Origin of the sequence: Nonomuraea sp. NPDC059194 (assembly GCF_042754765.1) — a bacterium.
In the GTDB taxonomy this organism is placed as follows: domain Bacteria; phylum Actinomycetota; class Actinomycetes; order Streptosporangiales; family Streptosporangiaceae; genus Nonomuraea.
In genome coordinates this window covers 1-52,990 of record NZ_JBHZBH010000042.1, presented here as the reverse complement: position 1 = coordinate 52,990, position 52,990 = coordinate 1, and the positions used below count along the sequence as shown (strand labels likewise).

The following is a 52,990-nucleotide window of genomic DNA, read 5'->3' as shown; positions in this document are numbered from 1 at the left end:
GTGCGAAAGGGGGGATCTCTCCCCCCTTTTCACATGCTGAGAGCACACGCTCAGAGCAGGCGCCGGACGGCCGCCACGATCGCGTCCCTGTCGATCCCGGCGGCGGCGAGCTGTTCGCCGGGCGTCGCCGAGCCCGGCAGCCCGCGCACGGCCAGCTTGACCACCCTGGGTCCCAGCTCCGAGACCGCGTCGAGCACCGCGTCGCCCAGGCCGCCCTCGGGCCGGTGGTCCTCGACGGTGATGAGGTTGCCCGACGTGGTGGCCGCCTCGATCAGCACCGCCTGGTCGACGGGCTTGACCGAGTACATGTCGACGACGCCGATCGGCACGCCCTCGGCCCTGAGCGTGTCGGCCGCGGCCAGCGCCTCGTGGACGGTGATGCCCGCCGCGATGACCGTCGCCCGGTCGTCGGGCGCGTGCCGCAGCACCCTGGAGCCGCCGACGGCGAACGACTCGCCCGGCTCGTAGATGACGGGAGTGTCGCCGCGCGTGGTGCGCAGGTAGGAGATGCCGGGCAGGTCGGCCATCTCGTTGACCAGCGCCGTGGTCTGGTTGGCGTCGCACGGGTAGAGCACCGTGCTGCCGTAGACGGCGCGCATCATCGCCAGGTCCTCCAGGCCCATCTGGGAGGGGCCGTCCTCGCCGATGGACACGCCCGCGTGCGAGCCGACGACGCGCACGTTGGCGCCGCTGACCCCGGCCATCCTGATGAAGTCGTACGCCCTGGTGAGGAAGGCGGCGAACGTCGACACGTACGGCACCCAGTCGCGCACCTGGAGGCCGACGGCCGTGGCGACCATCTCCTGCTCGGCGATGAAGCACTCGAAGAACCGCTCGGGGAAGGCGTGCGCGAACTCCTCGGACTTGGTGGAGTCGGCCACCTCGCCGTCGACCACCACGACGTCGCCGCGGGCCTCGCCCAGCGCCTTCAGCGCCGCGCCGTACGCGCTCCTGGTGGCGGCCTTGGCGCCCACCTCGAAGACCGGCCAGGTGGTGGGTCCGCTGTCGAAGACGTGCGGGGGGCGGGTCTGGTCGGGCGGGCTGACCTTGACCGTCACGCCCCTGTCGCCGCCCAGCTCGTAGATCGCGTGCTCGGGGTCCTTCAGCGCCTTGCCGTGCATGCCCTCGCGGTTCTCCACCGCGTTGACGCCCTCGCCCTTGCGGGTGCGGGCCAGGATCACGGTCGGCCGCCTGCGCGTGTTGCGCGCGTCGCTCAGCGCGTAGTCGATCTCGCCCGGGTCGTGGCCGTCCACCTCGATGGTGTGCCAGCCGAAGGCGCCGAACCTGCGCGCGTAGGCGCCGGTGTCCCAGCCGTGCCTGGTGGGGCCGCGTTGGCCGAGCCGGTTCACGTCGACGATCGCGGTGATGTTGGCCAGCCCCTCGTAGGCGGCGTGTTCGGCCGCCTCCCAGATCGACCCCTCGGTCAGCTCGCTGTCCCCGCACAGCACCCACACGTGGTACGGCAGGCGGTCGAGGCGGCGGCCCGCCAGCGCCACGCCGACGCCGATCGGCAGGCCCTGCCCGAGCGAGCCCGTGGCCACGTCCACCCACGGCAGGCGCGGCGTCGGATGCCCCTCCAGGCGGCTGCCGCGCTTCCTGAACGTCAGCATCTCCTCGTCCGTGATGGCGCCGGCCGCCTTGTAGAGCGCGTAGAGCAGCGGCGAGGCGTGCCCCTTGGAGAAGATCAGGTGGTCGTTGGCGGGGTTGCCGGGATCGCCGAAGTCGTACCTGAGGTGGTGGGCGAACAGCACGGCCATGAGATCGGCCGCCGACATGGACGAGGTCGGGTGGCCGGAGCCCGCCGCCGCGGAGCTCCGCACGGAGTCCACCCGCAACTGCGCCGCCAGGTCACACAAGTACGGAACATCCCGCTCGGGCATCGGTTCCTCCTAGGCTCCCTCGCCGCCTACCCAGCCCCGCCTTCGCTATGTGCGGCTGCTATGTGCGGCGCAGGGCGCGCAAGGCCAGCGCGCCCACCGCGCCGGCCATGACCAGGCCGAGCGTGGCCAGCACGGGCCTGCGGTGCGCGGACAGCCAGGCCTGCGGGCTGCTGCCGTGGGCGCGCAAGTCGAAGCTCCCGTGCGCCCCGTAGTCGCGTTCCTCGTCGGCGGGCTCCCACAGGTTCGCCAGGCCGGTCGGCGGCCGATCGGTGAGCTGCGCCTTCTTGCCGGTCCTGGCCAGGTAGCGGTCGATCAGCCCCGGCGCGATCCGCTGACCGAGCAACGTGAGCGCGGTGGCGGCGCCCACCCAGTACTCCCTGCGCTCGGGATGGTCGGCGGCGTGGACCAGCGCCCGCGCCGCCACCTCGGGCTGGAAGATGGGCGGCACCGGCTGCGGATGCCTGCGCAGGCGCGACAGGACCCAGTCGAACTGCGGCGTGTTGAGCGCGGGAAGCTGGACCATGGTCACCCGCACGCCGCTGCCCTCGGCCGCGAGCTCGACGCGGACCGACTCGGTGAAGCCCTTGATCGCGTGCTTGGCGCCGCAGTACGCCGACTGCAGCGGGATCCCCCTGTAGGCCAGCGCCGACCCGGCCTGCACGATCACCCCCTTGTCGCGCGGGCGCATGAGCTCCAGCGCGACTCTCGTGCCCCACACGTAGCCGAGGTAGGTCACGGCCGTGGTCCGCTCGAACTCCTCGGGCGTGATCTCGGAGAACGGGGCGAACACCGCGGAGAAGGCCACGTTCATCCACACGTCGATGGGGCCGAGGTCCTCCTCGATCTGCCGGGCGGCCTGCCGTACCTGCTCGTGGTCGGCGACGTCGGCGGCGTAGACCAGGCCGGAGCCGCCCGCCGAGCCGACGTCGACCGCCGCGGCCGCCAGCCCCGTCGTGCCGCGCGCGATCAGCGCGACGATGTCGCCGCGGGCGCCGAGCTCGCGGGCCACCGCCCTGCCGACACCCCCGCTGGCTCCCGTCACCACCACCACGCGGGAGGGCCGCATCAGCCCGCCTCTCCCGCTCCTCGCTCCTTCTGCCTTCGTACGGCGAGCACGATGTCGACGATCGTGGCGATGGCGGCCACCCCGGCGACGACGGCCAGCCAGCCGATCCCGGCGATGATGCTGATCGCGCCGATCGCCGCGAGGAAGACAAGGATGAACGACCCGACCCTGATGTGCACGACATCGCGCGGGGTCGACGGAACCATGGGTTTGCCCGAAGCGGAATGCTCTTCGGGACGGTAGTCATCTTCACGCATCTTCACCCCCTGCCCGTGCCGTTTGTCGCATAACACGGCGGGTAGCCGGGGTGACGTGCACCCGAGTGACCAGAACGAGCCGGGCATCAGCCGCAGGCGCAGGGGGCGGGGATTCAGCTACACCTATCCCGGCGGCCGCCCCATGCGCGATCCCGCCACGCTGAAAAGAATCAAGGCGCTCGTCGTGCCGCCCGCGTGGAAGGACGTGTGGATCTGCCGCTCGTCCGACGGGCACCTGCAGGCCGCGGGCACTGACGCGGCCGGGCGGCGCCAGTACCGCTACCACGACGCGTGGCGGGCCCAGCAGGACGCGCTGAAGTTCGACAGGGTGCTCGAGGTGGCCGAGCGGCTGCCCGCCTTCCGGAAACGCGTCCAGGAGCAGCTGGAGAGCAGGGGGCTGACCAGGGAGCGGGTGCTGGCCGCCGCCGCGCGCCTGCTCGACGTCGGGTTCTTCAGGGTGGGCGGCGAGGCCTACGAGTCGTACGGCCTGGCCACGCTCAGGATGGAGCACGTCAGCTGCGCGAACGGCACGATCGTCTTCAGCTACCCCGCCAAGGGCGACATCCCGCGCGAGGTGGAGGTCACCGACCGCGACGCGTGCAGGGTCGTCAGGTCGCTGAAGGCGCTCGGCCACGAGGGCGAACTGCTGCGCTACAAGGGCGAGAACGGCTGGACGGACGTGCGCAGCGAGGAGATCAACGCCTACGTGGGCGAGACGCTCGGCTGCGAGGCCACCGCCAAGGACTTCCGCACCTGGCACGGCACCGTCCTGGCCGCCAAGGGCCTGGCGGCCACGGGCGACGTGCCCGAGGTCGTGCGCCAGGTGGCCGACTATCTCGGCAACACCCCCGCGGTCGCCCGCGCGTCCTACGTCGACCCCCGCGTGATCGAGGCGTTCGAGCGGGGCAGAACCATCGACACCACAGGTGACGTGGAGGCCGCCGTCATCGACCTGATCAGAGCCGTTTGACCGGCGCGGCCGGGGGCATCGTGCTGACCTGACGAAGGAGGGAAGCGATGGAGGCTCCGCAGTACGTCGCGGCGCGTGTCCAGCGGGCGCTGGCCGAGGACGACAGGTCCCACGAGCTCGGCATCCGCGTCGACGTGCGAGGCGACCAGCTTTTCCTGCGCGGCCAGGTCTCCGGCGAGGAGCACAGGCGGCAGATGGAGCAGGTGGCCAAGGAGGCTGCCCCAGGGCTCCACGTGCACAACGAGTTGCAGGTCGTGCAGGTCCGCGAGCCAGGAGAGGATGAGCATCTTGACTGAGCTGCGTATCGCCGCCGTCGGCGACGTGCACCTGGGCGCCGAGGACGCGCGCGGCGTCTACCGCAGACGGCTCGACGGCATCGAGCGGCGGGCCGACGTGCTGCTGCTGGCCGGCGACCTGACCAGGCACGGCACCCTCGAAGAGGGCAGGCTGGTGGCGCAGGAGTTCCGCGACCTGCCGATTCCCGTCATCGCCGTGCTCGGCAACCACGACTACCACTCCGACCTGCAGTACGAGGTCGCCGGTGAGCTGCGCGACCACGGGATCATCGTGCTCGACGACGACGCCGCCGTCCTCACCCTCCACGGCGTACGGCTGGGCGTCGTCGGCGGCAAGGGCTTCGGCGGCGGCTTCGCGGGCAAGTGCGCCAGCGACTTCGGTGAGCGGGAGATCAAGGACTTCGTCCGCCACACCAGGAGCATCGCCGAGAGCTGGCAGGGCGCGCTGAAGGAGCTCGACACCGATCTCAAGGTCGTGCTGTCGCACTACTCGCCGGTCAAGGAGACGCTGGAGGGCGAGCCGCTGGAGATCTATCCGTTCCTCGGCAGCTATCTGCTGGCCGAGGCCGTCGACACGGCCGGAGCCGACCTCATCGTCCACGGTCACGCCCACAAGGGCGCGGAGAAGGGCATGACGCCGGGCGGGATCAGGGTGCGCAACGTCGCGCTGCCCGTGCTCGGCCGGGCTTACGGCGTTTACTGTCTCAGTGAGTCCGACTCATGTTAGGTCTTGACCGAGCAGTTGCTTGGTGTTGATGTCGGTGCATGGTCGTACGCCGTGTCCTGGCTTTACTCGCCCTGTTGTGCGCCGTCGCGATGGCCGCGCCGACCCAGCCCTCCGCGCCCGTCCGCGGGTTCGTCGACGGGCACAGCCACCTGATGTCCTACGAGGCGTTCGGCGGCAGGCTGCTGTGCGGCAAGCCGTTCGATCCCGCGGGCATCGCCCGCGCCCTGCTCGACTGCCTCGACCACCACCCCCACGGCGAGGCCGCCTGGTTCGAGAACTTCACCAGGACGGGCTCGCCGACCGGCACCCATGACCCCGTCGGCTGGCCCACGTTCAAGGACTGGCCCGCCGCCGACTCCCTCACCCACCAGCAGGCCTACTACGAGTGGATAGAACGCGCGTGGCGCGGCGGCCTGCGCGTCATGGTCAACGACCTGGTGGCCAACCGGCAGCTCTGCCAGATCTACCCGCTGAAGACCAACCCGTGCGACGAGATGGCGGCCATCAGACGCGAGGCCCAGCGCACGGTCGAGCTCCAGAACCACATCGACACCCTGTCGGGCGGGCCGGGGCTCGGCTGGTTCCGCGTGGTGAAGAGTCCCGCCGAGGCCCGCGAGGTCATCGCGGCCGGCAAGCTCGCCGTGGTGCTCGGCATCGAAACCTCCGAGCCGTTCGGCTGCCGCACCACGCTCGGCGTCCCGCACTGCACCAAGGCGCAGATCGACCGCGGTCTCGACGAGATGTACGCGCTCGGCGTGCGCAGCATGTTCGTCTGCCACAAGTACGACAACGCGCTGTGCGGCGTGCGCTTCGACTCCGGCACCCAGGGCGCGATCGTCAACCTGGGCAACCTGCTGTCGTCAGGAGGCTTCTGGCGGGTCGAGAAGTGCCGCGGGCCCGAACACGACAACCCGATCTCGCCCGCCGTCCTGCCGCCCGACCTGGCCAAGTGGCTGCCACCGGGCGTCGGCCTGCCCGTCTACCCGCCCGCCCCGCACTGCAACCCGAAGGGCCTGACCTCGCTCGGCCGCCACATGGTCGAGGGCATGATGCGGCGCGGCATGATGATCGAGATCGACCACATGAGCGTCAAGGCCGCCGACCAGACGCTCGACCTGCTCGAAGCCGCCCGCTACCCGGGCGTCATCTCCTCCCACAGCTGGGCCGACTCCGCCTACCTGCCGCGCATCTACCGGCTCGGGGGCATGGTCACCCAGTACGGCCACGGCGCCGCCGGGTTCACCGAGGAGTGGCGGCGCACCCAGCCGCTGCGCCAGGAGATCGGCCGCCCCGGCTACGGCTACGGCCTCGACGCCAACGGCCTCGGCCCGCTGCCGGGACGACGGGCGGGAAGCGCCGTGACCTACCCGTTCACCACCGTCGACGGCGCCCCGATGGACAGGCCGAGCACCGGCGAACGGGTGTGGGACTACAACGTGGACGGCGTCGCCCACTACGGTCTGGTGCCCGACTGGATCGAGGATCTGAGACAACTCGGCGGCCAGCCGATCGTCGACGACCTCGCCGCCGGAGCCGAGGCCTATCTCCGCACGTGGGAGGAGACGGCGGCAGCCGCAGCGCGCTGAGGCTCGGCTCCGGCGACGAGGCCGGGAGCTATGTCGGGTACGGCCCAGGGCGGGCGGGACTCCTGCGCCCGCCCGCCCCAGGGTCATACGTTGAAGATACTCACGCCTCCGGGGCCGACCAGGAATCCGAGGACGATGAGGACGATCCCCCAGAGGATGTCGCGACGGGCCAGGATCACGTAGATCCCGGCGATGACGAGGATAACTGCGATGATCCAGAGCAATGTAGCCATGGCATGTGAGCTGCCCTCGCGGAAAGCCGCCTAACATCCCAACCGCCGGGAAGAGGCGGATTTATGACGACATTCGGTTACTTTTTGGCATCGGAGGAGCGCCGGCCTGCCCGATCATCCGCATCCACCCCGCGATCATCGCCCAGGCCGCCGCGACCAGCGCCGCGATGTGCCGGGGCGGCTTCCGCCTGGGCATCGGCACCGGCGGGGCCCTCAACGAGCACATCACCGGATCGGCCTGGCCGCACGCCGAAGAGCGCCAGGACGCCTTCTTCGACTTCTACTCCTCTGAAGTGCTGCCCCGGGTGCGGTAGAGGTCCACGATCGGCTGGAGCAGCCAGAACCACCCGCCCGTCAACGCCACCACCGCGCCGAAGAACGCGGCCTGCCAGTTGTTGATCACCGTTTCGGCGACCAGCGCGACCGCGCTCGTCATGGCGATCAACAGCAGGATCGCGCCCGCCACGCCCAGCTCGTTGGCCCGGCGCAGCATCCGCTCCTTCAGCCCGGTCCTGAAGAACAGCCGGTGCTGGGCGGCGGGGGTGATGAAGAGGACCGAGGCGAGCGCCGACGACATCAAAGAGATGAAGAACAGCCACCGGCCCACGGTGTCGACCTTGGGGAACCCCGACTGGAAGGGCAGCGTCAGCAGGAACGCGAACAGCACCTGCACACCGGTGACCGCCACCCGCAGACCCTGAAGCAGCTCGCCGAGCTCCCGGTCCACCCGCTCCTTGTGGCTCTCACCCGGTTCCCCGGCGCTCTCGCCCCGTTCGGCCCGTTCGACACTCACTGCGCCTCCTTCATGAGCTTCACGTACGCCAGCTGCAACCAGTCCGAAACGGCCACCGCCGTCATCGTCGCCCCGACCAGCCTGGTCAGGCGCGGCGCGAGCACGAGCCCCGCCGCGTAACCCGTCGCCACCCACTGCGACAGGCAGAACGGGCACGCCACCAGCTCGCCCACCGTGTCCCGCGGCTCCTCCTGGAACTCCGCGGGGCCGCTCACCCTCTTGAACCTGGTGAACGGCGCGCGAAGCGGGCTCGTCACCGGGTCCTTGGACAGCGTGCGCGACAGCCGGTGGGTGCTCACGGCCATCAGGGTGAGATCGAGCGGGCCGAGGCGCTCAGGAGGTCGTTTCCCGCTCAGTACGGCCAGCGCCGCGGCCACCGCCACGGCCCCGCCGTACGCGGCCATGATCCCTACGTAGCCGCCCAGCGGACGGCCGTATTCCTCGGACACCTCGGTCATGGACGCTCGCTACCCCCGGCCGTCAGGTCTAGTCGCCGATCGATCGGGTAGCTCCCCGCCATGGGCAGCCACAGTCACGAGGTCACCGACGCGATCCTGGAAACCCTGAAGCGCGCCAGCTCCGGCCTCAAGGAGGCGGGCGTGAAGTACGCGCTCGCCGGAGGCTGCGCCGCCTACGCGCGAGGAGCGGCGCCGTCCCTGCACGACGTCGACTTCGTGCTGCAGGAGAAGGATGCGCCCGCCGCGCTGGAGGCGCTGATCCGCGCCGGGTTCGACACGGTGCGTCCGCCCGAGGACTGGCTGGTCAAGGCGTACGACGAGGGCCGGCTGGTGGATCTGATCTTCAGGGTGTCCGACCGGCCGGTCACCGAGGAACTACTGACCAGGGCCGAGCCGCTGATGGCGGCGGCGGTGATCGTGCCGGTGCTGGAGGCCACGGACCTGGTGATCTCGTGGCTGCTGCCGATGTCGGAGCACGCGTGCGACTACGGCGGGCTGCTGCCCCAGGTCAGGGCGCTGCGCGAGCAGGTCAACTGGAACAGGGTGGCGGCGGTGACGGAGGACTCGGCCTACGCCTCGACGTTCCTGACGCTGCTGGAGCGGCTCGAGGTGATCGAGAAGCCCGTGGAGCATGTCATGGACTCCACCTGGCCGTGACCTCGCCCCCTGGCTCCTCCGGCATCCAGCCTCCTCCCGGCCTCCTGACTCCTCCCGCCTCCTGGCTCCCTGACCCCATGGCCCCTTTCACGCTCCATGGCCTCTCCGCGACTCCTGGGTTGGCGTGGACAGAGAAGGGCCGCGCCCCGCTTGGGGCGCGGCCCTTCGGCCTCCTGGGTCAGAAGGTGTTGGGGAAGCGGCCGTAGTACTCGCCCAGCCGCTGCCGGTAGGCCGGCTCCTTGAAGGCGCCCTCGTCGAACTCGGGCGCGTTCTTGATCTCTTCCTTCGTCCGGGAGACGTAGACGTTGCGCTCCTGCGGGTCGATGCGCGTGATCACCAAGCCGGGAAGCAGGACCTTCTTACCGAAGATCCACGGCCCGGTGTCGACGATCACGTAGCTCTCGCCGACCTCGTAGGTCGCCTCGTCGATGGACCCGATCTTTCCGTCCGTCGCCTGGACGTGGTATCCCACGAGATCCAGGCTCTGGTTGCGGTCGTAGACGTCAGGACGATAGTTCCAGAGCTCCATCGGTGCTCTCTCCCTCTCTTCTGTGCGTCTTTCTCGGGGCCGGACCCCTCTACCCGCGCAACCGCCGACCAATCCCGCGCAGACGGAGGAAGTGCGCTCAGCCGTGGCGCAGGGCGGACGTGACGCGCTTGAGCAGGCGGTCGAGCTCGGTGCCGAACGGATTCTCCTGCACCATGTACGTCCACGTCGCCGTCGGGCGCTTCAGGTCGGGATCCGGCGCCTCGAACGATGCCAGCGAACGGCGTTCGACCTCGGCGAGCAGCGTCTTGTACTCCGCCACCGCCTCCCGCTGGAACTCGTCCACCGGGCTCATCCGGCCCAGCGCCCGCAGGTGGATGCCCTCGCGCAGGTCGCTCAGGAACGCCAGGTGCTCGGTCCAGCAGGTGTCGATCGCGTGCAGGACGATCTGCCTGGCCGTCTCGTCGCGGGTCTCCTCGTCGAGGGCGTCCCAGCGGTCGGGGTCGGCGGCGGCGAGGGCGTTGGCGGCCGACTCGCCGTGCAGCACCTTGTCGCGCCACTCCAGGATGAGCTCGCGCTGGTGCTCGAGCAGGCGGGTGTAGCGCCAGGTGTTGCGGTGGATCTCCAGGTTGACGCCCTCGGCGACGCGCTGCGCGTGACCGACGAGGTAGGCGCCGCGGCGGTGCCGTACGACGCCGTCGGGGTCGGCGGACGGCGGCCGCTCGTCGGGGACGTACTGGGTGACCAGGTCGTCGCGCATGCCGGCGAAGAAGACGGAGCCGCCGGGGTCGCCCTGGCGGCCCGCGCGGCCGCGCAGCTGGTCGTCGAGGCGGCTGCTGACGTGCCGGCCCGAGCCGATCACGTACAGGCCGCCCAGCTCGGCCACCCCCTCGCCGAGGCGGATGTCGGTGCCGCGCCCGGCCATCTGGGTGGAGACGGTGATGGCGTCGCGCTCGCCCGCGCGGGCGATGATCGCCGCCTCTTCCGCGTCGTTCTTGGCGTTGAGCACGACCGGCTCCATGCCGCGGCGTTGCAGCAGCATGGCGAGGTGCTCGGAGGCGGCCACGTCGAGCGTGCCGATGAGGATCGGCCGGCCCGTGGCGTGCACCGTCTGGATCTCCTCCACCAGCGCCGCGTCCCTGTCGGGCTCGGTCGGGTAGAGGCGGTCGGGCTCGTCCACCCGCACGCAGGGCGTGTTCGGCGGGATGACCGCGACCTTGAGGCCGTAGAACTCGCCGAGCTGCTCGCTGACCGCGACCGCCGTGCCGGTCATGCCGCACACCTGCGGATAGCGCTTGATCAGCCCCTGCACGGTGATCTGGTCGAGGATCTCGCCCTTCTCGGTGGGAGAGAGCGCCTCCTTGGCCTCCACCGCCGCCTGCAGCCCGTCGGGCCAGCGCTGCAACAGCGCCACCCGGCCGCGCGAGGGGTTGATGAGCTGCACCTTGCCGTCGCGGACGATGTAGTCGACGTCACGCGTCAGCAGGGCGTGGGCGTGCAGCGCCAGGTTGAGCTCGATGAGCGTGCCTGGCTCGTTCTCGTCGTACAGCTCGACCCCGAGGATCGACTCCACGCTGTCGGCGCCCTTGGCCGTCAGGAAGACGTTCCTGGCCTGCTCGTCGATCTCGTAGTGGTAGCCCCTGACCAGGGTGCGCACCAGCTCCGCCATCTCCGGTACGGCATCGCCCGCGTCGGCCGCGCCCGCCAGCACCAGCGGCACCCGTGCCTCGTCCACCAGCACCGAGTCGGCCTCGTCGACCAGCGCTACCTCCGGCGCGGGCATGATGATGTCGCCGGCGTTCGTGCGCATCCGGTCGCGCAGCACGTCGAACCCGATCTCGCTGACCGGGCCGTAGCACACGTCCTGCTGGTAGGCCTCGCGCCGCTCCTCGGGTGTGGAGTTCTGGCCGATCCAGCCGACCGTCACGCCGAGCGCCTCGTAGAACGGCGCCATCCACTCCGCGTCGCGCTGGGCCAGGTAGTCGTTGACCGAGATCACATGGACCCGCTTGCCCTGCAGCGCGTAGCCCGCCGCGGCCATCGCCCCCGACAGCGTCTTGCCCTCGCCCGTGGCCATCTCCGCCACGTGCCCGTGGAGCAGGGCCAGCGTGCCGAGCAACTGCACGTCGTACGGCCGCAGCCCCAGCGTCCTGTCGGCGGCCTCCCTGGCCACGGCGCAGAACTCGGCCAGGTTGTCCATCGACGGCTCGGGCAGCTCGCCGGGATAGGACAGCTTGCCGGCCGCCTCGACGATCTTCTTGAACGGGGTCAGGTTCAGGCCACCTGGCCGGTCCAGGATGTTCCTGAAAAACCCGGAAAACGACGCCACGAATCCTCCAACGCGCGCTCACTCGGCACCGGTTCCCGGAGTTGTCCGGTACGGCGGCCTCCGCCGTACCGGACACTAGCTCATCCGCGTTCGTGAACGGTGAGCACGATCACCGCGCCGAGCAGCACGAGGCAGCCCGCGGTGGTGAGCACGGTCAGCCGCTCGCCGAACACCAGCACCCCGAGGGCGGCGGCGCCGACGGCCTCGCCGAGGGAGATCACGGAGACGGTGGTCGCCTTGAGCGCGGACAGGCTCCTGAAGTACAGCCCGTAGGCCAGGGCGGTCGGCACGGCGCCGAGGTAGACCAGCAGCCCGACGGTGGGCAGCGTGATGTGCGGCAGGACGCCGTCGACCAGCGCGAAAGGCGCCAGGCACAGCGCCCCCACGGCGAACCCGCCGACCGCCGTGCCGTAGGGGTCGTCGTGGTGGCGCCGGGAGTGGAGGGTGACGGCGGCGTACCCGGCCGCCGACACCAACCCCAGCCCGATGCCCGCCAGCGTGCCTTCTTCCAGCGTGCCTTCCGCAGGTACGGCACCGGCCGCGGTGAGCAGGATCAGGCCTGCCAGGGCCGCGGACACGCAGACCGCGCCCACCCTGTCGAGCCGCTCCCCGAGGAACAACCGCCCCCCGAGCGCGGTGAACACGGGCGTGGCGCCCATGGTGACCACCGTGGCGACGGCCACCCCCGAAAGGGAGATCGCCCCGAAGTAGGCGGTCTGGTACACCGCCATTCCCACCCCCACGAGCAGGATCCTGCTGTCGAGGCGGGGCCTGCGGCGAACGAGGGTGAGCAGGAAGACGGCGCCGAGCAGGTATCGCCACAGCGACACCCCGACCGGCCCCAGCCCGGCGGACTGGAAGAGCAGGGAACCGGCCGCGCCACCTGTGCCCCAGGCGGCCGCGGCCACGGAGACGTACAGCACGCCGCGCCGTACGGAAACTCGCGTCATTGATTTCTCCGGATGGAGTGGTTGTCGACGTTCGGCCCGTATGCGGGCAGCGACCACCACCGGATCTCTTGGATCCGGAGAAATCAGGAAGGGTGCCGCCCGCTAGCGCGCGGCGGGCGGAGAGATGATGAAGAACGGCACGGACACACCCTACCCGTCAGCCGTCGAGGAGGGTGTTGATCATCTCCTGGAGCCGGGCCTGGCCGCTGGGGCCGAGGGCGCCGCCCAACGCGTCGGCCAGCTTGTCGAAGGGGTCGTCCATCCGCACCCTCGGCAGCTGCTCGGCGAGTTCGCCGACGGTCCACAGGCCGTCCTTGTGCACGTGCCCGCCACGCGACCAGCCGTGGTTGACCGCGACCGAGCCGCCCCGGACGGACAGCACCTGACCGGTGAGCGGGCACGTGGCGGTGGCCAGGTAGGCGGCGATGGGCGCGCTGGTGGAGGGGTGCAGGGGATCGAAGCCGTCCGCCGGTGGCTCCTCGCGCATGCCGGGGACCTCGAGGGTGAGCCTGGTGCGGGCCATGGAAGGCGACAGGCAGTTGACCCGCACGCCGTAGCGGCCGAGTTCGAGCGCTCCGACGACGGTCAGCGCCGCGACGCCCGCGTTGCCGGCCGCGTAGGAGGCCTGGGTGGGCAGCGGGTTGAGCAGACCGGAGCCCGAGGAGGTGTTGATGACGGCGCGGTCGACGCGGACCCCGGCGTCGAACCGTTCGCGCCAGTGCCGGGCGGCCCATCGGGTGACCGCGAACGTGCCCTTCAGCTTCACGGCGATGACGTCGTCGAACTCCTCCTCGGTCAGGTCGGCGAGCCCCCGGTTCCGTTCGATGGTCGCGTTGTTGACGACGACGTGGAGGTCGCCGAAGGCTCGCAGGGCCGCCTCCACCATGCGCTGCGGGCCGTGCCAGTCGGCGACGCTGTCGGTGTTGGCCACGGCCTGTCCGCCGCGGGCGACGATCTCCTCGACCACTGCGGCCGCCACGCCGGTGTCGCCGCCTGAGCCGTCGATGGCGACACCGGGGTCGTTGACGACGACCTTGGCGCCTTCGGCGGCCATGTACAGCGCCTCCTCCCGCCCGATGCCCCGCCCGGCCCCGGTGATGAGCACGACGCGTCCGTCCAGGCTTCCCATGATGTCCTCCATTTCGCTGCATTCGATGAATCAATACATAGCATGAAGTAATGCATGGAATGCAATAGGATGCGGGCATGAGTGAGAGCCCGGGGTTGCGGGAGCGCAAGAAGCAGCGCACACGGCAGGCGCTGATCGAGGCGGCGGTCCGCCTGTTCGAGGAGAAGGGCTACGAGAACGTCACCGTGGCCGAGATCGCCGAGGCGGCCGACGTGTCCACCCGCACCTTCTTCCTCCACTTCCAGGCGAAGGAGGACGTGCTCTTCGCCAACGCCGACGTGCGGATCGACCTCGCGCTGCGCGTGATCGCCGAGCGGCGTCCCGGCGAGGGGTTTCCCCAGGTTCTCGTGCGGGCGATGGACCGGATGATCGCCAACAGCTGGGACGGTGATCTGACCAGCGGGCTCGCGGCGCTCCGGGTCCGCCTGGCGGGCTCGTCGCCGGTGCTGCAGGCGCGGATGCTGCAGCGGTACGTCGCCGCGCAGGACGAGGTGGCCCGTGCGCTGCACGAGGCCTACCCTGACGGCCTCGATCCGATCGCCGCCGCCGCTCTGGTGGGCGCGCTGGTCGGTGCGGTGAGCGCCGCGGCGCTGGCCGCCCTTCGGCGCGGCGACGCTCCCGAGGACGTACGGGGGGCGATGCGGCAGGCCATGGACTTGGTCATGTGCTGCCGTGGGCGGGAGACCGTCAGTCGCCCAGGCTCTCCCGTACCGCCGCGATGAGCCGGTTGGCGCGCGCGTCGCCGTGGCCGATCATCCGGTTGGCGACGTAGCCGAAGCCGACCCCGAACTCGTCGTCCCCGAAGGCGAACTGGCCGCCCGCGCCGTCGTTGCCGAAGCTGCGCCCGCCGAGCATGGGCCGGAACCGGGGTGAGTCGAGCAGGAAGCCCGTCCCCCAGCGGGCGCCCACGTCCGGGAAGCCCGACCACGAGGCTCCGGCCGTCAGCTCCCGCACCGCGTCCGTGACGGTGTTCGGGGTGAGCAGCCGCGCCGAGCCGTCGACTCCGGTCGCGGCCGCCGCGTACAGGCCCGCCAGGCCGCCGGCCGAGGAGACCGCGCCCGCCCCGGGAATCTCGGCCCGGAGCAGCGCGGGATCGTTCCAGCCGTGAGGTTCGTCGAGGCCGGGGAAGGCGAAGGCGCCGTTCATCGTCACCGTGCGCATGACGAGCGACTCGGGGCCGGGCATCGTCGGCCGTCCCGCGGCCTCGACCAGCCTGGCCAGCCGCCCGGCCTCGCTGTCCGGCAGGCCGATCCAGGTCGGCAGCCCCAGCTTGTCGCCGATGACCTCGCGGAAGAACGCGCCCGGCGTGCGCCCGGTGATCCGCCGGATCACCTCGCCGACGAGAAAGCCGAAGACGTGCCCGTGGTACTCGTGCGCCGTGCCGGGCTCCCACAGCGGCTCCTGCTCCTCCATCGCGCGCACCACCGGCATCCAGGAGGCGATCTCCTCGAAGGTCAGGACGCGGTCGAGGACGGGCATCCCCGCACGGTGCCCGAGCACCATGCGCGTGGTGATCCCCTCCTTGCCACCCCGCACGAAGCCGCCCTGCACGAAGTCACCCCGTGCGGAGTCACCCCGTGCGGAGCCGCCCCGCGCGAACTCCGGCCAGTACCGGGCCACCGGAGCGTCGAGGTCCAGCCGTCCCTCCTGCGCGAGGAGGTGGGCGCAGATGCTGACGACACCCTTGGCGCAGGAGAAGACCGGGGAAATCGTGTCCTGCGTCCACGGGCGGCCGGTCCGCTCGTCCGCGATCCCGCCCCACAGGTCCACGACCTTGCGTCCGCCGACGAACACGGTGACGGCCGCGCCGAGTTCACCGTAGTCGGCGAAGTTCCGGCCGAAGGCGTCCGCGACCGCGCCGAACCGCTCGTCTGCCCATCCGTTGTGCTTCATGCGGGGGACCGTAGCTTGCCTAGGAAGATTAGGCAAATTCCTAGGAACTCTTGCTTTCTGTACCTGACATGACCTGACAGGTATGTGCGGAAGACTGCGCCGCATGACAACGAAGGCAAGCCTCATCGCCGTCACCATCGACTGCGAAGACCCCGTTCGCATGGCCGAGTTCTGGCACCAGATCACCGGTTTCGAGATCCAGGTCGCCGAGGCCGAGTACTCCGCCCTCGGCGACGGAACGACGACGATCTACTTCGGCCGCATCCCCGGCTACAAGGCCCCCGCCTGGCCGAGCGACGACAAGCAGTTCCACCTCGACTTCCGGGTGCCTGACGTGGCCAAGGCGGTCGAGGAGTACGAGGCCCTCGGTGCCACCAAGCCCGACTTCCAGCCCGGCGACAGCTGGGTGGTCATGCAGGACCCCGAGGGTCATCTGTTCTGCGTATGTCCCGAGAGGTCCTCCTAAAGTCTGATTCGAGCGACGCGGTCGGCGCTTTAAGCTGGAGCAATGCTCGTGAACCTGCCCCTGCGTGGGCGCCCATGACCTGGGTCGGCCTGATCATCGCCCTCGCTGGGGCACTGGGATACGCCGTCGGAGCTGCGTTGCAGCAGTTCGAGGCGGTCACCGAGGGCGCCTCGCTCAAACTGGTGAAGCGCCCGCGCTGGTGGATCGGCGGCGTCATCGGATTCACCGGCGCCAGCCTGCACGCGGTGGCGCTGAGTTTCGCGCCGCTGGTGGTCGTGCAGCCGGTGTCGGTGGCGACGCTGGTGTTCGCGGTGCCGCTGGCCGCCTACCTGTACGGCCGCAAGCCGTACAAGGCGGAGATCTTCGGATCCATCGCCGTCGCGGTGGGATTGCTGTGGCTGACGCTGCTGGTCCCGCACACCGACGTGCCGCCCGTGCTGTCCACACCCGCCGCGCTGGGCTTCCTGGCGGTCATCGGACTGATCGTGCTGGTCGCCAACCTCGCGGCGGCCAGAACCACGGGCGCGACCAAGGCGCTGCTGCTGTCGGTCGGGGCGGGCGTGGTGACCGCGACCGTGTCCACGTTCGTGCGGGTCGTCGGCGGCGGTCTGAACGGTGACCTGTCCAGGCTGGTCCACTGGTTCACGCTGGTCATCCCGACGATGCTGGTCTTCGCGGTCGTCCTGCTCCAGCGCTCCTACGCGGTCGGCTACTTCGGCATCGCCTACGCGGGCGTGCAGGTCATCGACCCGATCACCTCGGTGCTGGCGGGGGCGATCCTGCTCGGCGAGCCGCTGCCCACCTCACCCTCGACGGCGCTGCCGGCGCTGCTGGCCGCGGCGCTGACCATCGGCGGGACTGTCACACTCGGGCGGCTGGCCCCCGACCAGTCCCGCCCGCTGCCTGAGGCGTCCATTCCAGTACCTCATCCATCGCCCGCAGCAGCGGATCGGAGCTGAGTCGGGTCAGGCGTGGGAACCGAGGAGGCGGGCGCGGTGTGACGGCCACTCCTCGGGCAGGATGCCGAACACCACGGCGTCCCGCCACGTCCCGTCGGGCCGCTGCCGGTTGCGGCGCAGCGTCCCCTCGTGCACCCCGCCGATCCGCCTGATCGCCGCCTGCGACCTGGTGTTCAGGTGGTCGGTCTTCAGCTGCACCCTGTTGTAGCCGATCACGTCGAAGGCGTGGTCGATCAGCATCACCTTGCACGCGGTGTTGACCGCCGTGCGCCACACCGCCCTGCCGTACCAGGTCCAGCCGATCTCGATGCTCTGGTCGAAGCCGGGCACGTCGCAGTAGGTCGTCCAGCCGACGGCCTTGCCGCTCGACCTGAGGATGACCGTGTGGCCCGCGAACTTGTCGCTCTCGATGATCGCGGAGGCGGCCGCCGTGAGCTCCTCGGGTGTGCGCGGCGTGGCGACGGGCATCCAGCGCCACACCTCGTCGTCCCCGCCGCCCGCCTCGAACAGGTCGGGGATGTGGCCGAGGGAGAGCGGCTCGAGCCGTACGACGTCGTTTTCGAGCACCACGGGGGTGGGGATCTTCGCGGTCATGCGGCACACCATACCGACGGCTCCCACCTGCGCTTATGGCCACCCGGCCGGTTTTCCTCGGGACCACTTGTCGACACGCATACCGGCCGGTCGGTAGGGTCAGGACATGGACTTCGCCTTCGACACCGTCACCGAGGACCTGCGCGAGCGACTGCTGCGCTTCATGGACGAATGCGTCCACCCGGCCGAGGAGGCCTTCGAGGAGCAGGCGGCGGCCAGCGGCTGGAGCAGCCCGCCGCTGATGGCCGATCTGAAGGAGGAGGCGCGCAGGAGAGGCCTGTGGAACCTCTTCCTGCCGGGCGAGCACGGCGCCGGGCTGACGAACGTGCAGTACGCGCCGCTGGCCGAGATCATGGGCAGGAGCCCGAGGATCGCGCCCACCGCGACCAACTGCGCCGCGCCCGACACGGGCAACATGGAAGTGCTGTCGATGTTCGGCAGCGAGTGGCAGCGCAAGGAGTGGCTGCGTCCGCTGCTCGACGGCGAGATCCGCTCGGCGTTCGCGATGACCGAGCCCGACGTCGCCTCCTCCGACGCCACCAACATCTCCACGCAGATCGTCAAGGACGGCGCGGAGTACGTCATCAACGGCCGCAAGTGGTTCATCTCCGGCGCGATGAACCCGAACTGCAAGATCCTCATCGTCATGGGCAAGACCAACCCCGACGCGCCCAAGCACCGTCAGCAGAGCATGGTTCTCGTCCCTCGCGACACCCCCGGCCTGCACATCAAGCGCGGCATGCACGTCTTCGGCTACAGCGACGCCGACCACGGCGGCCACGCCGAGGTGGTGTTCGAGGACGTGCGGGTGCCCGTCGACAACCTGATCGGCGAGGAGGGCGGCGGCTTCGCGATCGCCCAGGCCAGGCTGGGCCCCGGCCGGATCCACCACTGCATGCGCATGATCGGCATGGCCGAGCGGGCGATCGAGCTGATGTGCAGGCGGGCGCTCCAGCGCACCGCCTTCGGCAAGACGATCGCCGAGCAGGGCGTGGTCCAGGACTGGATCGCCGAGTCCAGGGTCAGGGTCGAGCAGCTCAGGCTGCTGGTGCTCAAGACCGCGTGGCTGATGGACACCGTCGGCAACAAGGGCGCCCACACCGAGATCCAGGCCATCAAGATCGCCACGCCGCGTGAGGTGGAGTGGATTCTCGACAAGGCCATCCAGGTCCACGGCGCGGGCGGCGTCAGCCAGGACTTCCCGCTCGCCGGGCTCTGGGCGGGCGCGCGGTCGCTGCGCTTCGCCGACGGGCCCGACGAGGTGCACAAGCGTTCGCTCGCCCACAGGGAGCTGAAGAAGTGGATGTAGTCGACAGGTTCCTCGAGGACGCCCCCGTCGACCGGCTGGAGTTCCTGCGCGCCCGCTTCGACGCAGGGCTGGCGTGGGTGCACTTCCCCGTGGGCCTCGGCGGGCTGGGCGCGCCGCGCGAGCTGCAGCAGGAGGTCGAGCGCGCGCTCGCGCACACCCCGCAGCCCGACACCGGCGTGCAGGGCATCGGCCTCGGCATGGCCGCCCCGACCATCCTCGCGTTCGGCACCGAGGAGCAGAAGAAGCGCTTCCTGCGACCGCTCTGGACGGGCGAGGAGATCTGGTGCCAGCTCTTCAGCGAGCCGGGCGCGGGCTCCGACCTGGCCACGCTGGCGACCAGGGCCGTCAGGGACGGCGACGAATGGGTCGTCGACGGCCAGAAGGTGTGGACGTCCGGCGCCCACCACTCCCGCTGGGCCATCCTCGTCGCCAGGACCGACCCCGACCTGCCCAAGCACCGCGGCCTGACGTACTTCATCTGCGACATGCACGCCCCCGGCGTCGACGTGCGCCCGCTGCGGCAGATCACCGGCGAGGCCGAGTTCAACGAGGTCTTCCTCACCGGCGTGCGGCTGCCGGACGACCTGCGGCTCGGCGAGGTCGGCGACGGCTGGCGGGTCGCCCAGACCACGCTCATGAACGAGCGCGTGGCCATCGGCGGCGCGCCCGTCCGCAAGGGCGGCGGCATGGTCGGCCTGGTCGCCGACGCCTGGCGCGAGCACCCCGAGCTGCGCACCCACGACCTGCACCAGCGGTTGCTCGCGCTGTGGGTGGAGGCCGAGGTCACCCGCCTTTCAGGGGTACGGCTGCGCGAACAGCTCGCCGCGGGACAGCCAGGACCCGAGGGCTCGGGCATGAAGCTGTCGTTCGCCAAGCTCAACCAGGCGCTGACCGGGTTCGAGGTGGAGTTCCACCGCGACCTCGGCTACGACGACTGGGCCTTCCGCCGCTCCGACTCCGTCGACTTCCTGGGCCGCGGCCCGGGCTACCGTTACCTGCGCGCCAAGGGCAACTCGATCGAGGGCGGCACCTCGGAGATCCTGCGCAACATCATCGCCGAGCGCGTGCTCGGCCTGCCCTCCGAACCCCGCGTCGACAAGGACGTGCCGTGGAAGGACCTGCCGCGATGACGCTGCTCTACACCGACGTCGAGCAGGAGCTGCGGGCCGCCGTCCGCGACCTGCTCGCCGACCGCTGCCCGCCGTCCGCGGTGCTGGCCAGGGTCGAGGGCGCGCCCTACGACCTGGACCTGTGGAAGACGCTGGCGCGTGACATCGGCGTGGCGGGGCTGCTGATCCCCGAGGAGTACGGCGGGGCGGGCGCCTCCGCGCGTGAGGCGGCGGCCGTGCTGGAGGAGCTGGGCAGAGGAGTGACGCCGGTCCCGTTCTTCACCAGCTCGGTGCTCGCCACCCACGCCCTGCTCCAGGTGGGCGCCGCGGCCCTGCTGCGCGAGCTGGCCGAGGGCGAGAGCGCGGCGGCGCTCGTCGTGCCGTTCGCGGCCTCGCCGTACAGGGAGACGGGGGCGACGGTCACCCTCGCGGACGGGAAGCTGACCGGACAGGTTCGCGCGGTCGCCGGTGCGGAGGTGGCCGACGTGCTGCTGGTGCCGGTCGGCGGCGACCTGCACGCGGTGCGCGCGGCCGAGGCCCGCGTCGAGGTCGTGCCCTCGCTCGACCTGACCAGGCCGATCGCGCACGTCACGTTCGACGGTGCCGCCGCCGAGCCGCTGGGCGGCGGGTTCGATCTGGCCGCGACCCTGCGGTTCGGGGCGGGGCTGCTGGCCTCCGAGCAGCTCGGTGTGGCCGAGTGGTGCCTGGAGGCGACGCTCGCCTACGTCAAGGAGCGCCACCAGTTCGCCAGGCCCGTCGGCTCCTTCCAGGCGATCAAGCACCGGCTCGCCGACCTGTGGCTCGACGTCGTCAGGGCCAGGGCGGCCGCTCGCGGGGCCACCGACTCCACCCCGATGTCGGCGGCGGTCGCGCAGGCGTGGAACGCGGGCGTGGCGGTGCACGCGGCGGAGGAGGCGGTGCAGCTGCACGGCGGCATCAGGATGACCTGGGAGCATCCCATCCACCTGTACCTCAAACGCGCCAAGGCCACCGAGCTCGCTCTCGGCACGCCCGGTGACCACAGGGACGCGCTGGCCCCGCTCGCCGACCTGCCGGGGCCCGTCTAGCTACCGTTGATTCGGGCGCAGCGACGTGAGCAGCAGGTCGGCGAAATGCGCGCCGACCTGGGCGCCCGACAGCGCGCCCTCGGCGTGGTACCAGGTGCCGAGGTGGTGGACCGAGCCGAAGAAGTAGTCGACGACGATCTCGGCGGGCACGTCGGAGCGGAACACGCCCTGCCGCTGCCCCTCGGCCACCAGGTCGCGGAAGCGCTCGTGGTAGCGGCGGCGCTCGGACCTGACCGTCTTCTGCGTCTCGGGGGCGAGCAGGTGCATCGACCTGAAGAAGATCTTGGAGTCGTCGAGGTTGTCGGCCGTGGTCTCCACGACGTCGGCCGCCGCCGCGTGCAAGCGCTCGGACACGCTGCCGGGGCCGTCGGCGATCTTCGTGAGCCGGTCCATCTGCATCCGGAGCACGCGACCATAGATCTCGTGCAGCAGATCATCCTTGGAGTCGAAATAGTGGTACATCGCCCCCTTGGTGACCCCGGCCGCGACCACGATCTCCTGCACCGACGTGCTCTCGAAGCCGCGGTCGGCGAACAGCCGCGTCGCCTCGGACAACAGCCGCTGTCTGACCGGTTCTTCCTGTGCCATGGTCAACAGCATACCGACTGGTCGGTTGAGCATTGCGGAAGGGCCTCCTCACGGCTAAGTTAGGCTTACCTTGGGTATCTCATGACCAGCGAGGGATCTTCGGCGTGGCAGATCCATGGTTGACCTACTGATCTCGGGGAGTTTGCCGTGCCCGGTGGCTCGATCTACGTGCAGCAGGACGAGAAGTTCACAGGTTCGTCCCCGCAGTGGTGGTACGAGAAGCTGTTCCGCGAGGACCTGAAGAACCGGCAGCGCTCCAGGGCGATCAAGGCGGGCGTGGGGCTCGTCGCGGGGCTGGCGCTGGCCTTCCGCTTCGACCTCCCGTGGCCGCCCGCCGTCGCGCTCCTGTGCGCGGGTCTCGCGGCCGCCCTCGACTGGGGCATCGTCTGGTACAACTTCAACGCCACCTCCGTCTGGCGCGGCCGCCGCCGCGGCGAGGTGATCACCCAGCGCAAGCTCAAGCGCGGCCTCGACCGAGCCGGCTACCGCATCCTGCAGGGCAGGGCGATCCGCGGCCAGGCCTCCATCGACCACCTGGTCATCGGTCCCGGCGGCGTCTGGATCGTGGACAACGAGTCGTGGTCGCCCGACACCGACATCGCGGCCTACGGCGGGCGGCTGTTCATCGGCGAGAAGTACGGCTCCCAGGTCGCCAAGCCGCTGGTCGCCACCGCCCAGGCCTTCGCCGAGCTGCTCGGCAAAGAGACCGGGATCGCGCTGAGCATCCAGCCGATGCTGGCCGTCCACTGCGGCACGCTGCCGCGCGGCGGCGTCGTGAACGGCGAGGGCCTCACGCTGGTCAAGCCCTCCGTGGCGGCCCGGGTGATCAAGAAGGCCGACAGGGTGGTGCTGAGCGACGAGCAGATCGAACTGCTCGCCCGTACGGCGGCGCGGGAGCTGGCTAGGCGAGCTCTTCTATGAACTGCGCGAGCTGGGTGATGGTGCGGCACTCGCGCATCGGCACGATCGAGCCGTAGGCGGTGGCGAGCGAGTCGCCGCTGTCCCACTGCTGTCGCGGTTCGGGATTGAGCCAGTACGCGTGCCTGGCACCGCTCGCCAGCCGCTTCAGCGTGTCGAGGGCGGGCGGCTGGTAGTTGGAGCGCGCGTCGCCGAGGATCAGCAGACTGGTCTTGGGCCCGACCGCGTCGTTCTTCGCGAACTCCTCGAAAGCCCGCCCATAATTCGTTCGCCCAAATCGCGACATATTCGCTTCTGTCGCTAGTTTGGCCAGCGCCTCGCCGACGTCACCGCCCGGCGCGAAGAACCGGGTGATCTCATCCACGGTGTCGACGAACCCGAACGCGCGCACCTTCGTGAACTGCTCCCGCAACGCGTAGGTGAGCAGCAGCGTGAAATGCGCGAACGACGAGACCGAATCGCTCGTGTCGCACAGGATGACCAGCTCGGGCTTGTGCGGCCGCGGCGGCCTGAACCTCGGCTCCATGGGCACGCCCCCCGTCGACAGCGATGCCCGCACCGTCCTGCGGAAGTCGAGGCGCCCCCGCCTGCCGTGCTTGTGCCTGATCGCCAGGCGCGCGGCCAGCCTGCGCGCCAGCGGATACACCTCTCTGCGCAGCCTGACGAGGTCGGCCCTGGTGATCCGCAGGAAGTCCAGCTGGTCCACCGGAGGCCGTACGGCGTGGCGGGCGATGCGCTCGATCCCCGAATCCTCGGCGATCCTGCGCCTGACGTCGGTGGCGACGGCGTCCTCGAAGCGTCTGATGTTGGCGTTGACGCGCTGCCTGGCGGTCTTCTCCTCCAGACCGCCCCGCGGCACGCCCTGCAGGAGCCGCGCCATCAGGGTGTCGGGGGACAGGGCCCGCATGACGCTGTAGGAGAACCAGTTCTGCCTGCCCTCCGCGGCGGGCTGGCGGCCGAACCGCTCGACCATCGCGCCGGCGAACTCCCTCATCTCGGCGTCCGTCGAGCCGCGCAGCAGCTCGGCCAGGCGCTCACGGGGATCGGCGTGGTCGTGGTCCTGCGTGCCGTACCGCAGGCCGGTGGTGGAGGACGGGAACCACAGGTCGAACAGCACGTCGAAGCCCGGCCGGTAGGCGGGCTTCTTGACCAGCGTCGCCGCGTAGGCGGCGCGCAGCGACTCGCGCTCGGCCAGATCGATCACCCGCAGCGCCCTGGCCGCGTCGAGCCCCTCGGCCAGCGACACGGGCAGGCCCGCCTCCCGCAGCGCGTGCACGAAGCCGACATGCCGGTCCACCAGGCTGCTATGTTGATCGGTTTGCCCGTTGATTGGTTCGCTGGCACTCACAGGCCCAGCTCCTTGCGGGCGCGCGAATGGTCGGAGGCGTGTTTGAGCACCACGCCGAGCGTGCCGGAGACCGTCTGCTCGTCGAGCTCCTCGCGGCCGAGCGCCAGCAGCGTGCGCGCCCAGTCGACGGTCTCGGCGACCGAGGGCGCCTTCTTCAGTTCGAGCTCACGCAGCGTGGCCACCGTCCTGGCGAGCTGCTCGGCCAAATCGGCCGGCAGGGTCGGCACCTGCGACAGCACGATGTCGCGCTCGCGTTCCACGGTCGGGTACTCGATGTGCAGGTAGAGGCAGCGGCGCTTGAGCGCCTCTGACAGCTCGCGCGTGGCGTTGGAGGTGAGCACGACGAACGGCCGCAGCGTCGCCTCGATGGTGCCCAGCTCGGGGATCGTCACCTGGAAGTCCGACAGCAGCTCCAGCAGCAGGCCCTCGACCTCGACGTCGGCCTTGTCGGTCTCGTCGATCAGCAGCACGGTGGGCCTGGCGCTCCTGATCGCCTTGAGCAGGGGCCGCTCCAGCAGGAACTCCTCGGAGAAGATGTCGTCGTCCGAGCTCGTCGCCTGGATGCGCAGGAGCTGCTTCTTGTAGTTCCACTCGTACAGCGCCCTGGCCTCGTCGAGCCCCTCGTAGCACTGCAGCCTGATCAGCTCGGCGTCCGTCGCGTGGGCGACCGCCTTGGCCAGCTGGGTCTTGCCCACCCCCGCCGGTCCTTCGGCCAGCAGCGGCTTGCCGAGCGCGGCGGCCAGGAACACCGAGGTGGCGATGGAGTCGTCGGAGAGGTAGTCAACGGCGGCGAGCCGCTCGCTCACGTCGGCGGGCGAGTTGAACATCGGTGCTCCTGTCTGGCGTGGCCGAACTTTATTCTAGCAGAGCGGTCATTAAGTCCGAATTGCAGTTATCTGTGGCGTTATGTGAAATGGCGATAAACGCAGTTCTGCCTTAATGCAGTAATGGTCATGACAAGAAGCGGATTGTGCCGGTTCGGCGGGTGCTTTGGGAGGGGATTTTCCGCAATGACTTCATAGTCACTCAGAGAGGAATTAGCGATGCGTATCGCAGTTGCGGCCACCGGCCTGATCCTGGCCGCTGGCTTCGGCGTCGCCTCCACGGCGACGGCCGCTTCGGCGCAGACCGTCCCCGCCGGCATCGTTCTCACGGGCGATGACTGGAACGGCGGCGGCAAGTGGAACGGCAACGGTAGGTGGGGCCACGGCCGCGGTCACGGCTGCGGGCTGTTCTGGGGGGACTGCTGGAACGGCGGTCCCCCCTGGAAGGGCGGCTTCCATGGCCCGCACACCGGCGGCGGCGGCATGGCCAAGGCGACTGTCCGCAAGTGATGATCGGATACCTCATCGGCCGCCACGTCCTGGGCGTGGCGGCCTCCCTCACGCCCCTGGCGCTGGCCCCCGTACCCGCGCACGCCACGCCCACGCAGGTCGCGCCCGCGCACGCCACGCACCCGCACGCCGCGCCCACGCAGGTCGCGCCCGCGCACGCCACGCCCGCGCACGTCGCGCATGCCACGCACCCGCACCCCACTCACGTGCACGCCACGGCCGCGCAGGCCACGCACGCACACGTCGCGCACGTGGACGCCGGGCGGGCCGCGGCCCCTGAGCCCGCGCGCAAGCCTGGGCGGGACGCGAACAGGCACCGGCGCGCCGAGGCCGCCCATCGGGGAGGGCACGAGCGGCGCCGGAACACCTCGGCCGACTTCGTCAGGCTGTACCGGACCGCCAGGCCCCTCGACGACACGCCCCCCGGCGACCTGCCCGCCGACGACCTGCCCGCCGACGGAGACCTAGCCAGGGCCGCCGACGGCACCGTCGGGTCCGCCGACGGCACGGTCATCGGTCCCACGGACGGCACGGTCATGGGGCCCGCGCGCGCCGACAAGGCCCGCCGACGCCAGGACAAAGCCGCCGACGTCCCTCCCGCGACTCTTCGGATCCCCAGCCTGAACCTTGGCGCCCGCATCATCCGGGTCGGCATGGAGAAGGGCAGGATCGCCGCCCCGCCGCTCAACGACACGGGGAAGGTCGGCTGGTTCGAGGGCGGCCCCAAGCCGGGCGCCCAGGGCGCGGCCGTCATTCTCGGGCACTACGACACCGCCACGGGCCCCTCCATCTTCTACAAGATCGACCAGCTCGAGCCCGGCCACCGGATCTACGTCACCCGCAAGGACGGCGAGCGGCTGCGCTTCCTCGTCACCAAGGTCTCCACCTACCCGAAGGACGACTTCCCCGCGAGCAAGGTGTACGGCGATCCGGGCTACCCGGCCCTCCGGCTGATCACCTGTGGGGGCGCGTTCAACACCACGACCAGGCACTACGTCGACAACACGGTGGTCTTCGCCAAGCTCGTCGGCGGGGGAGGAGCGGCCTGATTGCCGCTGATTCGACCCGCGTCGCGAAGCCGGGTATATTTCTCCCCGCAGGCGCCGCTAGCTCAGTTGGTTAGAGCAGCTGACTCTTAATCAGCGGGTCCGGGGTTCGAGTCCCTGGCGGCGCACCTGACAGAAGCCCCAGCTCGGTATCACCGAGTTGGGGCTTCTTTCTTTGCTGCCTCCGCCGGGTCGCGACCGGCTGAACGTTCCCGGTCAGACCGGCTCCATCCGGAAGCGTGGCACCGGGCCAGGGGGCAGCCAGAGGGTGGCCGTGTGGGCGTGCCCGCGGCTGCCGCCTACCTTCACGGTGAGGGTGCGCCCTCGCAGCCGGACGGTACGGCTGGCGTCCTCGATGGACTGGACCGCCCAGGGCAGGGTGATCCTGACCTTCTTCACCGATCTGGACGGATCGGAGACGGCGAGGCGGACATAGGAGCCCCACCGGCTGATCAGCACCGTGCATGGCCCGTCCGCGGTGAGGCCGGCCACCGAGGCGGCCCGCCAGAAGACGGCGGCCAGCACCTCACCGGCCTGGACGGCCTGCACCTTGGAGGAGTTGGCGAGCACCTCGACCTGGGGACGGGCAGAGAAGGCGGCCGTGGCCTCGGCGGAGGCGCCGGGCAGGACGGCGTAGGCGTACCGGGCGCGCTCGGGGTCGGTACCGTGGTCGAGCAGCAGCGTGGTGTAGTGCCGGGTGTGCCGCTCGCGGTCGCCGCCGGTGGTGGCGCCGCGGTCGATGTCGCGCCAGCGGCCGGTGCGCTTCTGGCGGATCACCTTCAGGCGGGCGGAGTCGAGCAGCACGTAACCGGCCGTGCCCGGCAGGTGGAGCCAGTCGTCGCCGCGGGTGAGCGTCGGATGCGAGGTGTGGGTGTTGCGGTTCTCGACCACGGTCTCGACGCGGCGGCCGTCGGAGGCGGTGATGCCGGCGCCGAGGGCGATGACGGTGTCGTCGAGGAGGAACCAGGCCTTCTTGGCGCGCAGGGACGAGCCCTCGGCGTTCACCTGCATGGCCGCCACGCCGTACCGGTTGTCGAGGGCGACGCCGCCGGCCCACCGGGTGGGCGGCCGGTAGCGGGCGCCGTGCGAGAGGTCGGCGCGCCTGCGGCGGTCCACGGTGGTCCCGGGCAGCCGGTAAGGGTCGATGGTGGGCCAGAGCTCGTCGTTCCAGTGCGTCAGGTCCTCGGTGTAGAGGTAGGTCATGCCGTCGGCGGTGTACCAGCCGTGCAGGTTCTCCCGGTTCATGCCCTCGACCGCGGCGATGCGCGAGGAGGACATGGAGATCGCGAACGCCCAGGTGGCGCGGCGGTGCACGACGCGGTCCATGTCGGCGAAGACGTACGTGCCGACCGTGCGCGGCCCGACGGGCACGGAGGGGTCGGTCAGGATGGGGCCCGCGCCGGACGGCGGCGTGAGCGCGGGGTTGCGGGTGAGCCAGCCCTTGACGAGCGGACGCCAGCGCTCGGCGTGCCCGGCCGGGGCGGCGGGGAGCAGGTGGAGGATGGCCTCCATCGCGCGCTGGCCCGAGGTTTGGTCGCGGTGACCTTGGACGCTGATCTGGCGGCCGCGCAGGCCGTCCATCATCAGGCCGTCGAAGATGATCGGGACGAAGGAGCGGTCCACGATGTCGAAGACGTTCGCCACGTCCGGATCGGTGATCTCCCATGGCGAGCCGGAGAGCAGGGTGATCAGCTTGGCGAGCCCGTCCAGGTAGTCGACGCCGTAGCTGCCGGTGTAGGGGAACAGGTCATGCTGGATGAAGGAGCCGTCGCGGTAGAAACCGTCGCCCGGCCCCTTGGTCAGGCGCAGGAGGCTCCACCGGCCGCCGCCGCGCCGGTCGGAGATGCCGTCCCTGGCAAGCTTGATCAGGCGGGGGTCGCGGGTCAGCACGCCGTGCATCGCCACCGCCATGGCCTTGCCCGCCCGGTTGGCGCCGGTCTCGACGACCGACGGCATGCTCACTCGGTGGTCGGCGTCCGGGCACCAGCGCCGCAGCGGGCGTAACCAGCGCGCCAGGCGGTCGTCGGGGAGGGCGTCGTACAGCAGGGCGCAGGTGTCGGTCAGCGACCTGGGCACGCCGATCTCCCACCAGTACCAGTTGCTGCCCCGCCGGTCGAGGTGCTCGTTGTAGGCGTGGCGGTGCAGGAAGTCCAGGGCCTTGACGGCCCCTTCGGCCACCCGCCGGTCGCCGTGCATGCGGGTGCCCGGTGTCGCCCAGCCCAGGGCGAGGGTGCGCAGCCGGTTGTAGGAGCGGTTGAAGTTCCCGGTCGCCGGGTTGCCGAGTGGGAGGTCCCGCCACAGGCTCGGGCGGCGGGGGTCGGGGTCCAGCTTGCGCCAGACCGCGTTGGCGGAGCCGTCCAGCCTGGTGGGGTCGGCGGCCATCAGATCGACCCAGCGCCGCCGTGCGGTTCGGAAGGCGCTCGCGCTCGCCTCGGCGGGGGCGCCGGTCAGCGCGAGCCCGGCGACGGCGGCGGCTCCCAGCAGGGCGGATCGCCGGGAGATGGGGTGGGTCATGAAGGACGCTCCCCGCTCCCGGAACTCCGGCCCACCTCGGTCTCGCGCTTGTCCGCCACGGGAGCAGAGCTTAGAGCCCGTACGGCAAGCACAGGTTCAGAGGCCGGCTCAGCGCGGATCGTGCAGCCCCGCGTAGATCACCGTCATGGTCAGCCGCACGAGGCCGAGGCCCGGATGTGCAACGCCGTGGAGGGCAACACGACCTTCTACGCGGAGCGGTCGGTCACATCACGCGGCCGAGTTTGGCGGCGTGCGCGTAGTAGTAGAGCGGTTCGCTGATCACGGGCTTGGTGGCGAGGTAGTCCACGACGATCTTCTCGGCCTGGGCGGGGTAGCTGTCGTGCCAGTGCCCCAGGCCGTGCAGCGCGCCCTCGACGCAGGCCTCGTTGGGTGAGGTGAGGGTGTCGCGCATGACCGCGAGCAGGGCCTGGTCGATCGGGTGGGCGGTGGGGTCGTTCGGACGGCCCCAGGTGGAGAGGGTGTCCCACCACATGTAGCAGATCGAGTTGAGCGGCGTGTGGCCCGGCGAGTCGTCGTGGCCGAGGACGCTCGCGCAGTGTGGTTCGAAGAGCCGCCGGTACAGCTCGCGGATGCCCGCCGCGCAGGCCAGGCGGGCGGGCAGGGGCACGGCCGGGTGGTAGAGCTCGAAGAAGAGCTCGGAGTTGCCGGCCAGGTGCCACAGGCCGCTGTTGACCTCGTCGGGAGTGTAGTTCTCCAGGGCCCGCTCGGGGCGGGCGAGGAACTCGGTGATCACGGCGACGCTGTCGGCGGGGTCGTCGAGGAAGTCGTCGTCGATGCCGAGGACGAACAGGCGGGTCATCCACTCGTCGAGATCGAGCGCCATCCGCCGACTGTCTCACCGGCGGACGGGCCCGTCCAGACATGTCAGGACACGCCCGCCAAGACGGGCCTGCCACCGACCACTCGGCACGCGCGCCCAGGCGGGCCGGGCGTGCCTCAGCAGGTCGAAGGGCCCGGCGTCGGCCATCCCGGCCAGCTCCATCTGCCCGGGCACCTCCACCCCCATCCCGGCCAGGTCGCGGGCGGCGGCGGCCAGGGCGAAGCCGTTGGCGCACAGCAGCACGGTCGGCGGGTTGCTCCGGCTCAGGCGGGTGGCGAGCAGGTCGTGCCGCCGCGCCTCGGGCTGCTTGTAGCTCGGGCTGCTTGTAGTAGGAGACCATTGCGGTCAGCTCCGGGTGCACGGGCACGCCGAGCGTGCGCAGCGCCTGCACATGGCCGGTCATGCGCTCGCGGACGCTGGTGACGTCGATCTCGTCCCAGAGTGTGCCGATGCGCCGGTGGCCCTTGCCGACAGGTACTCGGTCAGCCGGTAGCCGATGGAGTAGTTGTCGAAGAGCACCGCGTCAGGCGGGAAGTCGGGCAGGTAGCGGTCGACCAGGCGCAGCTCGGCCAGGGCGGGCGACTCGGTGCGCTCGTCGAGCGGGTAGAGGATCACCCCTTAGGCCCCGGTGTCGAGCGCCTGGCGCAGGGCGCGTTCCTGGGCGGCGGCCGAGGCGCCGGAGTTGGACAGGAACATGCGGTAGCCGAGCTCGGCGGAGACCGACTCGATGCCGCCGACCACGTCGGAGTTGTGCGGGCCGCTCCCGCACATGACGTGGGCGATCGAGCGTTCGCGCGGGGCGGCGGAGGAGGAGGGGGCCGGGCGGTCGGCCACGAAGGTGCCCCGGCCGCGCTGCCGGACCAGGAAGCCCTCGGTGACCAGCTCGTTGAGCGCCCGCACGGCGGTGGTGGTGCTGACCCCGAAGTCCTGATCGTCGGTCGTCTCGTTCATCCTGCCCCGTCGTTCCACTTCCGCGCTGATCGATCACCGGGGCCTGTTCCGGCTCCCGCGAAGCGCCCTGACCGCCCAGCGGGTGATCGGCCTCTGCCTGCTGGTCGCTGGATCGCTGGCCATCCAGCTCGCCTGAGGTCCGGCGACTGCCCCCGCTATGGCCGTAGCGTACTCTACGAATGTAGAGGGGGTTGGTCGGTGGAGCTGTGGGACATCGACGTCTTCCTGGCCCTGGCCGAGGAACTGCATTTCGGGCGTACGGCCGCGCGGCTGTACCTCTCGCAGGCCCGGGTCTGTCCCGGTGGAGCCCTTCCTCGATGACCCGACGGCGGATCTCCGGCCTCGAAGTAGAGGTCCTCCTTGGAGCCGAAGAAGGCGTAGAACGAGGTCTTCGCGATCCCCGCCGGAGCGGTCAGCTCCTGGAAGGAGGTCTTGCGCAGGCCTTGCGCCGCGAACAGGCGGGTAGCCGCGTCGAGCAGCTGCCCGGTGATCCGCGCCCGCTCCGCGTCTGAGAAGGCTGGGGCATCATATCTCCATATGAACAGTTTGGTTTTTTGTTCATAAGAGGCCGCCGCCGGAAAACCGTTGGCCTGAGCTGTAGTCGGGCCGTCACCATTGGCGAGGGTGTCGCCGATGACGGAGAGGTGGCGGCGGTGGAAACGGTCAAGGACGCCGGGAGGAAGTCCGCGGTCCTGCTGGCGCTCAGCTATTACAGCCGCGAGCTGCGCCGGCAGTGGCCGGTCGCGGTGCCCGCGCTGATCTCGCCGGCGCTGGGGAACATCTGCCTGTACTACCTGGCGCCGCTGGCGGTGGGCGGGCTGGTCGGGCATCTGGCCGGAGGCGGGGAGGGCACCCTCGGAACGCTCCTGCCGTACGTGCTTGGATTCGGCGCCATGCTGCTGGCCGGTGAGGTGTGGTGGCGGGTCGGGCTGCACTTCCTGAACCGGACCGACGCCCGCGGCATCGAGCGGCTGGGCGCGGTGGGCATGGACGAGCTGATGGCCAGGGACGCGGCCTTCTTCCACGACAACTTCGCCGGTTCGCTGACCAAGCGGGTGCTGAGCTTCTCCTCCGGGTTCGAGGAGTTCGGCGACCTGATGGCCTTCGCGATCGTCGCCAAGCTGGTGCCGCTGGGGTTCGCCTCGGTGGTGCTCTGGCAGTACCACCCGGTCCTGGTCCTGGTGCTGCTGGGGCTCATCGCCTTCACCGGCCTCGTGGTGGCCCCGCTCATCCGGCGCCGCCAGGCGCTGGTCGACGAGCGGGAGGCGGCCAAGGTGCGGGTCTCCGGCCACGTCGCCGACGTGCTGACGAACATGGACACCGTCCGCGCCTTCGCCGCGGAGGAGCGCGAGGCGGCCGAGCACCGGGTGCGCCTGGTCGAGCAGCGCAAGCTCACGCTGCGCTCGTGGGACTACAACAACCTGCGGGTGGACATGCTCGTCGCGCCGCTGTCGATCCTCACCAGCACGCTAGGGCTGCTGCTGGCGGTGGCGCTCCGCGGCGGCCTGGGGGTGGAGGCGATCGTGGTCACCTTCACCTACTACACCAGCGCCACCGGCGTGATGTTCGAGTTCAACCAGATCTACCGCCGCCTGGAGAGCGTGCTCACCGAGGCCGCGCAGTTCACCGAACTGCTGCTCACCCCGGCGCGAGTGGTCGACGCGGCCAGCCCGCAGCCGTTGCGTCCCGCTGACGCGGGCGTGCGGTTCGAGCGGGTGGTCTTCGCGCACCAGGGCAAGGAGCCGCTCTTCGACGGCCTCGACCTGGACATCTCCAGCGGCACGAAGATCGGGCTGGTGGGCCGTTCCGGCGGTGGCAAGACCACTCTCACCCGCGTGCTGCTGCGGCTCATGGACATCCAGGGCGGCCGGATCCTTGTCGGCGGGCAGGACATCGCCCTGCTGCGCCAGGCCGACCTGCGCAGCCTGATCGCCTACGTGCCCCAGGACCCCGCCATGTTCCACCGCTCGCTGCGCGACAACATCGCCTTCGCCCGGCCGGGCGCGAGCGAGGCGGAGATCCTGCGGGCCGCCGAGGCGGCGCACGTCATCGAGTTCGCGCGGGCGCTGCCCGACGGGTTCGACACGCTGGTGGGGGAGCGCGGCGTCAAGCTCTCCGGCGGGCAGCGGCAGCGGGTGGCGCTGGCCCGCGCGATCCTGCGCGACGCGCCGATCCTGCTGCTGGACGAGGCGACCAGCGCCCTCGACTCGGAGAGCGAGGTCCTCGTCCAGGAGGCGCTGTGGAGCCTGATGCGCGACCGCACCGCGCTCGTGGTCGCCCACCGGCTGAGCACGGTGGTGAGCATGGACCGGCTCGTCGTCCTCGACCAGGGCCGCATCGTGGAGCAGGGCAGCCACGCCCAGCTCCTCGAGGCCCAGGGGCCCTACGCGCGGTTGTGGCACCACCAGTCCGGCGGCTTCCTCATCGAGGACGAGAGCAGCCCGGAGATCTCGCTGAGGTCCTGACCGGCGCTAGCGCCTGCCGTACGGGATCAGGATCCGACCTGATCCCGTACGGCGAGCCGGGCCTGGTCGGCTGCGGCGCGTCCCGCGGCCCAGCCCTCGCTGTCGTAGGCGCCGCGCATCCGGCTGTGGGTGAGCTCGGGGAACATCGCTTCCACGGCCTGGTCCACCTCGGCCGTGCGGGCGGCGAGCACGGGGATGAGGTCGGTGCCGCGCGCGGCGGCCTCCGCCTGGACGGTCTCGGTGGCGGCGGCGTCGAGCCGCTCGCCGATCCGGGCGGTGAAGGACTGGAGGAAGGACTCGCGGAAAGAGCGCGGGCGTGACCGGCCGGAGCCGTGCTTCTTGGTGCCCGCCTGCACGATCGCGGTGTTCGCCTGGACCAGGAGCGAGGTGAACAGCAGCTCGACCGCGTCGAGATCGGCCTCGAACCCCAGGACGGTGGAGAAACCGAGATCCTCGCTCCAGATCGCGCGGCACCGGTTGGCGTCGGCCACCACCGAGAGCAGCGTCGCCTTGGCCTGCTCGTAGGGGGCGTCGACGCCGATCCTGACGCCCGCCGGGCGGTCGAGGTCCGCGTCGGCGTGAGCGTCGAGGAGTGCCCGGTCGATGCTGTGCTTGGCCATCAGCCGCTGTGCCGCCGCGGTGAAGGTCTCCGCCTCGGCCTCGAACGGCGTCGACTCGGCCTTGGCCAGCAGTGCGCGGACGCGGGTCAGGGTCTTGCCGTCCGCGGTGGGGCGGGGCGCGGTGGGGGCGCGGCGGGCTTGGCCGGGGATCGGGCCGAGCCGTTCCAGCCGGGGGAAGGCCGTCAGGGTTTGCAGCAGTTCGAGGGCGCGGGTGAGGGTGAGCAGCCGGGGCTCCCGTGGCGTGGCCAACGGGTCGCCGGTGGTCGCCTCCAGGTACGGCGTCCAGCGCTCGAGGAGGGTGGCCGGGGCGTAGACCCGCAGTTCCAGGGCGATCAGCTCGGTCACCATCGCGGCGTGGCTCTTGTCGCGCCGCCGGCCGACCAGGCGCACCACGTCGGCCGGCTGCCAGCCGTTCCGCCAGAGCGTGGCCAGGAGCCGGGTGAGCATGCCGATCAGCTCACGGTCGACGGTCCTGGCCCAGCCGGGAGCGTCGCCCTCCTGCTCGGCGAGCCTTGCGGCGCACTGGTCGAAGCCCGCCTGCTCGTCGTGGCGGAGCAACTCGACGGCGGCGGCGATCAGTTCAGCGGGGGTGGCTGCCTTCTCCTCCTGCGGAACGTCCTCCCGGTGGCGCTCGTCCCGGTGTTGCGGCTGCGGCCGTTCCTTGCGCTTGGCCCGGTTGGCCTTCCCCACGGGCCCCTCCCTGCGTGCGGCATATCCGGTCAAGGATAGGGTCCGGCGGTTGCTGGCTGGTGCTGTGATCGTCAACGGCCGGTGGTCAGGCCGAAGCGGTTACCCTGCGGGTCCAGCAGTCGCGTCCCCGAGTCGTCGGGATCGGAATAGATGGTGGCGCCCAGGCTCCTGGCCTTTTCCACGCTGCTCTGCTCGTCCGCGACGCGGAACAGCGGCATGGCGTAGTCCTTGCCGTACAGGCCGCGGTCGACCAGGCGGCCGATGCGCCGGTGGTCGCGGCTGATCACGTTGTAGCACGACGCCGGGGAGGGCGACTCAGGCGCGTTCAGGTCCAGGTCGAAGGTCCAGCCGAAACACTCGAAGTAGAAGCCCTTCGTGGTGTCCACCACCGTGGTGCCGATCTCGAAGCCGTCCAGCGCTCCTTCGACGATCTCGAGCGGCTGCTGCCTCTCGTCGGAGTACAGGGTGAACGGGTTACCCAGCGGATCGCGCAGCCTTGCGTAGACGATGCCCTCGCCCTCTGGCGCGCTCGCCGGTTTCACCACCGTGGCACCGGCCAGCCGGATCTTCTCCAGGTCCCCGGATACGTCCGGGGTGAGGATCGACAGGCTCAGCTCGTCGCCCGGCGTGAAGATCCCGCCGATCGGGCGCGTCCCGCCCGGCGCGACGATCTCGGTGTACTCCGGCGAGCGCGGCTCGAACCTCCATTCGAACAGCCCGCCGTAGAATCGCGTGACGTCCTCGACGTCGGTTGTACCGATCTCGAACCAGGCCACCGTACCCGGGGATATATCGCTCATAGCGCGTCCATCGCCTCATACCGGCAATCGCTAACGACCGCCCGGGTTAGCAGCCGGTCAAACTCGGTGCCTCGTCCGCAGCACGGGTCCGGGTAGATGTTGCTGTAGGGCGGTTGCTCCGGGCATCGGCCCGGATGACGGCTTCGGGAGGGGGCGTGGTTCTTTCAGAGCGGGCGGTTGACCCGGCGGGCGGGGCCGGGGGGTCCTAGCGCTTGCGGCGTTTGCGTTTGACGTCGACGCCGCCCCAGAACGCGAACCCGGTGACCCTGATCCGCGGCGCTCCCGGTGCTCCGGCGCCCGCGGCGGCGTGGTCGAAGCCGCCCATGACACCGATGCCCGTCACGTCGACCTCGGCGTCCTCGGGCACGACGATCTCGATCCCGCCCATCACGGCGAACGCCCTGATCGTGATCTGCCCGCCGTTCAGCACCGCGTCGCGCAGGTCGATCTTCCCGCCGCCCCAGAACGCGACGCCGGTCAGCAGGCGCGGCGCCCGCCAGATGCCCGTCCGCTTGAAGCCGCCCATGACACCGACCGCGACGCCGCTCGCCTTGTCCGATGCCATCGAGGAGCCCGACGCCATCGAGGAGGCGAAGGGAGCCGAGGGCGAGGGAGTGGGGAGGTCGTGGGTGAGGAGGTCGAGCTCCGCGTAGGTCTTGGCGGTGTAGACCTGGTCGAGCCGCTCGTGGAACTCCTCCATGCCCAGCCGCCCGTCTCCCGCGGCGGTACGGAGGATCTCGGCGGTGCGCTCGCGGTCGAGGTCGGCGGCGCGCATCTCGCGGGGGTCGCGCTCCGGCAGGGAGGTCATGGTCAAAAGCCTAGACCGGTTTCGCGTGGTGCGTGGCCTCGTGCGAAGCTGTCTGTGTCCCCAAGACCAGGAGGTCCTGATGGCTGAAACACCGGCGGAACCCGAGCCCATCGAGGCTCCCGAGGATGAGCTGAAGCGGAAGTTCCGCGAGGCGCTGGAGCGCAAGAACAACGCGCACGCAGACTCGGTTGCGGGCGGCAAGGGAAAGGATCCCTCGAAGATTCACGGCGCCCATGGTCCCGCCTCGAGCAAGCGGACCTTCCGTCGTAAGAGCGGCGGCTGACGCCTCAGGTTCCAGGGTGGGTACGGCGATGCCGTACCCACCCTGCTTTTTGTTGTGCTGAAACGATTCACCCTCGGGCCGAGCTGCGGTGAAGCACAACGGCGAGAGAATATGAGAAACATTCTCAATAGTCGCGTGGCGGAATAGCCTTGCCACTCTGGAGGGCTTTTTCGCTCCTCTGGCTATAAATATCCATAACCGTGGGCTTGTCCCTTCTTATAGCGACCCCGCATCCTCCTACGCTGTCCCGGTCAGCGCGATGGTGAGGGAGGGTTTCGTGCTGGGACTCGATGACTGCCTGGCCGAGGTCATGGCCATACCCGGCGCCCTCGACGCGATGGTGGTCGACCACACCAGCGGCATGGCGGTGGCCGCCAGCGGAGGCGAGGGCCTCGACACCGAACGCGCGGCGGCGGCGCTGAGCGAGGCGCTGCGCCACACGACGGACGGGTTCGCCCAGACCTCCCCGGATGGAACGATCCGCGTCGACGAGCTGTTCGTCACCACCGACAAGGGCCACCACCTGATCCGCCACCTGACGACGCCGTTCGAGGGGGCGCTGGTCCTCTACGTACGGCTGGACAAGGAACGGGCCAACCTCGCCCTGGCCCGCTACCGCCTGCAGGCCATCTCAGGACAGTTGACCAGGTGACATGCCCGCACTGGACACGCTGCTCGCCGGACTGGCGAGGGAACGCTCGACGGGCGCCCTGCGCGTCGGGCGGGCCGGAGCGATCTTCATGGACGCCGGCCGGGTCACCTACATGGAGTGCGCCGACACGCCGAGGGCCGAGGACGTGCTGATCGCCAGCGGCAGGGTGTCGGCGCCCGCCCTGCGCAGGGCGCAACGGGAGGGCGGCGGCGCGCGCCTGGTCGAGGACGGCATGCTCACCAAGGGCGAGCTGCAGCACTGCGTGCTCGGGGCGGTGCTCGACGCGGCCTACTTCCTGCTGCCCGTCACGGGGACGCGGCCCAAGTTCCGGCCGGGGGAACGGCACTGGCTGGGGGCCCACTGGTACTTCGAGGTCGAGGAGGTCGTCCGGGAGTGCGGGCGGAGGAGGGCTCAGTTGGCAGGGATCTGGCCGTCGGCCGAGGTGGACACCGCCCCCGTGACGCCGGTCAGACGGCTGCCCGGCCACCGCGTCGTACTGAACGACCTGCAGTGGGAGATCCTCGTCCACGCCGACCGCGCCGCCACCCCGCTGGAGCTGGCCATGCGGCTCGGCAGGCCCGGCTACTCGACGCTGCTGGCCGTACGGCGGCTGGCGGCGGCAGGCCTGCTCGCGCACCCCGAAGGCGCGCACCCCGAAGGCACACCACACCCAGTCGGTACGGCACGCCCGGACGGGATGGCGCGTCCGGACGGGATGGCGCGCCCCGACGAGATGTCGCGCGCGGAGGCGATGACACGCCTGGACGGCATGGCACGCCCGGACGGGATGGCGCGCACGGAGGGGGTGGCGCGTGCGGAGGGGGTGGCGCGTCTGGAGGGCATGGCGCGGCCGGTGCTGCCCAGGCGGCTCGGCCGGGCCGAGGAGCCGCGGCCGCGGCCCAGCCCCGAGGCTCCGACGCTGCCCCTCGGGCCCGTGGTGACCGCGGACCCGACCGACATCAACCTGCTGATCCGGCTGAAGAAGGCGCTGGAGGAGCTGTCGTGAGGTTCCCCTCACTCAGAAGGAGGCCACCGGTGGAGCTGCGGGAAGAGGTGCTGAGAGAGATGGTCCTCCTGCGTGAACGCACTCCCGACGTCAGCGGGAGCATCGCCTGCAGCGTGGACGGGCTGACCATCGCCAGCGACCTGCCGAGCGGCAACGTCGAGCAGACGGCGGCGCTCTCGGCCGCGCTGCTCGCGCTCAGCAAGCGCATGGCCGTCATGGCAGGCAAGGGCGCCCTGGAGGAAACCCTCATCTCGGGCACCGCGGGCTTCGCCGCCTTCTACGCGGCCGGTCCCACGATCGTCCTCACAGTCCTGGCTGAGCCCGGTACCAACCTCGGGCTGCTGCGACTGGAGGGTCGCAAGACGGCGGCGAGCGTCGCCGCCATCGCATCGCGAAAGTGACTCAATCCACACGGAGGAAACGCATGGCCAGCATGGACGTCTCTCTCAAGGAGATGATGGCGATCGACGGCGCTGTCGGCGCCGTCGTGGTCGACTACGGCAGCGGCATGGCGCTGGGCGCCCTGGGCGGAGCCAAGGACCTGGACCTGCAGGTGGCGGCCGCGGGCAACACCGAGGTCGTCAAGGCCAAGTTGCGCACGATGGACTCCCTCGGCCTCAAGGACACCATCGAGGACATCCTCATCACGCTGACCGGCCAGTACCACATCATCAGGCCGATGACCGGCAGGGGCGGCAAGGGACTGTTCCTTTACCTCGCGCTGGACCGGGCCAGGGCCAACCTCGCGATGGCGCGGCACCGGCTGCGCGCGATCGAGGAGAAGCTCGAGGTCTGACGGACCGCGCCCCGTGTCCGCGGCGCGGCGGACACGGGGCGCCCCGTACGGCCAAGCAAAGCCGCGCCATCAGGGCCGCGCAAAGCGAAGCCGCACCACCAAAGCCGCGCAAAGCGAAGCCGCCCCACCAGGGCCGCGCAAAGCAAAGCCCGCCAGGGCCGCGCAAAGCGAAGCCGCCCCGCCAGGGCCGCGCCACCAGACCCGTACCGCTGGGGCCGCGCCCCTCGACGCCGTGACCAATCCGGCGTTCAACCAAGACTTTTTCATGATTTTTCGCCATTGATCGAATTACCGTGCCGGTCCCTGCGAAACCCGTTGTTTCGCAGGGGTTTCCGTGCCTTCTGCGCCTGTCGAATCGTGACGATAAAGGGTAGATCTTCTTTCCGATTCATGGCTTTGCTTTTGCCTTTGGGGTGGTTTGCCCCTAGAGTCCATTGCATTACCGAGCGGTGACCGAGCTCTTCACCAGGGAGAGTCGGCCGGTCGGCGCCGAATCCCGCGAACGCGGGAACCGGGGACCCATCTCCTTGGGGTGAATCCGGCCCAGTGCCGGTAGGGCATCTCCACGCCCGAACCCGTCAGCTAACCCGGTAGGCGAGATGGAGAGGACCATACTCGTGTACTTGCACCCCCCGAACTGAGCGGCGCCTTCTTCCCGCTTCCTTCGCGCTCCCTTTTTGCGTAGCGACTGTCAGGCCCATGCCCGGCTACGCCTTTGCCTGATCTTCATTTGAGCGCGGATCTCCCTATCCCTCGCACAAAGGACTTTCATGACCCGCCGCTTCGGCATGCGCGTTTCCGCCCTGCTCGTCACCACCACCCTCGCCGCCGGTACCGGCGCCGCCGCCGCTTTCGCCGAGCCCACCGCCCCCGACATCAGCCAGGCCACCGAGCAGCGGACCCTCCTCCAGGGATCCACCACCGCCTCCTACTACTGGGACGACGCCTCCGGCCGCGCCGGTGACACCGGTCTGCCCGCCAGTGGCATCTCGATGCGCAAGGGCCTTGCCGCCAGCCCGAGCTGGCCCCTCATGACCGAGGGCTACGTCATCTACAAGGGCAAGAAGGCCCCGTTCTTCGTCGGTGACCGCGGCCCCGGCAACCCCTCGAACAACGGCATCATGCTCGACCTCGACGCCAAGACCTTCGCCGACCTCACCGGCGGCAGGTTCAACCCCAACAGCCTGATGGTGAACGGCAACGGCGGTCAGGGCCACATCAAGGTCCAGTACGTCATCACCAAGTGGGGCGACGGCGTGGGCAAGAAGAACCACCCGGTCGCCTTCTCCAGCGGCGCGTGGAGCCGCAAGGACAGGAACCCGGCCAAGCCGCCGGTCGACCTGCTCGCCGTGGCTGAGAAGAAGAAGGCCGCCGAGGCCAAGAAGGTCGAGGTCGTCGCGAAGAAGGACGAGAAGAAGGGCGACGAGCAGGGCGGCGCGGCCGTCGAGCCCGCAGCCTTCGACTCGGGCACCACGACCACCGCCGCCCGTACCGAGACCAAGGACGAGAACGGCCACACCGGCACCGCGCTCGCCCTCATCGGCGGCCTGGCCATCGTCGGTGGCGCCGGCTACCTGGGCCGCGGCCACCTGCGCAAGGTCATCTCCCGCTAGGACCACCGAGGTCGCGACACGGCAGCGCACGCAAGGTCATCTCCCGCTAGAACCCCTTGCCGTCATGCGAAACAGAATGGAATTCTGTTTCGCATGACGCTCATGGCCGACGCCAACGGCATCGAGATCGCCTACGACAAGTTCGGCGCCCCCCAAGACCGGCCCCTCCTGCTGATCATGGGGCTCGGCTCCCAGCTCGTCCACTGGGACGACGAGTTCTGCGAACTGCTCGCCAGGAGGGGCCACCACGTCGTCCGTTTCGACAACCGCGACGTGGGGCTCTCCACCCACTTCCCCGAGGCGGGCGTGCCCGACCTCAACTCCGGTACGGCGGCGCCGTACCTGCTGAGTGACATGGCCGCCGACGCGGCGGGCCTGATGGACGCGCTCGGCTGGCCGGCCGCCCACGTGCTGGGCGTCTCGATGGGCGGCATGATCGCCCAGGCGCTCGCCATCGCGCACCCGGACAGGGTGCTCACGCTCACCTCCATCATGTCGACGCCCAGCCCCGAGGCGGGCCCGCCCACCCCCGAGGCGATGGCCGCGCTCTTCTCCCCTCCCGCCCCCGACCGGCAGACCGCGATCGAGTGGGCCCGGGGAGTCGGGACTCTTGCGGAGCGGGGCAGGAACAGCTGATTTTCCCCCAGGGCGGATAGGCGTCCAGTAGAGTCGCGTCCGCGGGTTGCGAGAACCAAGCCTCCCGCACGTGCTGATCGAGAACCAAGACGGCACATGCGTCTCCAAGCTTGCTGTACCAAACCGGGCAGGTTCCGTCCCGGCTGGCGTTGAGGGAGTAAGACCTTGCTGGTCGCTGACCTGCGGGGCATCCTGAGCCAGGAATCCCCTGGTTCAGCTGGGGGAGGGTTCAAAGATCTTCAAGAGCGCTCTTCAGTCGCCGCAGCAGACTGAGGTCGGCCGGCTCGTGGCGCACCTCGGTGCCGGGGGGCTTGGCGACGCGCTTGGGCAGTTCCGGCATCCGCCTGGGCTTGACCAGCAGATCGGCCGCCGCCAGCTCCCGTACGGCCAGCAGCACCGTGTGCGCCGTCCGGTCCAGCCGCCTGGCCAGCTCGAGCGGCGTCGCGCTGCCGTCGGCGTGGACCAGCACCTCCCACTGGCGGTCGGTGAGCGTGACGCGCTCGCCGGGCAGCCGGGGGACGGGGACCACGGGTGCGGCGTCGAGCTCGTCGGAGGGCCAGACGTCATCCAGCTCCGTGCTCCTGCGCCCGCACTCGGCGATGAGCTCGTCGACCTCGAAGTGCCAGTGCGGGCCCAGCCAGTGACGCTCGCTCGGCTGGAACTTGGGCTTGGCGTTGTCGATGCCGAACAGCACGAGCGCGGCGTCGAGCACGGCCCTGCGCAGGTGCCCGGCCAGGTCCTCGCGCGTCAGCAGCCCTTCGCCGAACAGCGGCTCGCCGCCCTCGCGCCGGGCCACGGCCCGATCCAGGTCGGTGGCGCTGACCAGCCCGCCGCCGGTGAGCAGCTCCTCGATGCCCGGGGTCTCGGCGCTCTCCATGTAGGTCACCTTGCCTTCGAGCAGGTAGACCACGCCGGATCGGCCCACGCGCAGGGCGCCGGACGAGCACACTCCCGCCAGCCCGGTGAGGAGGCTTTCCAGCGGACGCACCGAGCCAGGCTATGAAGGCTTCAGCCGTACCGGAAGGTGTCGGTGATGGATATCTTCATCCCGGGCGGAGAAATACCATCCCGTGGGGGAGAGATCACTGTGCGTGATCGGCGGCCTCTCTGCTGCTGAGGATCCGGTAGATGTTGGTCTCGGCCCACCGGGCGACCGCGGAGACCGGCTCGTGCAGGGAGTGGCCCAGGTCGGTGAGCGTGTATTCCACCCTGGGCGGGACCTCGGCGTAGACCGTCCTGGTCAGCAACCCGTCGTACTCCATGGCGCGCAGCGTCTGGGTCAGTACCTTCGGGGTGACACCGCCGACGCGGTCGCGTAGCTGCGTGAAGCGCATCGGACCCTTGGCGAGGCTCAGCAGGACGAGCACCGACCATTTGTCGCCGATGCGGTCGAGAACCAGCCGAGTCGGGCAGTTCATGTCGAAGGCATCGCCAGTATCCATAAGGTACCTATAGCACGATGAAGTAACCAGTATCCAATGGATACCATTGGGGGTATGAAGATCCTACTTTTCGGCGCGACCGGCATGATCGGTCAGCGCATCGCCGCTGAGCTGGGCAATCGCGGCCACGAGGTCACCGGCGTCAGCAGGTCGGGCCCGGTCAAGGGCGACGTCACGCAGGCGGGCGAGCTCGCCAAGGGCTACGACGTGGTGATCTCCGCGATCGCCCCGCCGCGCGACGGCTCTGAGCCCGAGGCGCCCTTCCTGGCCGCCACCAGGGCCCTGATCGACGGCGTCCGCGAGGCCGGTGTCCGGCGGCTGATCACCGTGGGCGGGGCGGGAGGCCTGGAAGTGGCGCCCGGCCTCGACCTCGTCGACACGCCCGACTTCCCGCAGATCTACAAGAAGGAGGCGCTCTCCCAGCGCGCCGCTCTCGCGCTCTACCGGGAGATCGCCGACCTCGACTGGACCTACGTCGCCCCCGCCGCGGTGATCGAGCCGGGCGAGCGCACCGACTCCTACCGCGTCGGCGGCGACCAGCTCCTCACCGACGAGCAGGGCAACAGCTTCATCAGCGCCGAGGACTTCGCGGTGGCCATCGCCGACGAGGTGGAGAAGGCCGAGCACCCGCGCCGCAGGATCACTGTGGCCTACTGAGGCTCGTCGGGCAGCAGCGCCTTCTCGTCGGGCTTGTGGACCAGCACGGTCTCGACGTACGACCGGACGGCGGCCGGGAGCCCCACATCGCTCCCGGCCTTCTCCGACAGGAACCAGCGGTGGTCGAGCACCTCGTGGAAGAGCTGCGCCGGCTCCAGCTTGCGCCGCAACGCCTCGGGAATGGCCTCTATCGTCGGCTGGAAGACCTCGGCCAGCCACCGGTGCGCCACGATCGCCTCGTCCTCGTGGCGCAGGCCCTTGGCCACGCGGAAGCCGTCGAGGTCGTTCAGCAGCCGCCGCGCCTGGTTCTCCTCGGTGTCGAGGCCGGTCAGGCGCAGCAGCCTGCGCTGGTGGTGGCCGGCGTCGACGACCTTGGGCCGCACGATCAGCCGCCCCGTGCCGATCTTGCGGCGCACCATCATCTCGGCCACGTCGAAGCCGAGCAGGTTGAGGCGGCGAATGCGGTTCTCCACCTTGTGCCAGTCGACCTCCTCGATGATCTCGTCCTGGGTGATCTCTTCCCAGAGCCGGTGATAGCGCGCGGTGATCTGCTCGGCGGTGTCGTACGGGTCGACCGACGGGTGCAGCAGCCCGCCCGCCTCCAGGTCGAGCATCTCGCCGAACAGGTTGGTGTAGGCGACCTCGATGTCCTGCAGCCGCTGGCCCTCGCTGATCATCGGGTGCATCTCGCCGGTCTCCGCGTCGACCAGGTAGGCGGCGAAGGATCCGGCGTCCCTGCGGAACAGCGTGTTCGACAGCGAGCAGTCGCCCCAGTAGAAGCCGTTCAGATGCAGCCGCACCAGCAGGACGGCCAGCGCGTCGAGCAGCCGGGTGAGGGTGTCGGGGCGCAGCGTGCCCGACATGACGGCCCGGTAGGGGAGCGAGAACTGCAGGTGCCTGGTGATGAGCGCGGAGTCGAGGCCCTCGTCCCTGCCCGTCACGTACGCCACAGGCTCCACGGCAGGCGCGTCGTGCCTGGCCAGATCCCACAGCAGCTTGTACTCCCGCTTGGCGTACCGCTCGCTGATCTCCTTGATCGCGTACACCTTCCCGCCGAGCCTGGCGAAGCGCACGACGTGGCGGGAGATACCGCGCGGCAGGTCGACCAGGTGATGGGCCGGCCACTCCGCGAGAGGGAGCTCCCAGGGGAGCCTGATGAGGTCGGGGTCGCCCAGGGCGCCGGTGATCTGTAGCGGCATTTGACCAGGATATGGTGCGGACGTGGATGAGTTTCTGAACTGGTACTTCACACGCAACCCCATCTCGGCCACCCTCCTCGGCGCCGACGGCTACGACAGGACGCTCGGTGACTACACGGCCGAGGGCCTGCTCGCCTACGAGCGCGAGCAGGCCGCATGGCTGGACCGGCTCGCGACGTGGGAGACCCCCACGCTCGACGACGAGATCGACCGCGACCTGGCCGTCGCCCACCTGCGCGGCGAACTGGCCCTGGCGACATGGCCGTGGTGGCGCAGGGACCCGACCGCCTACCTCGGCGGGATCTTCTCCTCGCTGTTCGTGCCGTTCCAGCGGGCGCTCAAGCCTGAACACGAGCTGGTCGAGGCGGCCGTCGCGCAGCTCGGCGAGGTGCCGGGCGTGCTGGCGGCCTGCCGTACCAACCTCGACCCTGACCTGGCGGCCGACCTGCAGGTGCAGCGCGCCCTCGGCCAGGCCCGCACGGCCAGGGGGCTGATCACCCGCACCATCCCCGCGATGATCGCCGACGAGGCGGCGCGCGCCAGGTTCGTCGCGGCGGCCGGGCCCGCGGCCGACGCCTTCGACGACGTCGTCGTCTTCCTGGAGAACTTCACGGCGGGCGGCAGCTGGCGCATGGGGGAGAAGCTCTACTCCACGCTGCTGACCGAGAAGGAACTGCTCGGGTACGGCGCCGCAGGGCTGCACGAGCGGGGCAGGCAGCAGGTCGCGCTGCTCGACGGCCAGATGAAGGAGCTGGCGCGCAGGTTCGACGGCTCGGACGACTGGCACGCGGCGCTGGCGACCCTCGCCGACGACCACCCGCCGACGCTCGCGGCCATGCGCGAGGAGTACGAGGCGGAGACGCAGCGGGCCAGGGACTTCGTCCGCGAGCGGGACCTGGTCACCTTCCCCGAGGGGGAGGAGTGCCTGGTGCTGCCGTCGGCGGAGTACAACAGGCCGATCCTGTCGGTCGCGCACTACATCGCGCCGCCGCCGCTGACCAGCTCGCGGCGCGGCTACTTCTTCGTGCCCTACACCCCCGACGGCTTCACCGACGAGCAGGTACGGCAGCGCCTGCGCACCAACAGCCGCTTCCAGATGCCCGCGATCTCCGTGCACGAGGCCTACCCCGGACACCACTGGCACCTGGCGCACAAGGCGGGCAACCCCAGGACCATCCGCAAGGTGCTCGGCACGCCGTACTTCAACGAGGGCTGGGGCCTCTACGTCGAGAAGATGATCAACGAGCAGGGCTACTTCGACACCCCCGCCACCGAGCTCGGCTACCTCGACGCGCGCATCTTCCGCGCCGCCCGCATGGTCGTCGACACCGCCCTGCACTGCGACGACATGTCGATCGCGGACGCCGAGGCGTACATGCTGGCCAACTCCTCGCTCTCGCCCGAGACGGCCAAGGGCGAGGTCAACCGCTACTGCGCGTGGCCCACCCAGGCGCCCTCCTACCTGACGGGCGCGCTGGAGATCGACCGGATCAGGGGCTCGTTCACCGGGTCGCTGAAGGAGTTCCACGACCGGATCGCGGGCTCGGGCAGCCTGCCGCTCGGCCTGGCCGAGAAGGCCGCGCTCGGCTGATCGTCAGCGGGGCGGCGGTCACCGCCGCCCCGCTCATGTGTCGCGGCGCGGGAACGTCGGCGGGTTGAGTGACCGCTCGACCACCGCGGCCAGCTGTTCGTCGGTGAGCACCACGGGCTTGCCGACGGACAGCCCGCGCACGTAGACCTCGCACAGCCACTCCAGCAGCCGGGCCGCGTCGAACGCCTGGGCCATCGTCGCGCCGATGGTCACGCCGCCGTGGTTGGCCATCAGTGCCGCCTGCTTGCCCTCCATCGCGCACCTGATGTTGGCGGCCAGCTCGGGCGTGCCGTAGGTGGCGTACTCGGCCACCTTCACCACCCCGCCCAGCATCAGCGCGTTGTAGTGGACGGGCGGCAGCTCGGTCATCGTGGTGGCCACGACGGTGCCGAACACCGAGTGCGTGTGCACCACGGCCCGCGCGGCGGTCGAGGCGTAGATCGCCAGATGCATGGGCGTCTCGGACGAGGGCTGCGTGCCGCCCTCCACCAGGTAGCCGTCGACGTCCACGACCGGGCACAGCTCGGGGGTCAGCCGGTCGAGCGCGACCCCAGCGGGGGTGACCGCCACCAGGTCGTCGTGGCGGGCGCTCAGATTGCCCGACGTGCCGAGCACCAGGCCCAGCTCGACGGCTCGCCTGCCGTACTCGCAGAGCTGCTGCCTCAGCAGGTCGACCGCGGTCACAGTGCCTCCAGGGTGGTGATCATGACGCGCTCCAGCTCGGCCCGCCCCAGCCGGTCGGGGTAGAGCAACGATCTCAGGCTCAGCCCGTCGACCAGCGCCAGCAGCCGCTCGGCGACCACGTCGAGGTCGTCGCCCACGCCGATCTCGCCCGCCGCGCGGGCCTGCTCCAGCAGCTCCCGTACGGCGGCGCGCAGCTCGGCCGCCTCGGCCCGCTGCACCTCGGCCAGCCGTTCCACCGCCAGGCTGCGGCTCCAGAAGCTGATCTCGAGCCGGGTCTCCTGGTCGCGTTCGGCGTCGAGCGGAAGGTTGTCCAGCAGCACCTCCCGCAGCGCCGCCAGCCCCGTCAGGCCCTCGACCCGCTGGGTGATGCGGGCGCGGATGCGCCGGTGGGAATGACGCAGCGCCGACAGCAGGATCTCGTCCTTGTCGGCGAAGTAGTGGCCGAGCACGCCGTTGGACAGGCCCGCCTCCTTGGCGATCGCGCGGCTGGTCGCGGCGTCGATCCCGTCGCGCACGATGACGGTGCTCGCGGCGGACAGCACCTCGCGGCGGCGCTCCTCGTGGTCAACGATCTTCGGCATGCCCCAAGTCTATTGACTTTTTAGTCGGACGTCTGTCTACTACCGGCCATGAGCGTTGTGACCGTGGGCGTGCACATCGTGGACGTCCTCACCCGGCCGGTCGAGACCATCCCAGCGGGCCAGGACACCGTGCTGGTCGACCAGATCCGTCTCACCGCCGCGGGAGCCGCCGCCGGCACCGCCGTCGACCTGGTGAAGCTCGGCAACCGGGTCGCGTCCATGGGCGCGATCGGCGACGACGAGCTGGGCGACTTCCTGGTCATGATCATGTCGAGGCACGGCGTGGACGTGTCGGGGCTCGCCCGCCGTACGGGGGAGCAGACCGCCGCCTCCATCCTGCCGATCAGACCGGACGGCGGCAGGCCCAGCTTCCACGTGCCGGGGGCGAACCTGAGCGTCACCCTCGCCGACCTCGACCTCGACGTGCTGCGCGGCGCTCGGGGCGTCCACCTGGGCGGCATGGACGTCACCTTCGGCCTCGGCGACCCCGCCTTCTTCGCGCTCCTCGACGAACTGCGGGCCCAAGGGACGATCGTCACCATGGACCTGCTGTCGGAGATGCCCGACCTGCTGGGCATGGCGCGGGCCTTCGTCCCGCACGTCGACTACGTGCTGCCCAACGCCTCCCAGGCCCTCGCCATGACCGGCGCCGCCACCGTCGAGGAGGCCGCCGCCGCGCTGCTGGCCGACGGGGCCGTCGGCGTGCTGGTGACGCTCGGCGCCGATGGCAGCCTGGTCGTCACCGCCGAGGGCGCGACCCGCGTGCCCGCCCTGCAGGTGGAGGTCAGCGACACCACCGGGTGCGGCGACGCCTACTGCGCCGGTTTCCTCACCGGCCTGCTGCACGGGCACGACACCGTCACCTCCGCCCGCTGGGGCACCGCCGCCGCCGCCCGCGTCGCCACCGGCCTCGGCTCCGACGCCGGCCTCACCGACCTGGACTCCACCCTGAAAGGACTGTCGTGAAGGACACCGAGCTGAGGGAGCGCGCCCGCCAGGTCATCCCCGGCGGCATGTACGGTCACCTCAACGCCGCCATCTTCGCCCCCGGCTACCCCCAGTTCTTCGCCCGCGGCGAGGGCTGCAGGCAGTGGGACGTCGACGGCCGCGAGTACATCGACTTCATGTGCTCGTGGGGCCCGGTCGTGCTCGGCCACCGCCACCCCGCCGTCGAGGAGGCCGCCGCCCGCCAGCTCGCCGAGGGCGACTGCCTCAACGGGCCAGGGCCGATCATGGTCGAGCTGGCCGAACTGCTCGTCGACACCATCCCGAGCGCCGACTGGGCGATGTTCTCCAAGAACGGCACCGACGCCACCACCCAGGCGCTCATGGTGGCCCGCGCGGCGACCGGCCGTACCAAGGTGCTGATGGCGCACGGCGCCTACCACGGCGCGGACCCCTGGTGCACGCCCTCCCCGGCTGGCACGACGCCCAACGAGCGCGCGGACCTCGTCGAGTTCACCTACAACAGTCTCGATTCGCTGGAGGCCGCGGCGGCGACCGTCGAGGGCGACGTGGCCGCGATCATCGTCACGCCCTTCAAGCACGACTCCTTCGAGGACCAGGAGCTCGTCGAGCCGGCCTTCGCCCGCGGCGCCCGCGCCCTCGCCGACCGGCTCGGCGCGGCGCTGGTCATCGACGACGTGCGCGCGGGCTTCCGCATCGACCTGCGCGGCTCATGGGAGCAGTACGGCGTGCGGCCCGACCTGACCGCCTGGTCCAAGGCCATGGCCAACGGCTACCCCATCGCCGCCGTCACCGGCACCGACGCGCTGCGCGGCCCCGCCCAGACGCTCTACTCCACCGGCTCGTTCTGGTTCTCGGCGGTCGCGATGGCCGCCGCCAAGGCGACCATCGAGACGCTGCGCGACACCGACGCCATCGCGACCATGACCAGCTCGGGTACTCAGCTCCGGGAGGGTCTGTACGCCCAGGCCAAGGCCCACGGGTTCACCGTCAACCAGACCGGGCCCGTGACCATCCCCTGGCTGAGCTTCGACGGCGACGCCGACCTGTCCGTGGCGATGCACTGGAGCGACGCCTGCCTGCGCAACGGCGTCTACGTGCACCCGTGGCACAACTGGTTCATGTCGGCGGCCCACTCCGAAGCCGACGTCGCGCGCGCACTGGAGGGCACCGACCAGGCCTTCGCCGAGACCCGGGCCCACTTCGGCGGGTAGGGTCACCTCATCGGTCTCCCCATCATCACGGTGTGGCCTCCCTAGGTCACAGCTGCGTCTCGAGGTCTTGACCCAGGTCGTCGGCCGTCCGTACCTTCAGGCCAACGTTTAGGAAACTTTCCTAATTGATCCAATCGGGAGACCTCATGACCCACCCGGGAGAGATCACCAGGCGCCAGCTGCTGCGCCGGATCGGCCTCACCGCCCTCGCCGCAGGCCCAGGCGCGGGCCTCCTCACCGCCTGCGCGACCGGCGGCGGCGCCGAGCCCGCCGCGTCGGCCGGCGCGAGCGCGGCCGCCGCCAACCTGGTCTCGGCGGCCAACCCGCTCGGCGTGGACGCCAAGAAGCCTCTCGAAGTGGTCATCTTCAGCGGCGGCTACGGCGACTCCTACGCCAAGGACGTCCACGAGCCCCTCTACGCCAAGGCGCACGCGGGCGTCCAGATCAAGCACGTGGGCACCCAGAACATCGGCACCCAGCTGCGCCCCCGCTTCCTCAGCGGCGACGTGCCCGACGTGGTCAACAACTCCGGCCCCGAGGCGCTCGACCTGGCCGCGCTCGCCGCCGAGGGCCACCTGGCCGACCTGACCCCCCTGTGGGACGCCCCCTCCGTCGACGACCCGAGCAAGAAGATCCGCGACACCATCACCCCCGCGGCCATCGAGAACGCCAAGCTCAACGGCCAGGACCTGATCCTGAACTACACGGTGTCGCACCGCGCGCTCTGGTACGACGCCAAGCTCTTCGCCGCCAAGGGCTGGACGCTCCCCGAGACGTGGGAGGAGTTCAAGGCGCTCGGCGAGACGGCGAAGAAGGAAGGCATCCTCCTGTTCGCCTACCCCGGGCAGAAGGGGCCGTACTACCAGCTCTGGAACATGCTCTACACCGCCGCGAAGATCGGCGGCAACCAGGTCATCATCGACATCGACAACCTCGTCGACAACGCGTGGAAGTCCGAGGCGATCAAGGCGTCGGTCACCGCCTGGCTGGAGATTCAGACCGCCTACGGCGACAAGGCCTACCTGGGCCTCGACCACACCCAGACGCAGATCAAGCACCTGCAGCACAAGGTGCTGTTCTACCCCTGCGGCTCCTGGCTCGAGAACGAGATGGTCAAGGACAAGCCCAAGGACTTCGAGTACGCCATCGCGCCCGTCCCCAGCGTGACCGCCGCCGACAAGATGCCCTACGGGGCGATCCAGGTCGGCGTGGGCGAGAACTTCGTCGTCGCGGCCAAGGGCAAGAACCCGCAGGGCGGCCTGGAGTACGTCCGCCTCATGCTCTCCAAGGAGGGCGCGAAGGGCTTCACCGAGAAGACCAAGAACCTCACCGTCGTCAACGGCGCCGCCGAGGGCCTCGACCTGACCCCCGGCCTGGTCAGCGCCGCCAAGGCGCAGGACAAGGCGGGCCAGGACATCATCACCGACGCGCGGTTCGAGGGCTGGTACAAGGAGCTGTTCGACTACGCGTGGCAGCAGCAGAACACGCTGATGGCCGGCCGGCTGACCGTCGACGAGTACCTGGACAAGGTCCAGAAGAAGGCCGACGACATCAAGGCCGACTCCTCTGTCGCGAAGCAGACGAGGAACATCTAACCAAGATGGAGCGGTTGCGCAAGTACGGGTTCATCGCCGGGTTTCTCGTCGTCCCGCTGACCCTCTACCTGGTCTTCGTGATCAGCCCTTACATCCAGGCGTTCCAGCTCTCGCTGACCAACTGGAACGGGTACCAGAGGAACCCCGCCTACATCGGCCTGGAGAACTTCGGCAGGCTCTTCGAGGCCGAGATCTTCTGGCAGGCGATCCGCAACCACGCGGTGATCCTGCTCGTGCTGCCGCTCCTGACCATCGCCATCGCGCTGTTCTTCGCCTTCCTGCTCAACCTGGGCGGCGGATCCCGCGGGGCGGGCATGACGGGCGTCTGGGGCTCGACCTTCTACAAGGTCGTCTTCTTCGCCCCGCAGGTGCTCGCCGTCGCCGTCGTCGGCGTGCTGTGGAAGGCCATCTACCGGCCCGACGAGAGCGGCGTCATCAACGGCGCGCTGATCAAGATGGGCCTCGAACCCGTGGGCTGGCTCACCGAGCCGAACCTGGCCCTCTGGTCGCTGCTGGCGGTGATGATCTGGCAGGCGGTCGGCTTCTACGTGGTGCTCTTCTCCGCGGGCATGGCCGCCATCCCCAAGGACTACTTCGAGGCCGCCGCGCTCGACGGCGCCGGACGCTTCCGGCTGTTCTTCTCCATCACGCTGCCGCTGCTGCGCGACACCATCCAGGTCGGCTGGGTCTACCTGGGCATCGCGGCCTTCGACTGCTTCGCGCTCGTCCAGGTGCTGTCAGTGGACGCGGGCGGCCCCGACGGCGCCACCACCGTGCTGCCCGTGGAGATCTACAAGACCGCGTTCTCCTACAACAAGGTCGGATACGCCTCCGCGATGGGTGTCGCCCTGTTCTTCCTGACCATCACCTTCGCGGTGCTGACCCTGCGCGTCTCCAGGCGCGAGAAGATCGAGCTCTGATGCGGAACACGCGCAAACCCAACGTCTTCAGCGGCCTTTCGCACCTCGCGCTCGTCATCTGGGCCCTGCTGGTCATCCTGCCGCTGCTCTGGACGTTCCTGGCGGCCTTCAAGAACAACACCGAGATCTTCGGCGACGCGCTCCAACTGCCCGGCGCGATGCGCTGGGACAACTGGGCGCGGGCCTGGGACAAGGCCCACGTCGGCACGTACATGATCAACACGGTGATCGTGGTGTTCTTCAGTACGGCCGGCACCATGCTGTTCGGCTCCATGGCCGCCTACGTGCTGGCCCGCTACACCTTCCCCGGCAAGCGCCTGATCTACCTGTTGTTCGTGGCGGGCATGGCCTTCCCCGTCTTCCTGGCCATCGGCCCGCTGTTCTTCATCGTCAAGCAGTTCGGCCTGCTCGACTCCCACGTCGGCCTGGTCATCGTCTACATCGCCTACTCGCTGCCCTTCACGATCTTCTTCCTCGCCGCGTTCTTCCGCACGCTCCCCGAGGCCGTCGCCGAGGCCGCGAAGATCGACGGCGCCTCGCACACCCGCACGTTCTTCCAGGTCATGCTGCCGATGGCCAAGCCGGGCATCATCAGCATCACGATCTTCAACGTGCTCGGCCAGTGGAACCAGTACCTGCTGCCGCTGGCGCTGGTGCCGGGCGACAAGGACAAGTGGGTCATCACCCAGGGCATCGCCGACATCTCCACCATCGCCGGCTACGAGGCCGACTGGCCCGCCCTGTTCGCCGCGCTGAACCTGGCGATCATCCCGGTGCTCGTGATCTACATCATCTTCCAGCGCCAGATCCAGTCAGGGCTCGGAGCGGGCGCACTGAAATGACTTCTCCCCGCCATAAATGGCGGGGATTCTCCCGCCTCGCGGCGGGGTGTTTACTGCTGCTTCTACGCCGCTTGCGCGGTGCAGGTTTCGGGCGGGGCCAGGGTCGGGATTGCCTCGCCTGGTCTTACCTGCCCTTCACAGTCGTTTCGGGTGTCCGCCAGCCCGGCGGCCACGT

The 52,990-nt window shown here is 70.1% G+C and carries 59 protein-coding genes, 1 tRNA gene, 2 pseudogenes and 1 riboswitch; of the genes and pseudogenes, 33 read left to right on the top strand and 29 right to left on the bottom strand.

What is annotated here, in order from left to right; all coding sequences use genetic code 11:
* Nucleotides 1-50: 50 nt before the first annotated feature.
* From ACFXJ8_RS36100 to ACFXJ8_RS36090, 3 genes are read right to left on the bottom strand one after another with little or no spacing between them, the layout of a single operon-like run.
* Nucleotides 51-1,880 carry a transketolase gene (locus tag ACFXJ8_RS36100; protein WP_379648756.1) on the bottom strand — a complete coding sequence of 610 codons (1,830 nt, stop codon included), beginning with the start codon at nt 1,878-1,880 and terminating at the stop codon, nt 51-53.
* A 58-nt stretch (nt 1,881-1,938) separates the two neighbouring features.
* Nucleotides 1,939-2,946 (bottom strand): SDR family oxidoreductase, encoded by a 1,008-nt coding sequence (locus ACFXJ8_RS36095; RefSeq protein ID WP_379648754.1) that lies wholly within the window; start codon nt 2,944-2,946, stop codon nt 1,939-1,941.
* Complete coding sequence (locus ACFXJ8_RS36090; protein ID WP_379648752.1) at nt 2,946-3,203, bottom strand: hypothetical protein; 258 nt, start codon at nt 3,201-3,203, stop codon at nt 2,946-2,948. Before ACFXJ8_RS36090 ends, ACFXJ8_RS36095 begins: the two co-directional genes overlap by 1 nt.
* Nucleotides 3,204-3,258: 55 nt before the next feature.
* On the opposite strand from ACFXJ8_RS36090, the gene ACFXJ8_RS36085 reads away from it, so the two are divergent.
* Genes ACFXJ8_RS36085 through ACFXJ8_RS36070 form a run of 4 tightly spaced genes read left to right on the top strand, consistent with a single transcriptional unit; the run spans nt 3,259 to nt 6,782 of the window.
* Nucleotides 3,259-4,173, top strand: a complete 915-nt coding sequence (locus ACFXJ8_RS36085) for a DNA topoisomerase IB (RefSeq protein ID WP_379648750.1) — start codon at nt 3,259-3,261, stop codon at nt 4,171-4,173.
* A gap of 47 nt (nt 4,174-4,220) precedes the next feature.
* Nucleotides 4,221-4,469 carry a BON domain-containing protein gene (locus ACFXJ8_RS36080; RefSeq protein WP_379575947.1) on the top strand — a complete coding sequence of 83 codons (249 nt, stop codon included), beginning with the start codon at nt 4,221-4,223 and terminating at the stop codon, nt 4,467-4,469.
* Nucleotides 4,462-5,196 (top strand): metallophosphoesterase, encoded by a 735-nt coding sequence (locus ACFXJ8_RS36075; RefSeq protein ID WP_379648748.1) that lies wholly within the window; start codon nt 4,462-4,464, stop codon nt 5,194-5,196. Before ACFXJ8_RS36080 ends, ACFXJ8_RS36075 begins: the two co-directional genes overlap by 8 nt.
* A gap of 38 nt (nt 5,197-5,234) precedes the next feature.
* Nucleotides 5,235-6,782, top strand: a complete 1,548-nt coding sequence (locus ACFXJ8_RS36070) for a membrane dipeptidase (RefSeq protein ID WP_379648746.1) — start codon at nt 5,235-5,237, stop codon at nt 6,780-6,782.
* Between the two features lie 83 nt (nt 6,783-6,865).
* Here ACFXJ8_RS36070 and ACFXJ8_RS36065 read toward each other — a convergent pair whose 3' ends face one another.
* Nucleotides 6,866-7,015, bottom strand: coding sequence for a GPGG-motif small membrane protein (locus tag ACFXJ8_RS36065; RefSeq protein ID WP_164903902.1), 150 nt, complete (start codon nt 7,013-7,015; stop codon nt 6,866-6,868).
* Between the two features lie 98 nt (nt 7,016-7,113).
* Between ACFXJ8_RS36065 and ACFXJ8_RS36060 the strand changes: the two are divergent.
* Nucleotides 7,114-7,275, top strand: a pseudogene (locus ACFXJ8_RS36060) (LLM class flavin-dependent oxidoreductase); the annotation flags it as partial.
* Nucleotides 7,276-7,295: 20 nt separating this feature from the next.
* Here ACFXJ8_RS36060 and ACFXJ8_RS36055 read toward each other — a convergent pair.
* Both ACFXJ8_RS36055 and ACFXJ8_RS36050 read right to left on the bottom strand, forming a co-directional pair.
* On the bottom strand, nt 7,296-7,808 hold the full coding sequence (locus tag ACFXJ8_RS36055) for a DUF6328 family protein (RefSeq protein WP_379648744.1): 513 nt from the start codon (nt 7,806-7,808) through the stop codon (nt 7,296-7,298).
* The gene (locus ACFXJ8_RS36050; RefSeq protein WP_379648742.1) at nt 7,805-8,266 is read right to left on the bottom strand and encodes a DUF1360 domain-containing protein; all 462 of its coding nucleotides are present in this window, start codon (nt 8,264-8,266) and stop codon (nt 7,805-7,807) included. The genes ACFXJ8_RS36055 and ACFXJ8_RS36050 overlap by 4 nt, the downstream gene beginning before the upstream one ends.
* Nucleotides 8,267-8,326: 60 nt before the next feature.
* Between ACFXJ8_RS36050 and ACFXJ8_RS36045 the strand changes: the two genes are divergently transcribed.
* A complete protein-coding gene (locus tag ACFXJ8_RS36045; protein WP_379648741.1) occupies nt 8,327-8,923 on the top strand; it encodes a hypothetical protein in 597 nt (198 codons plus the stop codon).
* Between the two features lie 178 nt (nt 8,924-9,101).
* Here the strand turns inward: ACFXJ8_RS36045 and ACFXJ8_RS36040 are convergent, their stop codons facing one another.
* From ACFXJ8_RS36040 to ACFXJ8_RS36025, 4 genes are all read right to left on the bottom strand, one after another.
* Entirely contained in the window at nt 9,102-9,452 is a 351-nt protein-coding gene (locus ACFXJ8_RS36040; protein ID WP_379648739.1) for a PRC-barrel domain-containing protein, read from the bottom strand.
* Nucleotides 9,453-9,549: 97 nt separating this feature from the next.
* Nucleotides 9,550-11,739: an accessory Sec system translocase SecA2 gene (secA2, locus tag ACFXJ8_RS36035; RefSeq protein WP_379648738.1), complete on the bottom strand. Its 2,190-nt coding sequence runs from the start codon at nt 11,737-11,739 to the stop codon at nt 9,550-9,552.
* An 80-nt stretch (nt 11,740-11,819) separates the two neighbouring features.
* A complete protein-coding gene (locus ACFXJ8_RS36030; RefSeq protein ID WP_379648736.1) occupies nt 11,820-12,689 on the bottom strand; it encodes a DMT family transporter in 870 nt (289 codons plus the stop codon).
* Nucleotides 12,690-12,846: 157 nt separating this feature from the next.
* Entirely contained in the window at nt 12,847-13,818 is a 972-nt protein-coding gene (locus ACFXJ8_RS36025) for an SDR family NAD(P)-dependent oxidoreductase (RefSeq protein WP_379648735.1), read from the bottom strand.
* A gap of 77 nt (nt 13,819-13,895) precedes the next feature.
* On the opposite strand from ACFXJ8_RS36025, the gene ACFXJ8_RS36020 reads away from it, so the two are divergent.
* Nucleotides 13,896-14,540, top strand: a complete 645-nt coding sequence (locus ACFXJ8_RS36020; RefSeq protein ID WP_379648733.1) for a TetR/AcrR family transcriptional regulator — start codon at nt 13,896-13,898, stop codon at nt 14,538-14,540.
* Here the strand turns inward: ACFXJ8_RS36020 and ACFXJ8_RS36015 are convergent.
* Nucleotides 14,506-15,711 carry a serine hydrolase domain-containing protein gene (locus ACFXJ8_RS36015; RefSeq protein ID WP_379648731.1) on the bottom strand — a complete coding sequence of 402 codons (1,206 nt, stop codon included), beginning with the start codon at nt 15,709-15,711 and terminating at the stop codon, nt 14,506-14,508. The two genes, ACFXJ8_RS36020 and ACFXJ8_RS36015, sit on opposite strands and share 35 nt — an antisense overlap.
* Nucleotides 15,712-15,814: 103 nt before the next feature.
* Here ACFXJ8_RS36015 and ACFXJ8_RS36010 point away from each other — a divergent pair, with 103 nt between their 5' ends.
* Together ACFXJ8_RS36010 and ACFXJ8_RS36005 are read left to right on the top strand one after the other, a co-directional pair.
* Nucleotides 15,815-16,177: a VOC family protein gene (locus tag ACFXJ8_RS36010; protein ID WP_379648729.1), complete on the top strand. Its 363-nt coding sequence runs from the start codon at nt 15,815-15,817 to the stop codon at nt 16,175-16,177.
* A gap of 74 nt (nt 16,178-16,251) precedes the next feature.
* Entirely contained in the window at nt 16,252-17,136 is an 885-nt protein-coding gene (locus ACFXJ8_RS36005) for a hypothetical protein (protein WP_379648728.1), read from the top strand.
* A gap of 6 nt (nt 17,137-17,142) precedes the next feature.
* On the opposite strand, the gene ACFXJ8_RS36000 is transcribed toward ACFXJ8_RS36005, so the two are convergent.
* Nucleotides 17,143-17,730, bottom strand: coding sequence for a GNAT family N-acetyltransferase (locus ACFXJ8_RS36000; RefSeq protein ID WP_379648726.1), 588 nt, complete (start codon nt 17,728-17,730; stop codon nt 17,143-17,145).
* Between the two features lie 106 nt (nt 17,731-17,836).
* Here ACFXJ8_RS36000 and ACFXJ8_RS35995 point away from each other — a divergent pair, with 106 nt between their 5' ends.
* The 3 genes from ACFXJ8_RS35995 to ACFXJ8_RS35985 are packed head-to-tail and all read left to right on the top strand — an operon-like array spanning nt 17,837 to nt 21,215.
* Nucleotides 17,837-19,039, top strand: a complete 1,203-nt coding sequence (locus tag ACFXJ8_RS35995; protein ID WP_379648724.1) for an acyl-CoA dehydrogenase family protein — start codon at nt 17,837-17,839, stop codon at nt 19,037-19,039.
* Nucleotides 19,030-20,169: an acyl-CoA dehydrogenase family protein gene (locus tag ACFXJ8_RS35990; protein WP_379648722.1), complete on the top strand. Its 1,140-nt coding sequence runs from the start codon at nt 19,030-19,032 to the stop codon at nt 20,167-20,169. Before ACFXJ8_RS35995 ends, ACFXJ8_RS35990 begins: the two co-directional genes overlap by 10 nt.
* Nucleotides 20,166-21,215 carry an acyl-CoA dehydrogenase family protein gene (locus tag ACFXJ8_RS35985; protein ID WP_379648788.1) on the top strand — a complete coding sequence of 350 codons (1,050 nt, stop codon included), beginning with the start codon at nt 20,166-20,168 and terminating at the stop codon, nt 21,213-21,215. The genes ACFXJ8_RS35990 and ACFXJ8_RS35985 overlap by 4 nt, the downstream gene beginning before the upstream one ends.
* Here the strand turns inward: ACFXJ8_RS35985 and ACFXJ8_RS35980 are convergent, their stop codons facing one another.
* Complete coding sequence (locus ACFXJ8_RS35980) at nt 21,216-21,803, bottom strand: TetR/AcrR family transcriptional regulator (protein WP_379648720.1); 588 nt, start codon at nt 21,801-21,803, stop codon at nt 21,216-21,218. It lies immediately after the preceding gene.
* A 147-nt stretch (nt 21,804-21,950) separates the two neighbouring features.
* Between ACFXJ8_RS35980 and ACFXJ8_RS35975 the strand changes: the two genes are divergently transcribed.
* Entirely contained in the window at nt 21,951-22,724 is a 774-nt protein-coding gene (locus ACFXJ8_RS35975; protein WP_379648718.1) for a nuclease-related domain-containing protein, read from the top strand.
* Here the strand turns inward: ACFXJ8_RS35975 and ACFXJ8_RS35970 are convergent.
* Together ACFXJ8_RS35970 and ACFXJ8_RS35965 are read right to left on the bottom strand one after the other, a co-directional pair.
* Nucleotides 22,705-24,018: a VWA domain-containing protein gene (locus ACFXJ8_RS35970; protein WP_379648716.1), complete on the bottom strand. Its 1,314-nt coding sequence runs from the start codon at nt 24,016-24,018 to the stop codon at nt 22,705-22,707. The genes ACFXJ8_RS35975 and ACFXJ8_RS35970 overlap by 20 nt on opposite strands.
* 47 nt (nt 24,019-24,065) lie before the next feature.
* Complete coding sequence (locus ACFXJ8_RS35965) at nt 24,066-24,896, bottom strand: AAA family ATPase (protein WP_379648715.1); 831 nt, start codon at nt 24,894-24,896, stop codon at nt 24,066-24,068.
* A 216-nt stretch (nt 24,897-25,112) separates the two neighbouring features.
* Here ACFXJ8_RS35965 and ACFXJ8_RS35960 point away from each other — a divergent pair, with 216 nt between their 5' ends.
* The 3 genes from ACFXJ8_RS35960 (at nt 25,113) to ACFXJ8_RS35950 (ending at nt 26,577) form a co-directional block, all read left to right on the top strand.
* On the top strand, nt 25,113-25,403 hold the full coding sequence (locus ACFXJ8_RS35960; protein WP_379648713.1) for a hypothetical protein: 291 nt from the start codon (nt 25,113-25,115) through the stop codon (nt 25,401-25,403).
* Nucleotides 25,403-26,452 (top strand): class F sortase, encoded by a 1,050-nt coding sequence (locus ACFXJ8_RS35955; RefSeq protein WP_379648787.1) that lies wholly within the window; start codon nt 25,403-25,405, stop codon nt 26,450-26,452. Before ACFXJ8_RS35960 ends, ACFXJ8_RS35955 begins: the two co-directional genes overlap by 1 nt.
* Before the next feature lie 51 nt (nt 26,453-26,503).
* Nucleotides 26,504-26,577 (top strand) — tRNA-Lys (locus tag ACFXJ8_RS35950).
* 88 nt (nt 26,578-26,665) lie between these two features.
* On the opposite strand, the gene ACFXJ8_RS35945 is transcribed toward ACFXJ8_RS35950, so the two are convergent.
* From ACFXJ8_RS35945 to ACFXJ8_RS35925, 5 genes are all read right to left on the bottom strand, one after another.
* Nucleotides 26,666-28,963 carry a polysaccharide lyase 8 family protein gene (locus ACFXJ8_RS35945; RefSeq protein ID WP_379648711.1) on the bottom strand — a complete coding sequence of 766 codons (2,298 nt, stop codon included), beginning with the start codon at nt 28,961-28,963 and terminating at the stop codon, nt 26,666-26,668.
* Nucleotides 28,964-29,186: 223 nt separating this feature from the next.
* Entirely contained in the window at nt 29,187-29,807 is a 621-nt protein-coding gene (locus tag ACFXJ8_RS35940) for a hypothetical protein (protein ID WP_379648709.1), read from the bottom strand.
* 12 nt (nt 29,808-29,819) lie between these two features.
* Nucleotides 29,820-30,047, bottom strand: a complete 228-nt coding sequence (locus tag ACFXJ8_RS35935) for a hypothetical protein (RefSeq protein ID WP_379648708.1) — start codon at nt 30,045-30,047, stop codon at nt 29,820-29,822.
* Nucleotides 30,048-30,203: 156 nt separating this feature from the next.
* A complete protein-coding gene (locus ACFXJ8_RS35930) occupies nt 30,204-30,419 on the bottom strand; it encodes a hypothetical protein (protein ID WP_379648706.1) in 216 nt (71 codons plus the stop codon).
* A gap of 3 nt (nt 30,420-30,422) precedes the next feature.
* Entirely contained in the window at nt 30,423-30,755 is a 333-nt protein-coding gene (locus tag ACFXJ8_RS35925; protein WP_379648704.1) for a GntR family transcriptional regulator, read from the bottom strand.
* On the opposite strand from ACFXJ8_RS35925, the gene ACFXJ8_RS35920 reads away from it, so the two are divergent.
* Both ACFXJ8_RS35920 and ACFXJ8_RS35915 read left to right on the top strand, forming a co-directional pair.
* Entirely contained in the window at nt 30,754-30,891 is a 138-nt protein-coding gene (locus tag ACFXJ8_RS35920) for a DMT family transporter (RefSeq protein ID WP_379648785.1), read from the top strand. The genes ACFXJ8_RS35925 and ACFXJ8_RS35920 overlap by 2 nt on opposite strands.
* 62 nt (nt 30,892-30,953) lie before the next feature.
* Nucleotides 30,954-31,076 carry a hypothetical protein gene (locus ACFXJ8_RS35915; protein ID WP_379648791.1) on the top strand — a complete coding sequence of 41 codons (123 nt, stop codon included), beginning with the start codon at nt 30,954-30,956 and terminating at the stop codon, nt 31,074-31,076.
* Nucleotides 31,077-31,108: 32 nt separating this feature from the next.
* On the opposite strand, the pseudogene ACFXJ8_RS35910 reads toward ACFXJ8_RS35915, so the two are convergent.
* Nucleotides 31,109-31,234, bottom strand: a pseudogene (locus ACFXJ8_RS35910) (helix-turn-helix domain-containing protein); the annotation flags it as partial.
* 174 nt (nt 31,235-31,408) lie between these two features.
* Here ACFXJ8_RS35910 and ACFXJ8_RS35905 point away from each other — a divergent pair.
* Nucleotides 31,409-33,220, top strand: a complete 1,812-nt coding sequence (locus tag ACFXJ8_RS35905; protein ID WP_379648702.1) for an ABC transporter ATP-binding protein — start codon at nt 31,409-31,411, stop codon at nt 33,218-33,220.
* Between the two features lie 26 nt (nt 33,221-33,246).
* Here ACFXJ8_RS35905 and ACFXJ8_RS35900 read toward each other — a convergent pair whose 3' ends face one another.
* The 3 genes from ACFXJ8_RS35900 to ACFXJ8_RS35890 all read right to left on the bottom strand — a co-directional run bounded on the left by ACFXJ8_RS35900 (nt 33,247) and on the right by ACFXJ8_RS35890 (nt 36,138).
* On the bottom strand, nt 33,247-34,530 hold the full coding sequence (locus ACFXJ8_RS35900; RefSeq protein ID WP_379648700.1) for a DUF2786 domain-containing protein: 1,284 nt from the start codon (nt 34,528-34,530) through the stop codon (nt 33,247-33,249).
* A 71-nt stretch (nt 34,531-34,601) separates the two neighbouring features.
* Complete coding sequence (locus ACFXJ8_RS35895; protein ID WP_379648698.1) at nt 34,602-35,330, bottom strand: VOC family protein; 729 nt, start codon at nt 35,328-35,330, stop codon at nt 34,602-34,604.
* Nucleotides 35,331-35,535: 205 nt separating this feature from the next.
* Nucleotides 35,536-36,138: a DUF1707 domain-containing protein gene (locus tag ACFXJ8_RS35890; protein WP_379648696.1), complete on the bottom strand. Its 603-nt coding sequence runs from the start codon at nt 36,136-36,138 to the stop codon at nt 35,536-35,538.
* A 79-nt stretch (nt 36,139-36,217) separates the two neighbouring features.
* Here ACFXJ8_RS35890 and ACFXJ8_RS35885 point away from each other — a divergent pair, with 79 nt between their 5' ends.
* From ACFXJ8_RS35885 to ACFXJ8_RS35855, 7 genes are all read left to right on the top strand, one after another.
* Nucleotides 36,218-36,421 carry a DUF5302 domain-containing protein gene (locus ACFXJ8_RS35885; RefSeq protein WP_379575922.1) on the top strand — a complete coding sequence of 68 codons (204 nt, stop codon included), beginning with the start codon at nt 36,218-36,220 and terminating at the stop codon, nt 36,419-36,421.
* Between the two features lie 277 nt (nt 36,422-36,698).
* Nucleotides 36,699-37,073: a roadblock/LC7 domain-containing protein gene (locus ACFXJ8_RS35880; RefSeq protein ID WP_379648694.1), complete on the top strand. Its 375-nt coding sequence runs from the start codon at nt 36,699-36,701 to the stop codon at nt 37,071-37,073.
* A gap of 1 nt (nt 37,074) precedes the next feature.
* On the top strand, nt 37,075-38,079 hold the full coding sequence (locus ACFXJ8_RS35875) for a hypothetical protein (protein WP_379648692.1): 1,005 nt from the start codon (nt 37,075-37,077) through the stop codon (nt 38,077-38,079).
* Between the two features lie 29 nt (nt 38,080-38,108).
* Nucleotides 38,109-38,480: a roadblock/LC7 domain-containing protein gene (locus tag ACFXJ8_RS35870; protein ID WP_379648690.1), complete on the top strand. Its 372-nt coding sequence runs from the start codon at nt 38,109-38,111 to the stop codon at nt 38,478-38,480.
* Nucleotides 38,481-38,503: 23 nt separating this feature from the next.
* Complete coding sequence (locus tag ACFXJ8_RS35865; RefSeq protein ID WP_379648688.1) at nt 38,504-38,875, top strand: hypothetical protein; 372 nt, start codon at nt 38,504-38,506, stop codon at nt 38,873-38,875.
* A gap of 477 nt (nt 38,876-39,352) precedes the next feature.
* A riboswitch (cyclic di-AMP (ydaO/yuaA leader) is annotated at nt 39,353-39,487 on the top strand.
* Between the two features lie 158 nt (nt 39,488-39,645).
* Entirely contained in the window at nt 39,646-40,488 is an 843-nt protein-coding gene (locus ACFXJ8_RS35860; RefSeq protein WP_379648686.1) for a hypothetical protein, read from the top strand.
* Nucleotides 40,489-40,581: 93 nt separating this feature from the next.
* Complete coding sequence (locus tag ACFXJ8_RS35855) at nt 40,582-41,124, top strand: alpha/beta fold hydrolase (protein WP_379648684.1); 543 nt, start codon at nt 40,582-40,584, stop codon at nt 41,122-41,124.
* Between the two features lie 229 nt (nt 41,125-41,353).
* Here ACFXJ8_RS35855 and ACFXJ8_RS35850 read toward each other — a convergent pair whose 3' ends face one another.
* Nucleotides 41,354-42,112, bottom strand: coding sequence for a hypothetical protein (locus tag ACFXJ8_RS35850; protein WP_379648682.1), 759 nt, complete (start codon nt 42,110-42,112; stop codon nt 41,354-41,356).
* Nucleotides 42,113-42,206: 94 nt separating this feature from the next.
* Entirely contained in the window at nt 42,207-42,566 is a 360-nt protein-coding gene (locus tag ACFXJ8_RS35845) for a winged helix-turn-helix transcriptional regulator (protein ID WP_379648680.1), read from the bottom strand.
* A gap of 54 nt (nt 42,567-42,620) precedes the next feature.
* On the opposite strand from ACFXJ8_RS35845, the gene ACFXJ8_RS35840 reads away from it, so the two are divergent.
* Nucleotides 42,621-43,223, top strand: a complete 603-nt coding sequence (locus ACFXJ8_RS35840; RefSeq protein ID WP_379648678.1) for an NAD(P)-dependent oxidoreductase — start codon at nt 42,621-42,623, stop codon at nt 43,221-43,223.
* Here ACFXJ8_RS35840 and ACFXJ8_RS35835 read toward each other — a convergent pair.
* Nucleotides 43,217-44,422 carry a DUF4032 domain-containing protein gene (locus ACFXJ8_RS35835; RefSeq protein ID WP_379648677.1) on the bottom strand — a complete coding sequence of 402 codons (1,206 nt, stop codon included), beginning with the start codon at nt 44,420-44,422 and terminating at the stop codon, nt 43,217-43,219. The genes ACFXJ8_RS35840 and ACFXJ8_RS35835 overlap by 7 nt on opposite strands.
* 22 nt (nt 44,423-44,444) lie before the next feature.
* Here ACFXJ8_RS35835 and ACFXJ8_RS35830 point away from each other — a divergent pair, with 22 nt between their 5' ends.
* Complete coding sequence (locus tag ACFXJ8_RS35830) at nt 44,445-46,013, top strand: DUF885 domain-containing protein (protein ID WP_379648675.1); 1,569 nt, start codon at nt 44,445-44,447, stop codon at nt 46,011-46,013.
* A 33-nt stretch (nt 46,014-46,046) separates the two neighbouring features.
* On the opposite strand, the gene ACFXJ8_RS35825 is transcribed toward ACFXJ8_RS35830, so the two are convergent.
* Complete coding sequence (locus tag ACFXJ8_RS35825; RefSeq protein WP_379648673.1) at nt 46,047-46,697, bottom strand: class II aldolase/adducin family protein; 651 nt, start codon at nt 46,695-46,697, stop codon at nt 46,047-46,049.
* Entirely contained in the window at nt 46,694-47,278 is a 585-nt protein-coding gene (locus ACFXJ8_RS35820; protein WP_379648671.1) for a TetR/AcrR family transcriptional regulator, read from the bottom strand. Before ACFXJ8_RS35820 ends, ACFXJ8_RS35825 begins: the two co-directional genes overlap by 4 nt.
* Before the next feature lie 48 nt (nt 47,279-47,326).
* Here ACFXJ8_RS35820 and ACFXJ8_RS35815 point away from each other — a divergent pair, with 48 nt between their 5' ends.
* From ACFXJ8_RS35815 to ACFXJ8_RS35795, 5 genes are all read left to right on the top strand, one after another.
* Nucleotides 47,327-48,244, top strand: coding sequence for a carbohydrate kinase family protein (locus ACFXJ8_RS35815; RefSeq protein ID WP_379648669.1), 918 nt, complete (start codon nt 47,327-47,329; stop codon nt 48,242-48,244).
* Entirely contained in the window at nt 48,241-49,458 is a 1,218-nt protein-coding gene (locus ACFXJ8_RS35810) for an aminotransferase class III-fold pyridoxal phosphate-dependent enzyme (RefSeq protein WP_379648668.1), read from the top strand. Before ACFXJ8_RS35815 ends, ACFXJ8_RS35810 begins: the two co-directional genes overlap by 4 nt.
* Before the next feature lie 146 nt (nt 49,459-49,604).
* Nucleotides 49,605-51,053, top strand: coding sequence for an N-acetylglucosamine/diacetylchitobiose ABC transporter substrate-binding protein (ngcE, locus tag ACFXJ8_RS35805; protein WP_379648666.1), 1,449 nt, complete (start codon nt 49,605-49,607; stop codon nt 51,051-51,053).
* 5 nt (nt 51,054-51,058) lie between these two features.
* Nucleotides 51,059-51,973, top strand: a complete 915-nt coding sequence (locus ACFXJ8_RS35800; RefSeq protein ID WP_379648664.1) for a carbohydrate ABC transporter permease — start codon at nt 51,059-51,061, stop codon at nt 51,971-51,973.
* A complete protein-coding gene (locus ACFXJ8_RS35795; RefSeq protein WP_379648662.1) occupies nt 51,973-52,815 on the top strand; it encodes a carbohydrate ABC transporter permease in 843 nt (280 codons plus the stop codon). Before ACFXJ8_RS35800 ends, ACFXJ8_RS35795 begins: the two co-directional genes overlap by 1 nt.
* Nucleotides 52,816-52,990 lie beyond the last annotated feature (175 nt).

Bases quoted from the DNA above. Each gene is read 5' to 3' on its own strand.
- ACFXJ8_RS36100 (WP_379648756.1), bottom strand. From the start codon at position 1,880: ATGCCCGAGCGGGATGTTCCGTACTTGTGTGACCTGGCGGCGCAGTTG.
- ACFXJ8_RS36095 (WP_379648754.1), bottom strand. From the start codon at position 2,946: ATGCGGCCCTCCCGCGTGGTGGTGGTGACGGGAGCCAGCGGGGGTGTC.
- ACFXJ8_RS36090 (WP_379648752.1), bottom strand. From the start codon at position 3,203: ATGCGTGAAGATGACTACCGTCCCGAAGAGCATTCCGCTTCGGGCAAA.
- ACFXJ8_RS36080 (WP_379575947.1), top strand. From the start codon at position 4,221: ATGGAGGCTCCGCAGTACGTCGCGGCGCGTGTCCAGCGGGCGCTGGCC.
- ACFXJ8_RS36070 (WP_379648746.1), top strand. From the start codon at position 5,235: ATGGTCGTACGCCGTGTCCTGGCTTTACTCGCCCTGTTGTGCGCCGTC.
- ACFXJ8_RS36065 (WP_164903902.1), bottom strand. From the start codon at position 7,015: ATGGCTACATTGCTCTGGATCATCGCAGTTATCCTCGTCATCGCCGGG.
- ACFXJ8_RS36050 (WP_379648742.1), bottom strand. From the start codon at position 8,266: ATGACCGAGGTGTCCGAGGAATACGGCCGTCCGCTGGGCGGCTACGTA.
- ACFXJ8_RS36045 (WP_379648741.1), top strand. From the start codon at position 8,327: ATGGGCAGCCACAGTCACGAGGTCACCGACGCGATCCTGGAAACCCTG.
- ACFXJ8_RS36040 (WP_379648739.1), bottom strand. From the start codon at position 9,452: ATGGAGCTCTGGAACTATCGTCCTGACGTCTACGACCGCAACCAGAGC.
- ACFXJ8_RS36030 (WP_379648736.1), bottom strand. From the start codon at position 12,689: ATGACGCGAGTTTCCGTACGGCGCGGCGTGCTGTACGTCTCCGTGGCC.
- ACFXJ8_RS36025 (WP_379648735.1), bottom strand. From the start codon at position 13,818: ATGGGAAGCCTGGACGGACGCGTCGTGCTCATCACCGGGGCCGGGCGG.
- ACFXJ8_RS36020 (WP_379648733.1), top strand. From the start codon at position 13,896: ATGAGTGAGAGCCCGGGGTTGCGGGAGCGCAAGAAGCAGCGCACACGG.
- ACFXJ8_RS36015 (WP_379648731.1), bottom strand. From the start codon at position 15,711: ATGAAGCACAACGGATGGGCAGACGAGCGGTTCGGCGCGGTCGCGGAC.
- ACFXJ8_RS36010 (WP_379648729.1), top strand. From the start codon at position 15,815: ATGACAACGAAGGCAAGCCTCATCGCCGTCACCATCGACTGCGAAGAC.
- ACFXJ8_RS36005 (WP_379648728.1), top strand. From the start codon at position 16,252: ATGACCTGGGTCGGCCTGATCATCGCCCTCGCTGGGGCACTGGGATAC.
- ACFXJ8_RS36000 (WP_379648726.1), bottom strand. From the start codon at position 17,730: ATGACCGCGAAGATCCCCACCCCCGTGGTGCTCGAAAACGACGTCGTA.
- ACFXJ8_RS35995 (WP_379648724.1), top strand. From the start codon at position 17,837: ATGGACTTCGCCTTCGACACCGTCACCGAGGACCTGCGCGAGCGACTG.
- ACFXJ8_RS35985 (WP_379648788.1), top strand. From the start codon at position 20,166: ATGACGCTGCTCTACACCGACGTCGAGCAGGAGCTGCGGGCCGCCGTC.
- ACFXJ8_RS35980 (WP_379648720.1), bottom strand. From the start codon at position 21,803: ATGGCACAGGAAGAACCGGTCAGACAGCGGCTGTTGTCCGAGGCGACG.
- ACFXJ8_RS35965 (WP_379648715.1), bottom strand. From the start codon at position 24,896: ATGTTCAACTCGCCCGCCGACGTGAGCGAGCGGCTCGCCGCCGTTGAC.
- ACFXJ8_RS35960 (WP_379648713.1), top strand. From the start codon at position 25,113: ATGCGTATCGCAGTTGCGGCCACCGGCCTGATCCTGGCCGCTGGCTTC.
- ACFXJ8_RS35955 (WP_379648787.1), top strand. From the start codon at position 25,403: ATGATCGGATACCTCATCGGCCGCCACGTCCTGGGCGTGGCGGCCTCC.
- ACFXJ8_RS35945 (WP_379648711.1), bottom strand. From the start codon at position 28,963: ATGACCCACCCCATCTCCCGGCGATCCGCCCTGCTGGGAGCCGCCGCC.
- ACFXJ8_RS35940 (WP_379648709.1), bottom strand. From the start codon at position 29,807: ATGGCGCTCGATCTCGACGAGTGGATGACCCGCCTGTTCGTCCTCGGC.
- ACFXJ8_RS35925 (WP_379648704.1), bottom strand. From the start codon at position 30,755: ATGAACGAGACGACCGACGATCAGGACTTCGGGGTCAGCACCACCACC.
- ACFXJ8_RS35895 (WP_379648698.1), bottom strand. From the start codon at position 35,330: ATGAGCGATATATCCCCGGGTACGGTGGCCTGGTTCGAGATCGGTACA.
- ACFXJ8_RS35890 (WP_379648696.1), bottom strand. From the start codon at position 36,138: ATGACCTCCCTGCCGGAGCGCGACCCCCGCGAGATGCGCGCCGCCGAC.
- ACFXJ8_RS35885 (WP_379575922.1), top strand. From the start codon at position 36,218: ATGGCTGAAACACCGGCGGAACCCGAGCCCATCGAGGCTCCCGAGGAT.
- ACFXJ8_RS35875 (WP_379648692.1), top strand. From the start codon at position 37,075: ATGCCCGCACTGGACACGCTGCTCGCCGGACTGGCGAGGGAACGCTCG.
- ACFXJ8_RS35865 (WP_379648688.1), top strand. From the start codon at position 38,504: ATGGCCAGCATGGACGTCTCTCTCAAGGAGATGATGGCGATCGACGGC.
- ACFXJ8_RS35860 (WP_379648686.1), top strand. From the start codon at position 39,646: ATGACCCGCCGCTTCGGCATGCGCGTTTCCGCCCTGCTCGTCACCACC.
- ACFXJ8_RS35855 (WP_379648684.1), top strand. From the start codon at position 40,582: ATGACGCTCATGGCCGACGCCAACGGCATCGAGATCGCCTACGACAAG.
- ACFXJ8_RS35845 (WP_379648680.1), bottom strand. From the start codon at position 42,566: ATGGATACTGGCGATGCCTTCGACATGAACTGCCCGACTCGGCTGGTT.
- ACFXJ8_RS35840 (WP_379648678.1), top strand. From the start codon at position 42,621: ATGAAGATCCTACTTTTCGGCGCGACCGGCATGATCGGTCAGCGCATC.
- ACFXJ8_RS35835 (WP_379648677.1), bottom strand. From the start codon at position 44,422: ATGCCGCTACAGATCACCGGCGCCCTGGGCGACCCCGACCTCATCAGG.
- ACFXJ8_RS35820 (WP_379648671.1), bottom strand. From the start codon at position 47,278: ATGCCGAAGATCGTTGACCACGAGGAGCGCCGCCGCGAGGTGCTGTCC.
- ACFXJ8_RS35815 (WP_379648669.1), top strand. From the start codon at position 47,327: ATGAGCGTTGTGACCGTGGGCGTGCACATCGTGGACGTCCTCACCCGG.
- ngcE (WP_379648666.1), top strand. From the start codon at position 49,605: ATGACCCACCCGGGAGAGATCACCAGGCGCCAGCTGCTGCGCCGGATC.
- ACFXJ8_RS35800 (WP_379648664.1), top strand. From the start codon at position 51,059: ATGGAGCGGTTGCGCAAGTACGGGTTCATCGCCGGGTTTCTCGTCGTC.
- ACFXJ8_RS35795 (WP_379648662.1), top strand. From the start codon at position 51,973: ATGCGGAACACGCGCAAACCCAACGTCTTCAGCGGCCTTTCGCACCTC.